Origin of the sequence: Halomonas sp. BL6 (assembly GCF_006228115.1) — a bacterium.
In the GTDB taxonomy this organism is placed as follows: Bacteria; Pseudomonadota; Gammaproteobacteria; order Pseudomonadales; family Halomonadaceae; genus Vreelandella; species Vreelandella piezotolerans.
This window is the reverse complement of sequence record NZ_VDGL01000008.1, coordinates 1-57,228: the sequence shown is the minus strand read 5'-3', so window position 1 is coordinate 57,228 and position 57,228 is coordinate 1. Positions and strand designations below refer to the sequence as shown.

Genomic DNA, 57,228 nt, shown 5'->3' with positions numbered 1-57,228 from the left:
AACTTTGCCGGGTGCGCGGTAGCCAGGGTGATCATCGGTGTGGTGGTATCCACACGCGCCCGCTCGGCCGCGCGGTAGCCAGTGGCCGTGTGCGGGTCGAGAATTTCCCCGGTGCGATGATGCGCTTCTCGAATCACTTCCAGGATCGTCTCGTCATCGACGCTGTAGCTCGCGAACTTCTCGCGCAGCTTGGCCAGCGGCGCATCGGCAAGCGCGGTGGGCGCTTGCTGGAAGCGCTCCAGCAGCGCGGCCACGGCGGCCCCGTCGCGGTCGTAGGCATCGAACAGTAGGCGCTCGAAATTGGACGACACGACGATATCCATGGAAGGCGCCAGCGTGGCTGCCAGCTCTTTCTTGGAGAAGTCGTTGGCCGCGAGCGTGCGGTGCAGAATGTCGTTGGCGTTGGTGGCGATGATGAACTGCTTCACCGGCAGGCCCATCTTGTAAGCCATATAGCCTGCAAAGACGTTGCCGAAGTTGGCCGAGGGCACGCAGAAGCTCACTTCCCGCTGGGGCGCACCCAACGCCACGCCAGCGGCCACGTAGTAGACGATCTGGGCCATGATGCGCGCCCAGTTGATCGAGTTCACCGCCACGAGCCGCGTGCCGTTCAAGAAGTCTTGGTTGGCAAAGCTGGCCTTGACCATCGCCTGGGCGTCGTCGAAGTTGCCCTCAATGGCGATGTTGAAGACGTTGTCGGCAAGCACCGAGGTCATCTGGCGACGCTGCACTTCGGAGACGCGGTTGTGGGGGTGCAGAATGAAAATATCGAGGTTGTCGCAGTGGCGGCAGCCTTCGATGGCCGCCGAGCCGGTATCCCCGGACGTGGCCCCCATGATCACCGCGCGCTCACCGCGCTTTTTCAGAAAGTGGTCCAGCAGTCGTCCCAGCAGTTGCAGCGCCACGTCCTTGAAGGCTAGTGTCGGGCCGTGAAACTGCTCCAGCAGGAAGTGGCTGGCATCCAGCTGCTTCAACGGCACCACCGCGTCGTGGTTGAACGTGGCATACGCCTCGGTCACCAGACGGCGGAAGGTCTCGTCATCGATCTCACCGTTGACGAACGGCTTCATCACCCGAAAGGCGATCTCGGCGTAGGAGAGCCCGGCCATGCTGGCCAGCTCCTCTTTGGAGAATTCGGGCAGCGTTTCCGGAACGTAAAGACCGCCGTCGCTAGCCATGCCGGTGAGCACTACCTCTTCGAAAGAGAGCGCGGGCGCTTGCCCACGCGTGCTGATATAGCGCATCGGTTACTCTCCCTCGTCCAGGCTTTCCACGCGAATTCGCGTGACGGGGCCTGCAATATCCGCCATGGCTTCGATCTCACGGATCGCTTCGTTCATCTGCTTCTCTTTGGTGCGATGCGTCAGCAGGATGATCGGCACCAGTTCGCCTTCGGTGGCCTCTTTTTGAATCAGTGCCTCGATGGAGATGCCCTGCTCGGCCAAAATCGTGGCCACGCGGGCCAGCACGCCAGGACGGTCCACCGCTAGCAGGCGCAGATAGTACGCCGTGGTGATCTCTTCCATCGGCATGATCGGCAGCTGACTAACGTCTTCGTCGATGCCGCTAAACGCCAGATAAGGCACGCGGTAGTGGTGGTCGGTGGCAATGTCCCGGGCCACGTCCAGCAGATCGGCGACCACGGCTGACGCCGTAGGCTCGGCACCGGCACCCGCGCCGTAATAGAGCGTGGGACCAACCGCATCGCCCATCACCGCAATGGCGTTTTTCACGCCGTGTACATTGGCGAGCAGACGCTCTTTGGGAATCAGCGTGGGGTGAACACGCAGCTCTAACCCTTGATCGGTGCGCTTGGAGATCCCCAGATGCTTGATGACGTAGCCGAGGTTGTCGGCCTGCTCCACGTCCTCGGCGGTGATGCGGGAGATCCCTTCGGTGAAGGCTTTTTCGAACTGCAGCGGCACGCCGTAGGCAATGGAGGCCAGGATGGTCAGCTTGTGCGCCGCATCGATGCCTTCCACATCGAACGTCGGGTCGGCTTCGGCATAGCCCAGCGCCTGGGCTTCGGCCAACACGTCTTCGAAGGCACGGCCTTCGTCGCGCATGTGGGTCAAAATGAAGTTGCCGGTGCCGTTGATGATACCGGCCACCCACTCGATACGGTTGGCCCCCAGACCTTCACGCAGCGACTTGATGACCGGAATGCCGCCCGCCACGGCGGCTTCGAAGGCGACGATCACGCCCTTTTCATGGGCGGCACGGAAAATTTCGTTACCGTGGACGGCGATCAGCGCCTTATTGGCGGTGACCACGTGTTTGCCGTTGGCAATCGCGGTGAGCACCAGTTCACGGGCGATATCGTAGCCGCCAATCAGCTCGACCAGTACGTCCACATCGGGGTTGTTAGCGACTTCGAACACGTCGGTCGTCGCTTTGATGCCGGTAATGTCGCAGTCGGGATGAATACTGCGGTGGGCTACCTGCTCGATCACAATCGGGCGGCCTGCACGGCGGCTGATATCGTCCGCGTTGCGCGTCAATACGTTGAAGGTGCCACCACCGACAGTACCTAACCCACAAATGCCTACTCTTACCGGTTTCAAAATACGTCCCCTTTCATGTTGGGCACCCGCAGGTGCCGCTTCTTGAATCAGTGTCTCAGCGTGTGCGTTCGTCACTCATGTGACGTTATTCGTCTTCCAAGCCTAACATGGCCACGAGCCGCTCGGGGGGCACGAAGCCAGGCACCATTTGCCCATCGGGCAGGATGATCGCGGGCGTGCCTTGCACCCCTAGCGCTTGCCCCAGCGCGTATTGATCGGCCACCGGATTGTCGCAGCTGGCCGAAGCGGCGATCGTCTGGCCCTCTTTGGCCCGATTCATCGCTTCGCTACGGTTGTCGGAGCACCATACCTGCTGCAAGGTCTCGGCGGCACCGCTGCCCATCCCGGCCCGCGGGAAGGCGAGATAGTGTACCGCAATTCCCCGCTCGTTGAGCTCGGGAATGGTCTCATGAAGGCGCTCGCAGTAGGGGCAGGTAGGGTCGGTAAATACCACCACCGTGGCCTTGGGCTCATCGATGGCTCTAAACACGACGCGCTCGCTCTCGGGAATCGCCGCTAGCGCCGCTGCGCGCTCTTGGTTGCGAGCCTGCTCGGTCAGATTCACCAGCCCATTATCCCCGTTTTGATAAAGGTCCCCTACCAAAAAATGACTACCGTCTGCATTGGCGTAAAACGACTCACCACTCTCCAGGCGTACATGGTAGATCCCTTCCATCGGCGTGGCGCTCACCTGCTCTACCGGCATTGGCTGGCCGTTCACCTGCAAGCTGTCAGCCAAGCGTTCGGCCACGTCATCGGCGAAGGCAGCCGCAGGGATTAAACTACTCGCCAGCACCAGCCAGGGAACACAGGATTTCGCAACGGTCGGCATACGTAGGTGCATTCTTTGATTAACCTCGCGGATGGTGTTCAGCATGCAGTTGCTCCAGGCGCGCCTGGGCAACATGGGTATAAATTTGCGTGGTGGACAGGTCGCTATGACCCAACAGCAACTGTACGACCCGCAAATTCGCCCCATGATTCAATAAATGGGTCGCAAAGGCGTGGCGCAGCGTGTGAGGAGAAAGCGGCCGAGCAATGCCCGCCGTGATGGCATGGGCTTTGATACGATGCCAAAACGTTTGCCGCGTCATGGCCTTATCGCCTCGACCAGGGAACAGCGCCGGGCGTGTGGGGTCTTGCATCAGCGTTGGCCGCGCCGTTTCGATATAGTGCGCCAGCCAAGCAGCGGCCTCGTCCCCCATGGGCACCAGGCGATCTTTATCGCCTTTACCGCGTACCCGCACCACGCCTTGGCGCAGGTTGATCGCGTCGCCGGTCAGCCCGACCAGCTCCGACACTCGTAGCCCGCAGGCGTAAAGCAGCTCCAGCATGGTGCGATCACGCACACCCAGCGGCGTGCCCACATCCGGGGCCAGCAACAAACGCTCGACCTCGTCTTCTTCCAACGTATCGGGCAGGCTGGGGCGCACTTTGGGGAGCGACACGTTGGCCAGCGGGTCGCTGTCGATATGTCCATACAGTCGTGCCCAGCGATAAAAACTGCGTAGCGACGACAACATCCGTGCATTGCTGCGCAGCTGGTATCCCTGCTCGCGGCGCTGCTCCATCCAAGCGCCAAACCGCGCGGGGGACGCCGTGAGCAACGTTTCATCATCGCGCTCGAGCTGCTCTTGCCAAGCGGTCAAATCACGACGGTAGGCCGCTAGCGTATGGTCGCTGGCGCCCTGCTCTAACCACAGAGCATCCAGATACGCATCGATCACGCTCATCGGCTAACGGTCTCATTGCAAAGCCATAAACAAAAACCCCGCCCCGCAAAGCGGTGACGGGGTTTTCCGTATCCGAGCGCCAAGCGCTCGAGAAAAAGTGGCGATTAAGCCAGCTTTTCCTTGATACGCGCCGACTTACCGCTACGCTCACGCAGGTAGTACAGCTTGGCTTGACGAACGTCACCGCGACGCTTGACTTCGATGGAGTCTACCAGCGGGCTGTAGGTCTGGAAGGTACGCTCGACGCCAACACCGTGGGAGATTTTACGCACGGTGAAAGCGGAGTTCAGGCCACGGTTACGCTTACCGATGACCACACCTTCAAACGCCTGCAGACGCTCACGAGTGCCTTCTTTTACTTTAACTTGAACGACGATGGTGTCGCCCGGTGCAAAAGCAGGAATCTCTTTGCTCATTTGCTCGGCTTCGATCGCCTGGATCACCTTGTTCTTGCTGCTCATCTTCATACTCCTAAATAACGTAATGGCTTGCCACGCAGTCGTGGAAGGGGCAAACCGTGATCCCGGCGCTCGAAGCGAGCTACGCGGGAGTCGTTATGGGTGACGCAGGTACGCACGGCTGTCGTCGTCCTGCACCGCCGCTTTGTGCTACGGGCGGACAACCGCCGTAGAGGACAAAGCGTATTCCTCGATAAACTCGTCTAGCAGCGTTTGCTGCTCGGCGTTAAGAGTACGTCCTGCCAACAGATCAGGACGACGCTGCCAGGTACGCCCCAGCGACTGCTTCAACCGCCAGCGCTTGATGGCTGCATGATTTCCGCTAAGCAGCACGTCAGGCACTCGGCGCCCGTCAATCACTTCAGGACGGGTATAGTGCGGGCAGTCTAACAAACCGTCGTTAAACGAGTCTTCGATAGCGGAATCCTGGTGGCCCAGCACGCCGGGTACCAGCCTTGCCGCTGCGTCGATCAGCACCATCGCGGGCAGCTCGCCGCCGCTCAGCACATAGTCGCCAATCGACCACTCTTCATCGATGTCACTCTCCACCACACGCTCGTCGATACCTTCGTAGCGCCCGGCGACCACGACCAGCGGGCCTGCCGACGCGAGCGTTTGAACGCCCTGCTGATCCAACCGACGCCCTTGGGGCGACAGGTAGATCACCGTTGGCGTCAGGCCGGTGGCCTGCTCGGCACGTTGGCGCGCATCAAAGATAGCCGCTCGGAGCGTATCTACCTTCATCAGCATGCCTGGGCCGCCGCCATAGGGGCGATCGTCCACGCTGCGGTGGCGGTCGGTGGCGTAATCACGCGGATTCCAAAACTCAAGGGCAATGCGCTGCTTCTCTACCGCTCGACCGATCACACCTTGCTGGGTTATCGCATCGAACATGTCGGGAAACAGCGATACCACGCCAATCCACATCGCCGGTACGTCTGTCGCGTCCTCTTCGAGCACCGCTGGATCGTCCGCTGGCCGTTCGTTCAAAGCGTCTTGGCTCATCAGAACTCAGGATCCCAGTCGACCACCATACGGCCATCTTCCAGGTCGATCTCAACGATCACATCATCGGGCAAAAAGGGTAACAGCCGCTCGCGCTTGTCGATTGCGTCGTTATCACCGCGTACCACCATGACATCGTTCGCGCCGGTCTCGAACAGGTAGCTGACCTGCCCTAACCGTTCGCCTGACCGAGTGAAGACGGTAAGGCCTTCGAGCTCATGCCAGTAATACTCGTCGTCGGTAAGCTCGGGCAGCGCCTCTTTGGGCATCAGGATGTCCGCTTGGGCCAACCCTTCGGCGGCCGTTCGGTCATCCACGCCTTTCAGCTGCACGACAAGCCCTTTGCCTTGCCGACTCCCCTGCAAGACGGTCATGCGCGTGAGGGTTTCCCCTTGGCGCACCCACCATTCGGGGTACTCTAGAATGCTGTCCATGGGATTGGTATAGGAGTACACCTTCAGCCACCCTTTGATCCCGTGAGGGCTGGTGAGCTTACCAAGCACCACATGCGTGTCGTCAGTATGGCCAGTATTGAAACGCGTCATCGACGACCACTCCCGCTACAACAGCATCGATTGCTACAGCGTGCGACAGGCTTACGCCTGTTTGCGCGCTTCCTTGACCAGCTCGGCAACACGACCAGACAGCTGGGCGCCTTGGCTCTGCCAGTGAGTGACGCGATCCAGATCGACGCGCAGACGTTCTTCTTGACCACGGGCGACCGGGTTGAAGAAGCCGATACGCTCGATGAAACGGCCGTCACGGGCGTTACGAGAGTCGGTCACGGTCAGGTGATAAAAGGGACGCTTTTTGGCGCCACCACGTGCCAAACGAATGGTAACCATACGATAACTATCCTTCGGTTGAGGTTACGCGAGTGGGACATAGCGCAAGCCGCTATCAGAACACTCGTCATACTGTTTTCTTGGCGCACCGCCTGCTTATCAAAGCGTTGGCGAGACTCCATCAGGACCTTCACTGGGCAGTGTCGGAGACCACGCTAACGCGCATTTTCCCAACACCCACGCATGAAGAGGCCGCATTCTACGCAAATGCGCCCGGCTTGGAAAGCCTGATAGCCAGAAAACTCACAGGCCGTCAACCATGCCGAACGCGCTCAAGCGCACTCTCCAGGCGGTACTAGCGCCAGGGCAAGCCGCCAGGGCCACCCATCCCCCCCATGCCGCCGGGGCCACCCGGACCACCACCGCCGCCCATCATGCCCGACATACCGCGCATCATTTTCTGCATGCCGCCTTTCTTGCCCGCTTTCTTCATCATCTTCTGCATCTGCTTATGCTGCTTGAGCAGGCGATTTAGATCGGGGACCTGAAGGCCTGCGCCAGCAGCAATACGCCGTTTGCGAGAGCCGTTGATGATATCGGGCTTGCGGCGTTCGTGGGGCGTCATGGAGTTGATCAGCGCCTCCAGCTTGCCCAGCTCTTTTTCAGGACCAGGGCCTTGCGCCAGCTCGGCCATTTGTCCCATGCCGGGCAACTTGCCTAGCAAACCGCCCATGCCGCCCATTTTCTTGAGCTGCTGGAGCTGGTCGCGAAAGTCTTCCAGGTCAAAGCCATCGCCTTTCTTGACCTTGCTGGCGAGCTTCGCGGCCTTGTCTTTATCGACGGTGCGTTCGGCCTCTTCGATCAGCGACAGCATGTCGCCCATACCCAGAATGCGCGACGCGACCCGGTCAGGATGGAAAGGCTCGAGGGCATCGACTTTCTCGCCCACACCCATGAATTTGATGGGCTTGCCGGTGATATGGCGCACCGAGAGCGCGGCACCGCCGCGCGCATCGCCATCCGCCTTGGTCAGTATGACACCGGTCAGCGGCAGCGCATCGTGGAAGGCTTTTGCGGTATTGACCGCATCCTGGCCGGTCATGGCGTCGACGACGAAGAGCGTTTCCTGGGGGGAGATCGCCTTATGCAGCGCCTGGATTTCCGCCATCATCGCTTCATCGATGGCCAGACGACCGGCGGTATCCACCAGCACCACGTCGTGGAACTGAATCTTGGCGTGTTTGATGGCCGCATTGGCGATATCGACCGGTTTTTGATCAGAGCGCGAGGGGAAGAAATCGACCTGCACCTCTTTCGCCAGCGTTTCGAGCTGGTCGATGGCCGCCGGGCGGTAGACGTCTGCCGATACCACCAATACCTTTTTCTTCTCGCGCTCACGCAGGTAGCGGGCCAGCTTGGCGACGGAGGTGGTTTTACCGGCCCCCTGCAAACCCGCCATCAGCACCACGGCAGGCGAGCCCTTCAGGCTCAAGCCTTCGTTGGCCTCGCCCATGATCGCTTCCAGCTCTTGCTGGACGATTTTGACGAACTGCTGGCCCGGCGAGAGGCTTTTCGACACCTCTTGGCCGACGGCGCGCTCGCGCACGCGCTCGATGAAGGCTTTGACGACCGGAAGCGCCACGTCGGCTTCCAGCAGCGCTTTGCGCACCTCGCGCAGAGTATCTTTAATATTGTCGTCGGTTAGCCGTGCTTGGCCTTTGATCGACTTCAGCGTCTGGGAAAGACGCTCACTCAGATTCTGAAACATGGGGCCTCTGCCTCCGTCGCTGTCGCCGGGCGTATTCACCGGACGAATGTGGCGGCAATTATACGCGCTCGCGGCTTGAGTCTCCATGGCCGTCAGCGTTGGCGCTCGACGGCTGTGCGACGCCGCTTTGATTGGTTATAGTAGGGTAGCCGTTCTAGAGGGAACGGAGAAAGCCTGAGGCGCGCTGGCAAGTTGCCCCTCAGCAAACGTTGTCGCCGATTTGGCCCTATTGTTCAACAACGCGCTGCAAGGCGCATGGATAGCATCATGCAGGCGCTCCCGTTCGCCACGATCGCTTTTGTACTCTATGTCGCCGCTGCCATCTGGCAGGGCATGACGCTGTTTCGCCGGGTGCCACCTCGCCAGGGGATGGTGCGCCTGCTGGGTGCACTCGGCCTACTGCTCCACATCCCCGTCGTCGTCAAACTAGTGGGTGCATCTCCGGGACTACTCCCCGGATTTACCACCAGCGCCACGCTACTGATGGCGGTGGCCGTCAACGTGGTGCTCGTCGCCAGCCTCTTCAAACCGGTACTGAATGCCGGTATTGCTCTCTTTCCGCTGGCCGGTATTGCGCTGATCGCGGCGACATGGCTACCCAGCCAGGGTAGCCATAGCGGCCTGACGCCGGGCATCTTGCTCCACGCGGTAAGCTCTGCACTGGCCTTTGCCGTGCTGGCCATTGCGGCAGTTCAGGCGGTGCTGGTGGGCTTGCAGAATCAGGCGCTGCGTCATCACCATATTCGCGGCATCGTTCAGTCGCTACCACCGCTGACCACCATGGAGCGCGTACTGTTCGAGCTGGTGTGGGCAGGCATCGTGCTGCTCACCCTATCGATCATCAGCGGGCTTATCTTCCTCGATAATCTTTTTGCCCAGCACTTGGTGCATAAAACGGTGCTATCGCTGGGCGCTTGGGTCATCTTTACTACGCTCTTAGTAGGGCGTTACCGGTTTGGCTGGCGTGGCATGCGCGCCGTACGCTGGACACTCGGCGGTTGTGCTCTACTGCTGCTGGCCTACTTTGGTAGTAAATTCGTGCTGGAAATTCTGCTTAACCGCTAAGCCTGCGGGCATTGCGGTCAAGCAGCCCTGGCGGCATGCTTGACACGCTACTGGCATCCTTCTACAAATCGAGCTTCATACGCCATAAAGGAACTTTCGACTTGAGCGACGACTTCCCCCTGGGGTTACTGTTCGGCCTGCTAGCCTTACTCATTTTGCTGTCTGCCTTCTTCTCAAGTTCTGAAACAGGCATGATGTCGATCAACCGCTACCGGCTTAGCCACCAGGCCAACAGCGGCGACCGCAGAGCCAAGCGTGTCATGCGCCTGCTCACCCGGCCCGATCGTCTCATTGGCGTCATCCTGATTGGCAACAATTTCGTCAATAACCTGGCAGCCTCGATTGCCACCATCATCGCCATTCACTTTTTTGGCGATGTATCGGGCCCCGCCATCTCCACCGCGCTGTTGACCATCACTATTCTGATCTTTGCGGAAGTGACGCCCAAGACGTACGCAGCCATCAAGCCAGAGCGCATCGCCTACCCCACGTCCTTTGCGCTGGAACCGTTGCTCAAACTGCTCTACCCCTTGGTATGGCTGGTCAACGTAATGTCTAACGGCCTGCTACGCCTGGTGGGCGTCAAAAGCGTCGATAACGGCGGCGACAATCTTACCCGTGACGAGCTGCGCACCGTGGTGCACGAAGCGGGCACGCTAATCCCCTACCGCCACCGCGCCATGCTGCTATCGATTCTGGACCTCGAAAATGTGACGGTGAACGACATCATGGTGCCCCGCCACGAAGTGCTGGGTATCGATTTGGACGATTCGCTGGAAGACATTCTGACCCAGATCCGGACCAGCCAGCACACACGCCTACCGGTCTATAAGGGCGATATCAACAACATCATTGGCATGCTGCACCTGCGTAACGCTGCGCGCTTTTTATCCCGCAGCGAGGTGACTAAAGCCGCCATCGTTCAAGAAGCGCGGGAGCCCTACTTCATTCCCGAGTCCACGCCACTGCATACCCAGCTGCTGAATTTTCAGAAGCAGAAGCGACGGATCGGTATCGTAGTGGATGAGTACGGCGATGTAGAGGGCCTGGTGACGCTGGAGGATATTCTCGAAGAGATCGTCGGCGAGTTCACCACCGACGTTTCCGAAGATGACGAAATTCATCAGCAGGACGACGGCAGCCATGTCATCGAAGGCACGGCGAATATCCGCGAGATCAATAAGATGCTTGGCTGGCAGCTACCCACCGACGGCCCCAAGACGCTGAACGGGCTGATTCTCGAACACTTGGAGGCGTTCCCAGAAGGCCCTGCCTGCCTGCAAATCGGCAATACACGGATGGAAATTCTGGAGATTCGCGACAACTTGATCACATCGGCACGTTGCTGGCAAAAACTACGCCTGCCCCGCCGTTAATCCGCCTGCTTCGACGGGCGCCGAGCGATGTCGCTGTCGCCCGCGGCTTTCAATGCTCTAACGCGCTGCTCTAAAAAACGCCTTAGCGCGACGCCTTCGACCTCATGGACGGCGATGGGTGGGCCAAAATGCAGGCTCACTGGCGCCCTAAAACGGGAGGGCCACTTTTTCAACGCCTTGCCGCCGTAGTGGGACGTCCACGACCCCCATAGTCCCGCCAGCCCGGCAGGAATCACCGGTACATTGTCACGCGCGAGGATGGTTTCGAGACCACGACGGAAGGTGTGAATCTCCCCATCGGGGGTCAAGCGCCCCTCTGGAAATACCATGACGATATCTCCCTGGCGCAGCGCCCTGCTCACCTCATCCAGGGTGCGCCGCAGCGCGCCGGGGCTGTGGCGCTCCGACTCAATCGGAATCGCCCCCACCAGTTGGAACCACCACTTCAGCCAGCGGGATTCAAAAATAGGCTGGTCCATCACGAAGCGCAGCGGGCGGGGGCTTCCACCGCCCAGCACCAGTGCATCCATGAAGCTCACATGGTTGCACACGACCAGCGCCGCCCCCTGCTTGGGAACATTGAATTGACCGTGTACAGATAGCCGATAACAGCCGCGCATGGCCAGGTAAATGACACGGCGTAATAAGCAACGGGTGGTCTTGATCCCCCATGTCACGTCGTGGCACCCCGGTGACGCAACCCAGCCAGCACCGTGCTCATGAGCTGCTCCAAGAGTTCATCGACCTTGAGTTGCTGACCCTGCCAATAGCCAAGCCGCTCATTCAAGCCAAGCTGCACCAAGCCATGTACACTGCCCCAGAGCGTGCGGCCTAGACGACGCGCTTCCAAGTCGTCTAGAACGGGTTGATACTGCTTTAACGAGGTTTCTACCTGCGTAAACAGCGCCTCGATGAGATCGCTCTGACGCTGGTCCAGCTCACCCTCCTGAGCCAGCGGATAGTCGAACAACAGCTGCCAGCGATAACAGTCCTGCTCGGCGAACCGCCAGTAAGCATGCGCCAGAGAACGCAGCCAGGGCTCGGGATCGTCTTCAGCCAAACTCGTGATGGTGTGCTGCAAACGTGCGAGGGTTTCTACGTTGACGTGCTGCAATAAATTGTTAAAGCTGCCGTAGAGTTTTAGCAGCGTACTGGGCGCGCAGCCCACCTCTCTGGCCAGAGCACGTAGTGATAAACCATGGACTGGCTGCTTAGCCAACCACTCATCACAAGCGTGCATGACCTGCGCGTGGAGGGCATCGGGCGCATGCTGTCTAGGACGGGCCATGGCGATCTCTTCAGGTCAGCGGCAAACAGGGAAGAATGCCTCCTCGCGCTTTAGCGTGAGCAAGGTATACGATAGGATACCTTACATCGAACACTGTTTTCGACACTAAAACGCGACATTTAACGTATTACGACTTCCCTTTGCCATTTTGCATCAGCGCCGCAGGCATCGCGCCCTAAGGAGACCGGCATGACGGGACGCCTACACGTACAGCGCCTATCCCTTGCCCGCCTTGCGCCAGACCTCAAAAGCACCGCTTTGCTCATCGAGTCTCCCAACTTAGCACCGCGCCAGCCCGTGTCCGCCCTTCGTTTAGAGCAGGGGCAGTTAACGCACACGCCGCTCTTTTGGGGGCTGACGCCGCCCTGGCTCAAGGTCCTCGACCACGCCCCGCACTGCGCCCGAGCGGAAACGCTGAGTGAGCGCCCCATGTTTCACGAAGCGTTCAACGCTCGGCGCTGCGTGATTCCGGTGAGTGGCTTTTACGTGTGGAAGCCCCAGACACGCAGCAAGCAACCGTTTCTGGTGACCCACGTGAACCGCTCCCCGCTGCTACTCGGTGCGCTCTGGTGCCGTTACCACACCACGCTGACCACCTTTACCGACTCGACGGCGCTGATTAGCGTGCCAGCCAACGCCTGCCTATCGTCGCTCACCGACCGCTTGCCGGTGATCATTCCCCCTCAGGCGCTACACCGCTGGCTAGACCCTGGCACCGACGTCGAGGCACTAACGCCCATGTTGATGCCCGCCCCACTGGAACTGTTGGGCGCTTTTCCGGTATCAAAGCATGTGAATAACCCTGCCTATCAGTCACCCTCTTGCGCACACCCTACGGGGCCCATGTTGCGCTGGTCCGTGTCACAGGAGCCGTAATGTTGCCCACTATGTCTGTTATTCCGCCTCGCCTGCTGGCAAGGCGCGCGCTTGTTGGCCTGACCATCGGCCTGCTCTTGGCGCCCGCCACTCCCCTCTGGGCAGAAGAGAGCCCGGTCGCCGAGGCCATTACCCCGACCATCAGCCCTTTCGATGACCGCGACTACCGGGTCATCACCCTCGACAATGGCTTACAGGCGCTGCTGGTCAGCGACCCCGATGCCGACAAGGCCGCCGCGTCCATGAACGTGCGGGTCGGCAGTGCTCAAGACCCGGACGACCTCCAGGGTCTGGCCCACTTCCTTGAGCATATGTTGTTTTTAGGTACCGACCCCTACCCGCAGTCGGATGCCTATCAGCGCTACATCTCGGATAACGCAGGGTCGCACAACGCCTTCACGGCTCAGCAGGACACCAACTACTTTTTCGATATCGAGCCCTCCGCGCTGCCCGGCGCGCTGGATCGCTTTAGCGAATTCTTTCTCTCGCCGCTGTTCAATGCCGACCACCTGGAGAGCGAGCGCAACATCGTCCACTCCGAGTACATGGCGCGCATCCGCGATGAGTCCCGTCGTGAAAACGATGTGCTGAATCAACTGCTCAACCCAGACAATCCCACCACCGGTTTCGCGGTGGGCAGCAGAGACACCCTGGCCAACCCGCCAGAGGGCGAAGCAACGCTGCGCGAGCGGGTGATCGATTTTTACCACCGCTACTACGACGCCAACGTCATGAACTTGGCCGTGGTGGCCCCCCAGCCGCTCGACGAATTGGAAGCCCTCGTGGTGGAGCGCTTTGCCGACATTCCTGACCATGGTTTAAGCGCACCCACCGTCGACGAGCCGCTGATCGACCCCGACACCTTGCCGCGCTATATCGAACGAGAGTCGCTGCAGGATCGCCGTCAACTGCGTTTCTACTTCCCCGTTCCCGACCCCACGGACGAGTACCGCACCAAGCCGACTCAGCTCATCGCCCACTTACTAGGCGATGAGGGCGACGGTAGCCTGCTGGCCGTGCTGCGTGAGGCGGGCCTGGCCGATGGGCTCTCAGCGGGTGTGGGCCGCGGTGATGGCAATGAAGCACTATTTACCGTCTCCATTAGCCTGACGCCCACGGGTGCCGAACGCCTTGACGACATCGAAGCCACGCTGTTTGCCGCGATCGAGCAGATTCGCGCCGACGGGCTGGCCGAGTGGCGCTACGACGAGCAAAAAAGTCTCAGCGAGCAGGCGTTTCGCTTTCAACAGCACGGCGCCCCCCAGCAAGAGGCCACCCGCCTAGCCATGAGCCTTTCGCGCTACCCGGTGGAAGACGTGCAGTACGCCGCCTATCGCATGGACGGCATGGACAGCGAGCGCCAGCAGCTCTACTTGGACGCCCTAACGCCTGACAACCTGCTGCGCGTCTACTCTGCGCCGGATGTGGAGAGCGATACCGTCTCACCGTGGTTCAATACCCAGTGGAAAGAGCTGCCACCCACGACGGCCGGTCAGATCTTGAGCGGTCTCGCGCTCCCTGCCCCCAACCCTTTCATTGCCAGCGACCTAACCCTTCAAGCGGGCCAGGACGAGCAGCCGTCGACACTCATCGATACGCCGACGTTTACCGCTTGGCACATGCAGGACAGCCGCTTCAATACGCCCAGCGTCGAATGGCGGGTGAGCCTACAGCACCCCAGCGCCAGCTACTCGGCGGAAGAGGCCGTGCTGACGCGGTTACTCGCAGGCTGGCTCAACGACAGCCTCAACGAGTCGCTTTACCCCGCGTGGCTTGCCGGTCAGTCGTTTAGCGCCTACGCCCACGCGCGCGGTATGACGCTGTCGTTTTCCGGTTGGCGGGATGGCCAAACGCCGCTCATCGAGCAAGCCATCGAGCAGCTTCAGCAGGCGGATATCTCTGCTGGCGCCTTCGAGCGGGTGCGCTACCAGCTACAGCGGGAGTGGCGCAACGCGCCACGCGCGTCGTTGACCGGCCAAGCCAGCCGAGCCCTGGGTGAGGCGCTGCTCTCCCCCCAGTGGTCGACCGACGAACTGCTGGCCGCCAGCAAACGACTCGATAAGCACCACCTGGAGGATTTTCGCGAACGCTTCCTCGATGGTCTATACATCGACGCCATGGCCGTGGGGAACCTGACCGCCGACCAGGCACGAGAACAGGCCAGTCTCATTCGCGGCGCGCTGACCCCGCGCTTGACGCGGGATGACATTCCCACGCTGGCGCCACTGGAGGCGAGCGAGGAATCGACGGTGCTTCATCCACACAGCACCCGTGAAGAGTCACTGGTACTGCGCTACCTGCAGGGGCGCGATACCAGCATCGACGAGCAGGCGCGCCTCAGCGTTCTGGCCCAGTGGCTGGACACGCCCTTCTACCAGCAGTTACGCACCGAGGAGCAGCTTGGCTATATCGTCAATGCGGGCTATTCGCCGCTGCTGGAAGCACCGGGCATTGGTCTGATCGTGCAGTCGCCGGACGTGGATAGTGGCACCATTGCCGAACGGATGGACGCCTTCATGGCAGCCGCCGGGGAGCGCCTCGAGACGCTCAGCGATGAGGAGCTGGCGGCCCACCGGCAAGCGGTGCATGACCGACTGCGCCAACGGGATACCAGCCTGCAGGGCATGGCCAATCGCTATTGGCAAGCCACGGCACTCGACGAGGTACGCTTCGACCGCCGTGAGCAGATCGCAGAACGCGCCCTCGAGGTTAGTGTCGAGGAGCTGCAGGCGCTCTGGCCTGCGCTGCTCGCACACCCGCTAGACATTCGCTTCAATCCTGGGGATGCGCCCAGCGATATCGCCGCTTACCGTGAGACGCTCGCCCCCTTCGACGCTCGCTAGCCGTCACCATTGCCAGCTTAGGCATCGAATGCCTGGGCTGGCATCATGGCCTCGACGAACATCACCAGCTCTTCGAGAATCTGCCGCTCATGATCGGTGAGCGGCTGCTGATTGTAACGCTCGATGTCACGCGCAAACGCTTTGAGCGTCAATCCCGATAGCGCAGGATCGTTCATACGCATCCAGCGAAACGCCTCCCACTGCTCGCGCTCTTCACCCTCCAGGGTGTCGGGGTAGCTGCGGGCACGCAAGCGAAACAGCATCTCCTCCAGGCGCGGGTCTTGAAAAGCAAAGCGTTGGCCCACCAAGTCCCAGGGGTCCATCGCCAGCACCCGCTCCATCTGCTGACGATCCGCCGCAGAGAAAAAGCTGCCGGAGTAGAGCATCAAATCAGGGTCTTGGGGCGACTCTTCGTAGCCGCCGCTGAATACCTCGGTCACCTTCTGCGCCACGCCGCTGGCCTCGCGCAGAGTTTTCCAGTGCCCTCGACAGGCGGCGATGTCGATGCCCAAGCGCGCCACGATCGCACCGTACTCGCCCTTCTGCTCACCTTCCACGTCTTTGAGCACCGTGGCGGGAAAGACCACCGGACAGCGATTGATATGAATCACCTTGAGCGGAATGCGCGCCTCACCTTCAGAAAGGTCCTGCTGACTGACGAACACGCGTTCACGAATCTGCTCGGCACTGAGCGACAGCAAATCGCCGGGGTCGACGCTCAAATCGTACACGATCACCCCGTTGGGGTTGGTGGGATGCTCTGCCAACGGCATGACCAGGGCGCTACAGCCTCGGCTGGCCGGATAACGGCGGGAAATGTGCAATAGCGGTTTGGCGCTGGGAAGGTCGAGCTGTTTGGCCACCGCGCGCTTGCCGCGCAAACCGAGCAAATAATCGAACAGCTTGGGGTTACGCGCTTTCAGAAGTCGTGCCAAGGCGATGGTGGCGCGCACGTCGGCCACCGCGTCATGAGCCCCCTCATGGGCAATGCCGTTCGCCGCCGTCAGATGCTCTAGTTTGAAACTGGGGGCGCCATCCTCTCGCAATGGCCATTCGATACCCTCTGGGCGCAGCGCATAAAACGCCCGCACCACATCGATCAAGTCCCAGCGGGAGTTGCCGTTTTGCCACTCGCGGGCATAGGGGTCGAGCAAGTTGCGATAAAACAGATGGCGCGAGACTTCATCATCGAAACGCAGGCTATTATAGCCTGCCACGCAGGTGCCGGGCTCACTCATGGCGCTCTGCACTTGCCGCGCGAATTCCGCTTCTGGCAGCCCACGGCGCTGCGCTTTTTGAGGGGTGATACCGGTAATCAAACAAGCCGCGGGGTGAGGTAGGTAATCATCAGCGGGCTTACAATACAGTTCGATGGGCTCGCCGATTTCATTGAGGTCCGCATCGGTACGTAATGCAGCAAACTGAGCGGGCCGATCGCGGCGAGGATCGGCACCAAACGTTTCATAATCGTGCCAGAGGAAACTGGCAGGGGCGGCATTCGGTGTCGCCATGGATGCAAACTCCCTTGAGCGTGACCGCCCATCCATGCGCCGACAACCTTCGCTGGATGGGAACAAAAGCCCAAGACTAGCACACCCGCGACGCCACCCGCCGCCCCGAACGCACATTGACGCTTAGCTTTTGGGCAGCGTTACGTTCAGTTCCAGTACCGAGCAGTTATCTTCACTATCCAGTGAAATTTGAATGGCATCGTCGTCCACATGCACGTAACGACGAATCACTTCGAGCAGTTCGCGCTCAAGCAGCGGCATGTAATCAGGCTGACCACGCTGGCTACGCTGATGCGCCACGATGATTTGTAATCGTTCTTTGGCCACCGAGGCGGATTTCTTGCGCTCACGCTTCAAGAACTCCAACAGTTTCATCGACGACTACCCCCAAACATCCTGCTCAACAAGCCTTTACGCTGCATCTCATGAAAGCGCAGCGGCATCTCCTCCCCTAGTAGGCGTGACACAGTATCGGCGTACGCCTGGCCCGCATCGCTCCCGCCATCATGGGTGACGGGCACCCCTTGGTTAGAGGCTCGTAACACGGCTTCGGATTCTGGAATGAGACCCAATAGATCGATCGCCAGAATCTCGCGAATATCGTCCAGGGTCAGCATATCGCCTGAGGTGACACGGGCAGGGTTATAGCGGGTAATCAGCAAATGCTCTTTGACCGGATCGAGGCCCTGCTCGGCACGCTGAGTTTTCGAACCTAGCAACCCAAGAATGCGATCAGAGTCACGTACCGAAGAGACTTCGGGGTTAGTCACGACGATGGCTTCGTCGGCGTAGTACATTGCCAGTTGCGCGCCGCGCTCGATCCCAGCGGGGGAATCGCACAAGATGTAGTCGAAATCATCTTTCAACTGCTCCAGGACTTTCTCAACGCCTTCTTGGGTCAGCGCATCCTTATCCCGGGTCTGCGAGGCCGGTAAAATGAACAAATTCTCGACGCGCTTATCACGGATCAGCGCCTGATTCAGCCCCGCCTCGCCTTGGATCACGTTGACCAAGTCATACACCACTCGGCGCTCGCAGCCCATGATCAAATCCAGGTTGCGCAGCCCCACGTCGAAATCGATCACGACCGTCTTTTTGCCACGCAGCGCGAGCCCTGTCGAAATCGCCGCAGCGCTGGTGGTTTTACCGACCCCCCCTTTACCTGAGGTCACAACTATAATTTTGGCCAAGAGTCACTTCCTTCTTGAAGTCGTTCATTGCGAGCGCGTGGCGCTACCCGCATAACGGGAACATCACTGTCAACAAAACACACACTGTAACGGATCGCAGCCGTGGCGTCGCTAAGCACGATGCACTATCCGACACTCAGTCGTGTGGCTTATCCCAGCGGCTTAATCTCTAACTGCTCTTTGACAAAATGGACTTCGGCAGCACGTCCCAACAGTTGAGAGTCGATATCTTCCAGCCGTTTGTAATTACCCGCCACGGAGAGCAGTTCGGCTTCCAACTCGCGACAAAAAATACCCGCTTGAGTATTGCCATGAATGCCTGCCAATGCGCGGCCACGTAACGCGCCGTAAACGTGAATACTGCCTGCCGCCAACACTTCAGCGCCTGCATTGACGGCACCGATGACGATCAAGTCGCCCTCTGCAGCGCTCACCTGCTGGCCTGAGCGCACCGTGCCACGATAAAGCCGGGATGCTCCCAAACCGCTCGTTTCAGGCTCGCTGTCGGTTTCCTCGGGTTCGGCAATCGGTTCAACGCTTTCCAAGGCGCGTACGCGACCCTCTTCAACGGGTGCGAACCACCCCAGCCCTAGCGCCCACGCCGACTGTCGAATCGGCTCGGCTCCACCGCGCACCGCTACGGGCAATAGTTTGTGATCACGGCATACTGCGCAGATGCGCTCCAGGGCCAGGTGGGGCTCATCGAGTTTTTCCACGCTCAGCACAACGGGTGTATGCTGAAAGAACGCAGGAGATTGCGACAGTTTGCCAGCCAGCTGACGCCGGATACGCTCCGGGTCAGCGCTCGTCAACTCCATGACGGTCATCGGCAGCATGCCGCCCTTGAAGGTGAAGGCTACGTCGGCACTGTTGGCGTTGAGGCTCATGGCCGAACTCCATGTCATGTTCAGGTAAGATAAGGGTAGCGCAATCTCGCGCCTTGCGTGGTGACTGGCTGGAGAACTCACCGCGCTAAGGCAAAGCTAAGCGACAGCGACGAGGACTGCAACCGCCTGCTCATCGATGTCTGATTTTTTTCACGTTCCGCACCTCACAGCAGGATGATCCATGCACGGACTGTTACGACGCCTGTTCGCTCCTCGGTGGCAACACCCCGATCCCGAGGTGCGCCGCAAGGCACTTCAATCCCTCGACCCGCAGCACTCAGAGCAGCGGGAGGCCCTACTCTCTCTGGCCAGCGATAGCGACAGCGACATCCAGCTCGCGGCCCTGCTTGCGCTCGACGATATCGAAAAACTGCTGGCTGCCTATCCGCCGCATCAGGAGAACGAGTCATGGTTCAACGCGGTGTGTCAGCGGCTCACGGGTGCCGAGGGGCATAGCGACCTACAGCAGCGCCAAGCCCAGGTGGCGTTGCTGAGCGACCAACGACTGCTCAACGCGATTGCGCTGCAGGGCGACAATCTAGGCCTGCGACTCATCGCCGTTGAACAGTTGAGCAATGAAGCCGATCTAGTCCACCAAGCGTGCCACAATAGCGTAGCAGCGGTACGCCATCAGGCAGCGCAGCGTATCGATAGCGAGGAGTCGCTCAAGCGGCTATTGAAAGAGGCGCGTCGCGACCGCCAAATCATACGTTTTGCGAAGGAGCAGCTCACCCAGCGGCGTAACGACGAACAGTGGTTAGAAGAGCAACAGGAACAGCGCGAGCACCTATTGAGGCAGTTGGAGCAGCACGCCCGTGCCCCGTGGGAGCCACTTTACGGCGGCCGTTTGCGCCACTTGGAGCGCGAGTGGCAGCAGCTCAATCATCCGCCCAGCATCAGCCAAGAGCAGCGTTTCCAGCAAGCCATGCTGGGATGCCGTAAAACGCTGCACGATCACGAAACCCAGGAACAGGCGCATCAACAGCGCCTAGCCCGCCGCGCTGAAGCGGATAGTACGCGTGACCATCTGCTGGAGGGGTTAGAAGAAACCTTAGAAGGCCTCACCCAGGCCGAGGAACTGACCGCCCAGGATATCGACAGCCTGCGCGCCCAGCGTCAGCTTTTGGGTCAGCGCTGGCAGGCGCTGTCTGACCTTCATCCTCCTAACGAAGTCACGCAGCAACGTTACAGCCAAGCGCTGGCGCAGTACGAGCAGAGTATGGAAGCGTGGCAGCGCTGGCAAGCACAATGCCCTGCGGTGGAGCGCGCCCTGGCCAATAGCGATGATCAAGCGTTGTCAAAGCATGTCAACGCATGCCGCTGGCCCGAGGCCCTGACCCCACCTGCGCTTCTGGCTCAGGCGCAAAAACAGCTAGCGTCTCGGCAAGCGGCCCCCGCAAGCCCAGAGGTGTCGCACGATGCGCTTGAGGGTGAGCTCGATAACTTCGAGCACCTGCTAGAGCGCGGCGCGTTCAAGAGCGCCAGCCGCCTCCACCAACGTTTGAAGCCCACCTTCGATGCCCTCACGGACGAAGAGGCCAAGCCGCTCAAGCGTCGCTTGAAACATCTTGGCGCGCGGCTTGCCGAGCTGCGCGACTGGCGCGGTTTTGTGGCAGGTCCCAAGCGTGAGCAGCTCTGCGCCAGTATCGAAGCCTTGGCCGACGATCCTCATATGGCCGAATCGGCGCTGGACCGTCATCACCGCCAGCTCGTAAAGGAGTGGAAAGCACTGGGCGATGCGGCAGCCAATAGAGAGCAATCCGCGCGCTTTCGGGCAGCGTCTGATCGTATTCATGAGCGCTTAGCGCCCTGGCGTGACCAGCTCGACCAAGAGCGCGAGGCCAACTTGCGTGGCCGCGAGGCACTCTGTGAGCAGCTTGAAACGCTGCTGGCTCAGCCCGCCGAGGATGCAGACCCCGACGTGCTGCGGGAGATCCGTGACAAAGCACGTCACCAATGGCGCCACTACTCTCCCATCCCCCGAGAGCACTCCGAAGCCATTGGCCGCCGATTTGGTGCGATTCGTCACCGCCTTCAAGCACTGATCGACCAGCGCGCCGAGCAAATCGCAGCGCAAAAACGTTCAATGATCGAGCAGGTACAGGCGTTGCAGAACGATTCCGAGCAGCCGCTGGCAACGCGTATTGCTCACACCAAGCGGCTACAGCAGCAGTGGCGGTCACTCGGGCGGGCGCCAAAGGGTGACGAACAAGCGCTCTGGAAGACCTTTCGTAGCGCCTGTGACCAGCTTTTTGCGCAGCGCGACGCTCAAAAACAGGAGCAAGCCGCTCGGCAACAGCAAACGCTCGACCAGCTTCAGCATCTCATTGATGACATGGATAGCTGGCAACCCGCCCACGCCAATGAGGCCGAGCGGCTAGAGGCTTACCTTGCCCGTCTTCAGCAGCTAGAGCCGCTGCCCCGCAACCGCCGAAGCGACGGCATGCAGAAACGGCTTGGCGGCATCTTGCGTGCAAAACGGGAACGCTTGAGCCGCCTTGAAGTCGTCGACAAGGTGCAGCAGTGGCATGCGCTACTGCCCCTGATCAATGCACATCTGGCAGCGGACCATCGGGCACTCAGTGGTGAAGATGCTCAGACGGTGGACGCCGCTGGCGTGCTGACCGCGCCTCTGCCCACTACGTATCGCGATGCGCACCAGCGCCGTAACGAGGTCCGTTCGTCTACCACGCAGCCTCTCTCCAGCGCACAGCAGGACGACGTTGAGGAGCAGTTGGCACGCCTGCGTGTCCATCTCTCACTGCTTGCTCTCGGCAGCGTCAAGCAGCGGGACGAACCGCTAAGGCTTGCCATTCAAGTAGAGCGTTTGAATAATGGCCTGAACGCTGAACGCAGCAAAGCAGACGAACTAGAGGAGGTGCTGGTCGACCTCTTGGCCCTCGGCCCTATGCCAAAACGTCTTTGGCAGCAGGAAGTCAACGAGTTGGACAACCTACTGGGCCGTTTAGCGCGCCCACCGCAACCCTAACCGGAGCGTACCTAGTCGCTAAATAGCAAACGGGAGGCAGATCGCCTCCCGTTTTGCGTTCTCTTTCTTGTGGAAAGAGAACGTGGGGGATGTCGGGGGCTTAGCCCATGAATTGGCCACCGTTGATATCGATGTTGGCGCCTGTAATGAAGCCGGACTCTTTATCGGCCAGGAAGGTCACCAAGCGGCCAATCTCTTCGGGAGTGCCGTAGCGCTTGACCGGAATCGTTTCACGAATCGCTTCGCGCACCTGCTCCGGAATTTTCATGATCATATCGGTGGCGATATAGCCAGGCGAGACGGTGTTTACGGTAATGCCCTTGGTCGCCGTTTCTTGCGCCAACGACATGGTCAACCCGTGCATCCCCGCTTTGGCTGCGGCGTAGTTCACCTGCCCGAACTGTCCTTTGCGACCGTTGATGGAAGAGATGTTGATGATGCGACCGTAGCCGTTCTCCAACATCATCTCGATAACGCTGCGGCAGGTATTGAACACACTGTTCAAGTTGGTATCGATGACCTGATACCACTGCTCGTAGGACATTTTCTTCATGGTGCCATCGCGAGTGATACCGGCACAGTTGACCAGCACGCTGATCGGACCATGCGTTTCATGGATCTCACGGGCACCTTCGACGCAGGCATTGTGGTCGGATAAATCAACACCCGATAGCGCGATGTTGTTATAGCCGTCGGCTTTTTGCGCTTCTAACCAGGTCTTGGCCTTGTCGGGATTGTGATACCCCGCCACTACCAAATAACCCGCATCCGCCAACGAACGGCAAATTGCCGTTCCGATTCCACCAGTTCCACCAGTTACCCAGGCGACGGGGGCTTGATTGGCCATTGACTACCTCCCTGATATGACAAATGGCTTGGACTTTAAGCACTGTTATGGCGTCGCAAGCCACTTTGAATGAGCGCTTTCACGCTTCTTTCACTCACGGCATGCCGCGTGTTCTCTTGGGCGACACACCGACAGTAAGCTTTTTGTTATGCCTATTGAAAGCATAGCTTTACTCTTTCAATGTTGCAGCACGATGAAGCTGACCACCAGCAAGGAAACGTTTTATCGAAGGGGTTGACTTATTGCCATAAATACGTAGAATACGCCCCACGTTGATGCGGGGTGGAGCAGTCTGGTAGCTCGTCGGGCTCATAACCCGAAGGTCATCGGTTCAAATCCGGTCCCCGCTACCAAACATAGAAAAAGCCGATTCTTTCGAGAATCGGCTTTTTTGTGTGCGTCTCATCTGGCAGTAGTATGCCCCGCGATTTTCGATGCCGCACAGTGTTGCCTCCAAAGGCTGACAACCTTGCTGGGTGGGTTGCGAACGACAACGGTACTAACCCCACCAGACGTTAAGCCATCGTATTCTTACTGAGTTACGGACCGTCACCTCGACATCCACATCTTAAAGGCGCTGAAGCAGCTTACGGATCAACTCATAATGCTCGCCGTGTTGTCGGTAGGCTGCGTAGGCTTTAAGCTCGATACACGGTGCATCTTCAACAATAAACAAGCGTTGCTGACGACACCAAGTCTCCACGATATTTCGAGGCAGATAAGCAGCGCCGCCACACTCCAAAAGTAGATTGAGCGCAATCTGACCACTGTTGACACGGGCACGGGCTAGTAAGCGCTGCGGAAAATAGTTCTCGTGAATGCTCGCAAAATTGGCCCCCCACTCCACCCTGACATAACCTTCGCCAATCGCTTGCTCTGCCGCGATAGCAGCGCGACTTGACACCATGACTAAAGAAATAGTGGCGACCTCCTCTACGTACACTTCTCGGATACGGGGAGTATCGTAGAGAAATCCCACATCGATCATGTTTTGCTCAAGCTTTTCGACGACCCTTAGTGGAGTACTCTCCTCTGCACGCACTCCAAGCGTTGGATAAGCACCATAAATCTCGTTCAGCCAGTCCTGTAAGAAAGTATCCCAGAGGCTCGCAACTCCCGCCACGACTAAGCGCCGCTGATGTCGCTCACTGAGCGCGGTATCTTCATAGGCTCGCTCCCAGGCACCTAGAATGAAGCGCGCATGGCGCTCCATCCTCTCTCCGGCAGGTGTAAGGCCAATCTGATGGTGGCCGCGGGTGAAAAGCGCCAGGCCAAGATGCGTCTCAAGCTGTCGGATTCGGGCACTGACAGTCGATGGCGAGACGCACAAACTATCTGCCGCCTTGCCAAAGTTACGTAGCCTACCCACTTCAAGAAACGTTTCGAGTAATTGCGTATCCACTGCCGCCACCTTCGGTTTTTCTGTTCATGAAGGCCAAAAAAAATTGTTTTACAGCATGTCAGCTTTTCTTCAAGTTTGCAGAGTTTGCTTACTTAGAGGCTTTCACCCCATGGCACTTAGACACTCGCGCTTGCTTCCCTTCCTTCAGTGGGGTCAACATCTCAATCGTCGCGTGGTCACTGCCGACCTGATGGCAGGTCTTACTGGTGCCATTCTGGTGCTGCCCCAGGGGGTTGCTTATGCGTTCATTGCAGGCTTTCCCCCAGAAATTGGCCTTTATACCGCCATCGTAGCCGCAGCGGTCGCCGCGCTGTTTGGTAGCTCTTGGCATTTGGTCTCCGGCCCAACGGCCGCGCTTTCCATTGTATTGGCCAGCGTGGTTGGCGGCCTTGGCACTCTTGATTCTTCACAATACCTAGCCGCGGCTCTGACCGTCACCTTTCTAGTCGGTGTAATACAACTGGCGATGGGGCTGCTACGTTTAGGCAGTTTGGTCAGTTTCATCTCCCATACCGTCGTCATCGGTTTTACCGCAGGCGCGGCCATTCTGATCGCGACTAGCCAATTAGAGCACCTACTAGGGGTTAACGTTGCTGGCGGCCAAGGCTTCATGCTCGATCTAGCAGCACTGGTAGAAAAATTACCAGAGACCAATCCTTATACGCTTGCGATTGGCCTCATTTCACTGGTCACTTCTCTCTGTGTACGGAGAATCAACCGCCGCTGGCCCCACTTATTATTAGGGATGGCCGCCGGAAGCTTGACTTGTTTTCTCTTGGACGGAGAGACTCACGGAGTGGCACTCGTTGGAACCTTACCTGGTTCACTACCGCCCCTGACGTTACCTGAGCTATCGCCAGACAACCTGCGGGTGCTGACCTCGGGCGCCTTTGCCATTGCCTTGCTTGGCTTGATCGAAGCCCTCTCTATCGCCCGCGCCATCGCTCTTCGCTCACACCAAGCCATTGACAGCAATCAGGAATTCATTGGCCAAGGCCTATCGAATATCGTCGGCAGTTTCTTTTCCTGCTATGCCAGTTCAGGCTCATTTACGCGCTCTGGTGCCAACTACGACGCGGGGGCGCGCACCCCCTTGGCTGCCATCTTCGCAGCAGCGTTCCTCGTGCTTATTTTGGTGCTGATGCCAGGTATCACGGCATACCTGCCGCTACCTGCCATGGCCGGCGGTATTCTGCTAATCGCTTGGAACCTCATTGATTTTCACCACATAAGGCAATTAATTCGGACCAGCCGCCAAGAAGCACTCATTCTGGCGACGACCATCATAGCTACACTGCTCGTCGCACTAGAGTTTGCCATCTACATCGGTTTGCTCCTCTCATTGGCGCTCTATCTCAAGCGCACCTCGCGCCCAACCGTCGTCGAAGTCGCTCCTCGGCCAGACCATCCCCGTCGCCATATTCGTAATGCCCAGCGCTATGCGCTCAACCAGTGCCCCCAGTTGAAAATTCTACGCATAGATGGCTCGTTGTTTTTCGGTGCTAGCGATTATGTACAGCGTCGCTTGCGGTCACTCAGTGCAAAACCGGGTACTCGCGTCCTGATCATCGGCAAGGGCATCAACTTCATTGATGCCGCTGGCACCGAAATGCTGCTACAGGAAATCAGCCGCCTGCGCCAGCAGGGCGGGGATCTCATCATCAGCTCGCTCAAAGGAAATGTGTTGGATGAGCTGCGTAAGCGCGGCGATCTGCAACGGCTCGGGCAAGAGCGCTTTTTCGAGACGCCCCAAACGGCCATAAGTGCCACGGCACCGAGACTCGATGCAGCCACGTGTGAAACCTGTCATCAGCGGATTTTCAGCGAATGCGGCAAAGAAAATAATGCGCTCATTCCAATCGCCACAATCAATTCTTAAAAGGCAATAGCACTACTTGTGCCTCTTTTCATCCTCATACATCCAGGACCCAAGGCGCCTGCAGTGATAGCCATAAAAATAGAGCGGCCCGCTCTGTTGATTATCACGCAGGCGCATCTTATCGTCTGACAATATGAAAACCATACCCAGCTTGCGCTGCCTGCGCGCCTTGGTCGCCGTTGCCGAACACGGCAGTGTGCTTGCGGCTGCCGAGGCTCTCCACCTCTCGCAACCAGCGGTTTCTAGAGCGATACGTGATCTGGAAAAGCTCTTGGATCTGGTGTTGTTCGAGCGACACCATAGCGGCATGCACTGCACCGAAGCGGGTCAATTGGTCGCTCACCGCTGCCGCCGTGTTCTCCATCAATTCACCCGTACCGAGCGCCAACTGGCCCAGCTCAAACATAAAGGCAACTTCCAACACTTGGCTCAGCGCCTCTCGTTGCGCCACCTCAGGGTGCTTGTGACTTTGACAGAGACGCGTAACGAGCGCCAGGCCGCCCGCCGCCTAGCCCTCACCCAGCCCACCATCAGCGCTAGCCTGCGCCACTTGGAAGGGCAAATGAGCACACAATTGTTCATGCGTACGCAGCGCGGGTTAATCACCACCCCTGCTGGCAGTATCCTGACCCGTCATACCAAGTTAGCTCTGCGCGAAATAGCGCTACTCTGGGACGATATCACCACGTGGCGAGGCAGGATCCAAGGAAGGGTCATCATTGGCGCCTTGCCGCTAACCAGCTCATTGCTCGTTCCACGTGCCGTAGATGCCCTCCTGCGTGAGCATCCAGGTTTGGACATTACCGTTCACGAAGCCACCTATGATGTTCTTTTCGAGGCGCTGCGCAATGGCGAAATCGATGTCCTGGTGGGAGTGTTGCATTGCATTGATCCTGAAGAAGAGATGACCCAGGAAATATTGTTCCAAGACCGTTTGGCCGCCGTAGCAGGGCCTCGCCATCCCTTAGTCGATAGCACTGACCTAGCTTTGGAGAATCTTCTCGACTGGCCCTGGATAGCTCCGCCTCGTGGCACGCCGGCTCGCCACAGCTTCGATCAGCAGTTCAATACTTTGGGCATCACGCCTCCGGTCCCAGTGGTCGAAGCAGGCAATTTGGGCGTCATCCGTGAACTACTTCGTGACAATCATCGACTCGCCCTGATTTCTCCGTATCAGGCTCACTATGAAGTTCACGATGGTTATCTCGCCTATCTCCCCCTACAGCTGCAGGGCCCTCCTCGGGTTATCGGCCTCACGAGGCACGAGGATAGCGCCCCCAGTCTGGCACTGCGTACTCTTTATGACACCATCATGACCATTAGCAGCTCCCTATTGGATCCACCTAAATAGAAAAAACGCATACCCACACCGCAAAATGTCATTGGCCCCGCGCTGCGATGTACACCCAAACTGGGAGTACTTGAGGTAATCACCATATTTCCTCATATACTCGAAAACAATATTATAAGACCGGAGCCCTCATGACTTTCAAAACGCTCATTGCGACTACCACGCTCGCCAGCACCCTGGCCTTCTCGATGTCCCAGGTACAGGCCCAGACACTGCGTGCCGAAAGCGGTAACCCTGCCACTTTCAACTCTCAACTGGCCACTTTAATGAGCACTTTGGTCGGCCGATATCACAACCTGGACATCCAGCTCAGTACTGGCCAAAACCTGGCCATGACAGGTGTCAAGCTTGGCACCGGTCGTATCGACATGACCATGATCCCCTCCGAGCTCTATAGCTATATGTCACAGGGCGAGCGCATGTATAGCAAGATGGGCGATCAGGCTGTCAATGCCGCAGAGAATCTCCGCTCTCTATTCGGCTTCGTACATGGTGCGTATCACGTGTTCACTTGGGCCGATAGCAACATCGAAAGCTGGGATGATCTGGCAGGCAAGAATGTCTATATCGGCCCGTCGGCCAGTGCTGCCAGCTCTGTTATTGAGCAGGTCATCCTTGCCAATACCGGCATGCAACCCGATGAGGGCTACAACGCCGTCACCATGGGCTGGGGTGCCTCAGGTCAAGCATTCACGGATGGCCAAGTAGACGTCATGGTCAGCGCACCGCGGATTGGATCATCGGCGATCGAGCAGTTCTCTCTGGTCGAACCCATTCGCTTTCTCGGTATGACACAGGAAGGCATGCAAAGCGATACTTGGCAGGAATTGATGGCCACACCTGGGATGCTCACGGCAGAGATATCTTCGGACACCTATTCCAATACCGTCAACGAGGAGGAACACATCACACTGTTAGCCTTCACCATGATGGCATTGGTTCACAAGAACCTGGATGAAGAAACCGCCTACCAGATAACCAGTACCTTATGGGACAACATCGACGAGATCCGAGACTCTCGCCCGACCTTTGACGATTTGGTGATCGAGGATGCCTTCATTGGTGTCAACGCGCCATTACACCCTGGCGCTTATCGTTACTACCAGGAACAGGGAATCGACGTCCCCGCCCAGCTAATTCCCTCCGACGACTAAGACTACGTCTAATTGAATCATCCTCAGGAGGGGGGACTTCCCCCCTCCTGCACGACTTCGATAGGTCTTCACCATGACTCGTCTTTTCCCACTCTCCGAAGCCCAGGTACGTCATCGTACGGCGCTCGTGATTGGATTGGTTATTGCTCTCATCGGCATCGTCAACAGTATGCCGAGCATCGCTTGGGTTCCACGTTTTGGCCCCTTCGGCTATGAGGTCATGCATCCCTTGATGCTAGGCTTGGCGGCAATGGGACTCATTATCCGGCGCTCTCTGCTCAAGATCTCCTCCGACGCCAGCAGAGCAACCAAACTGGCAGGCCTAGCGCTGGATGTGCTGGCTATGGGTGCCTTCCTTTATACACTGCATGATTTTTATCGCACCATGCTGCTCCTCAAGGAGGGGCTATTCTTCTTCGACACCATTCATGCCTGGATCGCGCTTGCCGGTGTGGCGCTCGTACTACTGATCTGTCTTCGCATCTGGGGGCTAGCGTTAACGGCTGTAGGGGGAGTGGCACTCCTCTACCTTTATACAGGCCAGCACTGGCCAGGCCTCTTCAATATGGCGCCGGTCAACTTCGTCGACGCCACCGCTGAGACCCTTTGGTATAACAGTGATAATGGCGTGCTGGGCTCCATACTAGGTGTCGTCATCAATACTATTCTGCCTTTCATTCTGCTGGGCGCTTTGCTCGAAGGTAGTGGGGCTGGCGGCTCATTGATCAAAGTCTCTTTGCATGCTTTCCGCAATGCCCGTGGCGGTCCGGCCCATGCCGCTATCTTGTCGTCAGGCTTATTCGGTTCGGTTTCAGGCAGTGCCGTAGCCAACGTGGTGGGTACCGGTGTCATCACTATTCCCATGATTCAGCGACGCGGCTTCTCTCCGACGTTCGCCGGAGGCGTGGAAGCAACTGCCTCCAGCGGCGGCCAAATCATGCCCCCTATCATGGGTGCCGCCGCGCTGGTGATGGCCGATTTCACAGGCATCTCCTACCTGACTATTATCGTCGCCGCGCTCATCCCCGCCCTTTTCTACTACGGTTCTCTGTTCGCCGCTGTCGTCTATGAGGCGAGACGCCTGGGAATAGAGAGCCAAACTCAAGCAGATACGGCTCAACAGCACCCAGAACGACAAGACTATATCAATCTCATCATGGTCTTTGTGCCCTTGGCCATTGTAGTTCTCGGTCTGCTCTCGGGGTTCTCTCCGGCTGGGGCCGGCGTTTTGGCCCTGTTTTCGGTGGTCCCCCTGAGTTTTGCACTCAATCCAGCCATTCGTCGGCAGCCGCTCGCTCTGATGAACGCTCTAGCCAATGGCGGTAACAGCTTTGCCATGCTGCTGATCGCGGTAGGCGTGGTAGGTATCATCGTCGGCGTCCTTGCGGCTACCGGCCTACCGATCAAGTTTGCCCAAGTCATCGCAGCCTCGACAGGTGACAACCTGCTGATATCCCTACTCATTGCCATGGCCGCCGCCTTGGTGCTGGGCATGGGCATGCCCACTTTACCCGCCTACTTGACCATTATTCTGATCATGGGGCCAGCCATGCTGCGCCTGGGCCTGGAGCCCTTAGTGGCCCATATGTTTGTCTTCTACTTTGGTGTCGCTTCGGCGATCACCCCGCCAGTCGCAGTGGCAGCCTTCGCGGCAGCCTCCATTAGCGGCGCATCACCGTTGCGCACCGCAATGGTAGCGACCCGCATTGGCCTCATCCTCTTCTTGCTACCTTTCGCCTTTGCCTTCTACCCAGAGCTGCTACTGGTGCCAGAGGCTGGCGGCTCGGGGGCTTGGTTCGATCTGGCCTCAATTCTAGTGCGCCTTACCCTGGCAGTACTGCTGATTGCTTCGGGGCTGGCGTGTCATGATCGTTTTCGGTTGACGTTCTCCGAAGCTGCCCTTCGAGTGGGTGTGGCAATCGCCATGCTAGTGATCTTTCCACTGCTGCACTGGCCGGCGTTCTTCCTCGGCCTTGCCCTGTTGATACTGCATCGCCTCAACGGCCTCAAGAAAGGAGTCCTAGCATGATACGTCGCCCTAACTTCCTGTTCATCATCACTGACCAGCAGCGTGCCGACTACTTGGGCTGCATGGGTCATCCGCTGCTCAAGACACCCCACATCGATAGCCTCGCGGCGCGGGGTACCCGCTTCGAGGAGTTCCACACGGCAAGTCCAGTGTGCATGCCCAATCGGGCCTCTCTGGTCACCGGCCGCTACCCCAGCGTACATGGCCTGCGCAAGAACGGCCTACACCTCCCCCACCATAACAGTACTTTCGTTGAAGCGCTGCGCTTATCGGGCTACCACACGGCGCTGATCGGCAAATCTCATCTCCAGCCATTCAGTGGCCGTAATATTCCACAACAGAATCCGGCAGACGGGGCTCATGTTCCTGACGCTCATCGAGAGAGCGATGTGGACTGGCGTAACGAGGAACCAGAACGCTGGAGCGGAAAGGGGGAGTACTACGTTGAACTGCCATATTACGGCTTCGAGCATGCCGACATCGTCACCAAGCACGGAGACCAGTGCGGCGGGCACTATGCCCGATGGCTACATCGCCAGGTCGAGGCTCCGGAGCGCCTTCAGGGGCCAGCCCACCAGTTGCCCCATGACTATATATGCCCCCAAGCCTACCGCACCGCTCTGCCCGAGGAGCTGCATCCCACTCGCTATGTGGAGCGCCAAGCCTGCGATTACTTGGCCTCGCGCCGAGAAGAGGATGCCCCCTTCTTTGCTTTCGTCTCTTTTCCCGACCCCCACCACCCTTTCTGTCCGCCAGGCAAGTACTGGAACCTTTACGACCCTGAAGACTTTGACGTCAACCTGCCCTATCGGGCACACCGCAACCCGCCTCCCCACCTCCGCTTCGTTGCCGAGCAGTATGAGCACGACACTCGCAATGCGCGTACCGAGAAAGCGTTCATGGCAAACGACAATGAGATCCGCGAAGCCATGGCACTCACCTGTGGCATGATCAGCATGATCGATGATGCTGTCGGTAGCCTGCTCAAGAGTCTGAAAGAGAATGGGCTAGCCGAGGACACAGTCGTGGTCTTTACCAGCGATCACGGTGATTACATGGGGGATTTCAATCTGTTGCTCAAAGGGCCCGCACCGCTGCGCAGTATCACCCGCGTCCCGTTGATATGGTTCGAACCTGGACATCAGGAACGGCGGCGCACAACAGGGTTGAGCTCGGCCATCGATATCGCACCTACCATCCTCGAACGTGCCGGTATTACTCCTTATCACGGCATACAGGGCAAGAGCCTGCTGCCTCTGATCCGCGGCGATAACTGGGAGCGTCGGTCACTGCTCATCGAGCACGAGGATAACATCGCTCACTGGGGCTTCGAGCAGCCGGCTCACTCGCGCACACTCCTCCAGGACGGTTATCGCCTGACGCTCTATCAGGATCAGGCGTGGGGCGAACTCTACCATCTGACGCGCGACCCCCTAGAAACACACAATCGCTGGGAAGATCCAGAGTATCAGGAGAAGCGTCACGCCCTGACGGAGGCGCTGCTACGTCAGATGCTCGCCGCGAGTGAGACAAGCCCTTGGCCAAAGCGTATCGCCTGAGTAAACGGCATCCCGAACGCTGGGCCTCCCATCCACGCGTCGGGGTGCTACTTCAAGGCACGCGTATCTCGATCCGCCTGAGCGGCAATCGGTACGACAAACAGCCAATGCAAGAATGGCTTATATCACTGGCTCATCGATGATTGACATGCCGCTACAAAGTGACGAATAAGCCAAGATAAACCTGCATCGTTCTCTCTCGTCTTATTGATTTGCAGCACCATATTCAGGGTGGGTGAGTCGCTCGGCAAATTGAAGCAAGTCAAGCGAAATCGCTCACAGAAGCGCAGCGCTAGCCGTCTTGGGACAATCGCGATGCGGTCTGAATCTTCAAGCATGAAAGGGAGTTGCGAGTACTCTTTCGCGGTTAAAGAGGCATGGTCGATAAGGCGAGCGCCTAGTTGTGGGGAAAAACCACCCCTCATTTTACGAGGCACAGCCATCAACGCTCCTATCACGGTGAACTGGCGAAGCTCGGTTAGAGTCATGTTGTCACGGACTGCCACATTGTCGCGATCACACAAAACGACATACTTGTCCGAGTAAAGCCTAATGGTGGTTTGGTTCGGAGAACCAAACTCATAAGGCAGTATGTGCATATCTACATCGCCATTCTCCAACGCACTCCACTGATCCTCGATGAGCTGGACAGTATCAATCCGAATGTTGGGTGCTGCTTGGAAGATATCGTTGAGAGCGGGGGCAATGACGACGGCAGTAGTATGGTCTGACGCCCCGATCACATAGCGGCGGTCGGAGGTGGCTGCGTCAAACGGTCTTGCTGCGGTCAGCATGGTGCCGGTATCGGCGAGAATCCCTCTAACAGGCTCAGAGAGACGTTCGGCAAACGTCGTGGGTACCATACGGTTGCCCGTTGGGACGAAAAGATCGTCTTTGAAATAGTCTCTCAATCGTTGCAACGCGTTACTGACAGCCGGCTGGGTTAAATTCAGGCGACGAGCAGTCTCCGTCACGGAGCGATGTTCCATCAACGCCTTGAAAACAACGAGCAAATTTAAATCGAGGCCCATGAATCGCATGTGTCTATCACTCTTTAGTAGAAAAGTTGTTATAGATTTTTGTGATAACCATGGATTACGAATAAAAATTTGTCAATCACAAGTGCGCGACCTATCGTCTAGGGACGCTATAAAAACAATGCATCATTAAAGTGCGATTGGTGCTGAACGCCTGCTTTAAGAGGTAAAAAAACAATGATGAATCGCCTGGCAATGCAAAGTGCTGCCTTTGCTGCAGTGCTGCTGATTTGGGAGGCGGGGGTATATGTTGGTGATATATCCCCAGCCGTGCTCCCACCGGTGGCTGAGGTGGCCACGGCCGCAGTAGAACTATGGGGCCGCGACACATTTTGGTCTTCCATTTATTTGACCGTCAGGGATGCCGCCGTAGGGCTGGTCATCGCTTCGGCGCTTGGAATTCCTGCGGGACTGGTCATCGGTTCGACCCCCTGGTTGGAGCGTTCAACGCGACTTATGGTGGATTTTGGCCGCTCCTTTCCGCAGATCGCTCTTCTCCCGATTCTACTAATGGTCTTGGGAACATCCTCCGCAATGAAAATCGTGTTAATTGCATTTGCTTGCTTTTTTCCAATTTTATTGCAGACGATTTATGGCACTCGACAACTGGATAGCACCTTGCGTGACACCGTTCGCGCCTACCGCATTCCAGTGCATCTTAAATACCTCAAGGTTATTCTGCCTGCCGCTAGCCCAATGATTATGACGGGGCTACGCATTTCGGTTGTCGTCTCAATTCTAGTCGCTATTGCGATTGAAATTACCAGCCCCGTCAAAGGAATGGGCGATGAATTATCCAAGGCACGCGACTTTTATGAGACGAACGTTGCTATCGCCTATGCGCTGTATGCAGGCCTTCTAGGGGTGATTGTAAATGCAGTGGCTGATCGGTCGGAAAAGTATTTCCTTTCTTGGCATTTTCGGTCACAGGAGGCATGAGCCAATGAGTGCGCGTAACAACAAACATCTAAAAACGGCAGACAGGTACCTTACCCACATCCCCGCTTTTTCGATCATGATATATCTCTGGCTGCCAGCCTTGTTAATTGCCTGGTGGTGGCTCGGGTCTGAAAACAGTAGCACTTTCTTTTTGCCCTCTCTTTCAGACTCGCTGTCCAGACTCATGACCGACTTAAGTAATGGAACCCTTGTCAGTGATGCTCTGTTTAGTTTGAGCAACGTTTTCATGGGGCTCATGCTTGCCATTATTTTGGGCGTCGGCACCGGCCTGCTGATTGGTTACAACCCAACGATACGTGGCGCTGTTTGGCCTTTGGTATCCTTCTTGAGAGCCATTCCGGGCGTCGCTATCGTCCCCATTGTGATTGTCGCATTCGGTGTTGGCCATGGTCCTCAGATATTCCTTATTGCAAGTACCTGTGTTTGGCCGATTTTGCTAAACACCGTTAGTGGCGTTCGTGGCATTCGCGAGTCAATCATCGATACGGCACGCGCCTATCGGATTCCGCGCTCGGTCTATGTGCGTCACGTCCTCTTCAATGCCGCGATGCCACAGATTATGGCGGGTATCCGCATCTCTCTTTCGGTTAGCCTCACCATCATGGTAGTGAGCGAATTTTCATCGGGAAATCAGGGGCTAGGAAACTATATCTTACGAGGAGCAGAAAGCTTTGATATGCCCCAAGTTTGGGCCGGCACCATCTTCATCGGCATGATTGGATACTTGGTTAACGTAGCCTTCGTAAACATTGAGCACCATGTTCTCGCATGGTTATTTGAAATCTCCCCCCGTGCCCGCACGACCCCTGAAAAGCGGGTCTTACCATTACAAAAAAGAAAAGCGTGAGGATGAAATGATCACTGAAACTGCCTGTTCAGTTCCACCCCTCGTAGTAGACGACCTCGGAAAGTCTTACGGCGAGAACCATGTACTTTGTGGCATCTCTTTGCGAGTCAACCCTGGAGAGGTCATTGCTATCGTTGGCCCATCAGGTGTTGGAAAGACAACGCTTCTTCGAACGCTGACAGGCCTTATGCCCCCCAGTAAAGGGCAGGTCGTGGTAGGCAACAGTGTTGTCACCGAACCTATTCCAGAGATTGGGCTGGTTTTTCAGGACTATCGAGGTTCCCTGATGCCATGGATGACGACGATGGAGAATGTCGTGCTGCCATTGAAGGGGAAGAAGATAAGTAAACATGAACAACAGTCCCGTGCCAGAAGCTGTCTCGCCGATGTGGGCCTTACCGGCTGTGAAGACATGTATCCATGGGAGTTATCGGGAGGCATGCAGCAGCGTGTTGCCATCGCTCGTGCACTGGCTTACGACGCGCACATCCTATTGATGGATGAGCCTTTCGGCTCCTTGGATGCTCAGACCCGCTTCGACTTGGAAGACCTCGTTCTCGACCTGCGCAAGCGACTTAATATCAGTGTCATCGTGGTGACACATGACATCGACGAAGCGGTTTATCTAGCTGATCGCATCGTTGTCCTGCACGGTAGTCCCGCCACTGTCATTGACTCAGTGCCAGTGGAGTTAGGTGACGTGCGCGACCAAGTGACTACCAAGAACATGCCCGAGTTTGGAAAGCTTCGCGGCCATATATTGAACGAAGTTCGCCGTAAATTATAAACAACAAAACAAGAGGAAAGACGATGTATTTTCTCAAGCGACTGGATTCTAAGCGTCACGTCTTATTTGCTACTGCCTTTGCACTGACAGTTCTTATGAGTAGCGCTCAAGCCCAAGACGATCCACTGAGGGTGAGTTGGACCGATGCCGGCTCCTTTCAGCCGTATTTCATCGCTGAACGCCAGGGCTGGTTCGAGGAAGCAGGCCTTAACGTTGAGCTGGTCGAAGGAAGCAATAACCCGAGTCAGGCGATTGCACGCCTGCAGTCGGGGGAAGTGGATATCACTAGTACCGGCTCGACGCCCACCATTGCGGCGATTGCGCAAGGACTGCCGATAAAGATCGTATTCTCCAATCAGAGTTTGCCTGAACAGCCAACGGTAGGGCTCGTCGTACGAAGCGACAGCCCTTACCACTCCATCGAGGACTTGGAAGATCGGAAAATCGGCGCATTGGGTATGCAAAGTACAGGATCACTGCTGGTTTATCGTGCTTTCCGCGAGGCGGGGATGCCTTACGACTCGGCGGAGATGGTGCATATGCACACGACCAGCATGATCGATAGTCTCAAGAACGAGAATGTCGATGCAATCGTTCCCTTCGCAATCTTCTATGATCTTGCAATCAACAGCGGGGATTTCCGCCTAATCTCCGAACCATATGACAACATGGTCGGAGTTCCTGGAATCGTGAACATCTCTAGCGAACGGGTCATCGCCGAGCGTTCGGATGAGATTACCAAGTTGGTGGAAGTGATGGATCGTGCATACCAGTATGCCAACGAGCATCCCGAGGAGGTTCGGTCAGTTGATCGCGAAATGACGAGACTGCCGGACGATTATCTAGACGCCCGCCCAATCCCGCCCACCGATGTGCGGCTCGACACAAATAAGCTCAAGCAGTTGGCTGCTGACTTGCTCGAATTCGGCTTCATCAACAAAGCACCGACACTCGATGAGATGCTATGGGATGGTATGCCCCGTTGAGACAGCCTCATGAATATCTGCTGTTAATTCAATACTCTACGACATAGAGATTTCTAGAATGACTACTCACGATTCCACTCCCATCAGCGTCACGCTGCTTGGAACGGGAACCCCTCAGCCAGATATCGAGCGATTCGGACCTGCCACGCTTATTCAGGCTGCGGGACTTAACTTGCTGTTCGATGCAGGTCGCGGTGCATCACTGCGACTTACACAAGTAGGATGCCGCTTGGGAGCGATCGATGCGGTATTCCTGACTCACTTCCACTCCGACCACACAGCAGGGCTTCCCGATGTATACGCATCGGGCTACATCCCCGGCCCCTTTGGTAAACGGCAAAAAGCCCTAACGGTCTATGGGCCTGAGGGGATAGAGGAATTTACCGAGGGATTGATGCTGGCCTTCCGCGGAGACATGCGTGAACGGGCCATCAAGTCGATCTCTCCTGACGCCACCAAACTAGAGCCAAGAGAGGTAGCAGAGGGAATAGTCTATGAGCAAGCCGGTGTCACGGTCACCGCTTTTGGCACCTACCACCATGATTTTGCGCGAACTTATGGTTACCGGATCGATTACGCAGGATATTCCGTCGTGCTTTCTGGTGACACCGCTGCCGACCCGAGAGTGATCGACGCCGCGGTGGGCTGCGACTTACTCATACATGAGGTAGCGGCCATCGACGGCTCCATGAGCGACAACGTTTTTTTTCGGGATGTCGTCATGAGGGGGCATACCAGTCCCGAAGAGGCAGCCCATGTCTTCGAGGCAGTGCAACCGAAGCTTGCGGTGTTTACCCATATCGTCCAACTCCCAGGAGGCCATGTTGGCCCTTCTGTTCAATCGATCTTGGATCGCACTTCTGCCATATACGGAGGCTCCGTCATTGCAGGTCGAGACTTGATGATATTGGAAGTCGGGTCAGAGGGTGTGTTTGCCAGTGATGCCAAGCAACGACTTTCAGTGACCTCTGAAGAGGAGGAGCCGATATGACGATGCGTCAAATCGAGATCGACGCCACCGGGGATAGGCCACTGATGGCTGATCTGCATCAGCCGGAGGGGAAAGGGCCTTGGCCGCTTGTCGTGGGTGTCTCAGGCGGTGGCTGGGTCAAGGGGCATCGGAGAGTGCTTAACCCCTGGGGGGCATGGCTTGCAAAAAAAGGAATAGCCTTCGCAAGCATCGACTACCGTCGAGCCGAAACCGAAGCCGTCTTCCCCGGCAATGTGAAAGATGTGGTTCAGGCGCTCAGTTTTTTTGCGGAAAGTGGATCTGATTTCGACCTAGAGGCACGGAACATGATCGTACTTGGCGTCTCCGCAGGTGCGCATCTGTCCTCATTGGCGCTGCTATCGAATGCTTTTGAAACGCCCAATGTGGCTGGATTCATTGGCGTCTACGGCGTCTATGATTTGATGGTCCACTGGCAAGCTGATCTCTGGCGCAATGCTGCCCCTGGCGCAGACAAAACGGTGGCGATGCTAGGCGCCACGCCCTTCGATGATCCGCAGCTTTATCATTCTGCCTCTCCTTTGCGGCAAATTACCTATGACAAGGCGTTTCCCACGCTTCTGATTTGGGGGCAGCTTGATCGAGAAGTTCTGCCTGAATACCAATCAGCGGCATTTTCTCGTGCACTCCAGCAAGCTCATTTCCCCGTTCGCAACGTCGAACTTCCTGACGCTGGCCACTTATGGTTTTCCGAGGACGGGCCTGAGGTGCCCGGTAGTCACTCTTCGCGAGTCGCCCCGGATATCTTTCGTTTCATCAAGAGACAAATCGGACAATAGCCTATGAAACCTGACTACGACATTGCCGTCGTCGGTTGTGGGCCCGTCGGTGCCTACGCCGCCAACCTGCTAGGGCGGACAGGGTTGAAAACGGTGGTTCTGGAACGAGACCTCTCACCCTACCCCTTGCCTCGCGCCGTGCACATCGACCACGAGATCGTGAGGCTTTTGGCAGATATTAGCCTATGGGAACCGCTGCGTCACAAAACGATGGCCGCTGATGGCCATATCCATATTGGTGCCGATGGAGGTGTGATTAGGTATCTCTCTGCCGTCAACCGTCCTATGCCTTTTGGTTATGCCAATGACTACTTTTTCTATCAGCCGGAACTGGAGGAAGTATTACGTGAAGGGTTAGAGCGGTTCGACAATGTCGAGACACGATTTGGCACCCATGTTTCCACTCTGACGCACGAAGCAGATGGCGTCACGATCACGTTTGCCGACGATACCCACCTTAAAGCTTCTTGGGTAGTTGGATGCGATGGAGCGCGCAGTACCGTCCGTAACGCATCGGGAATTATTCTCGACGACCTCAAGTTCGATGAACCCTGGCTAGTCGTGGATGCTGAGGTGGATGGCCCTATTACCTTTCCGAACTTCACCGGTGTGCCTGAGGAGGCCAATCTTCAGCGCCTGTCAGTGATGCTCTGCGACCCTCGCCGCCCAGCAACCATCGTGCCGGGCCGCGGCAACCATCGTCGTTGGGAGTTCATGCTGTTGCCGGGGGAGGATCGCCCATCGATGGAAGATCCGAAACGCGTCAGAGACCTAGTGGCTCCTTGGGTACAGGATACACCGCATAAGATCATGCGCGCTGCCACCTATCGCTTCCATGGCCTCGTGGCCGAGCAGTGGCGTCAGGGGCGCATCTTTCTGGCCGGCGACGCAGCCCACCAAACGCCCCCCTTCTTCGGTCAAGGCATGTGCCACGGGATGCGAGACGTAGCCAACCTTGTGTGGAAGCTGGCAATGGTGGCGTCAGGAGGTGCTGGCGCTGGATTACTTGACACGTATCAAACCGAGCGTGATGCGCAGGTTCGCCACGTCATAGGTAAGGCGGTCGACGTCGGCCGCACTATTTGCGTGCTGGATCCCGAAGAGGCTGCCAAGCGTGACGTGCGTGTTCGAAGTGAAGTCAAAATGCAAGCGGCACAAGAGCTAATAGTCCCCATTGGCTCGGAAGTGATCGGTGAAAATGCCGGAGAACGCTTCATCAACCCCCCTGTTGACGATGGCTTGCTGGATGATAGAACCGGCGGCGGATGGGTGTTGTTGAGCAAGAAACCCGTATCACTTTCTGAGCCAGCCCATGCGGTGCTGGATCGCCTAGGCGCGGTGCAACTATGCACTGAAGAGGTCAACGACCGCGAGAACCACCTTGCCGTGTGGTTCGACAAAAAGGGCGTCGACGCCGTCTTAATCCGACCAGATTTCTATCTTGCCATCGCCGCCAGCTCCCAGAGCCTTTGCACTGACATCATGCGTCTCGCCGAGGCGATGCAGTTAAGCCCGAAAGACCAACCTATAACCATCAATCGAGGACATGCCACGATATGAGATACGTCAGCTTCAAGGTAGGTGACCAAAGCTCCTGGGGACGCATCGAGGGAGATACCATCATCGATTGCGGCCGCATGCAGGGAGCGCCGAGTGATCTTAAAACGGCCATTGCCTCGGGCGCGTTAGCGGAGGCTCGCGGCGAGCCTATAGCACGTGAATCTGTGTCTCTTCTGCCGGTGATTCCAAATCCAGGCAAGATTTTTTGTGTGGGCCACAACTATGAAAGCCACCGGGTAGAAACCGGCCGCGACCCCACCCAACATCCTTCTATATTCACCCGTTTTGCTGACACTTTACTTGCCGCAGGCGACCCCATACTTCGCCCTTCCGTTTCCACGAATCTCGACTACGAGGCTGAATTAGCGGTCATTATCGGCAAAGGCGGACGCAACATCTCCGAGGCCGAGGCAATGAATCACGTCGCTGGATTCTCCTGCTTCAACGACGCCTCAGTACGCGACTGGCAATGGCACTCACGCCAGTTTATTCCTGGTAAAAACTTTCCGGGAACCGCCCCCTTCGGACCAGAACTGGTCACGCCAGATGAGATTGTCGATATCGACTCCGTGTCGGTGGAGCTGTACCTGAACGGAAACGTCATGCAGCAGGCAACGCTGGATCATATGTTGTTTCCGATTCCTCTGATTATCTCCTACATCTCCACGTTTACCTCGCTATCACCTGGTGATGTCATTGCGACAGGCACACCGGGCGGTGTCGGCGCTAAACGCACACCGCCAGTTTGGTTAAAACCGGGCGACAATGTGGAAGTAAGAATCAGTGGCGTGGGCGCCATGAATAATCCTGTCGTGCAGGAGGGGTAGTTCATGGATCGCTACGTCCAACATCATTCCTTTCCCATTTCAGGCCTTCGCGCTGTAGAACTGTCTGTGCCGGATATCAACAAAGCGAAAGACTTCTACACCACTGTGTGGGGCTTGTCGCTGGCGGGTGAGGTAGACGGCAGGCTGTATCTACGGGGCCGAGGGTGTGCACCTTATCTGCTCTCTTTGAGCAAAGGGCCTGTGGCAGTAGAAAGCGTGATATGGGAGGCCGCCGACGACACCGACCTCGCCGCTCTCCGCCAACGCATGATAGACGCAGGTGGGAGCGACGCGACGCGCGTTGCCGAAGTCGATCGGCTGGGTGGCGGCACCGGCTTTACGCTGCGTGACCCGGCAGGGCGTCGCATCAGCATCGTGCAAGGCGGAGAACGGGCAGAGCCGCAGGAAGGTAAGAGCCTGCCCACCCATCTCGCCCACGTCAATATCAATACCAGCGATATGCACCGTGACATCGCTTTCTACGAGCAGGGTATGGGGTTCGAGCTCACCGACCAGTCGAAGATCATGTCGTTTCTGCGTACCAATACGGACCATCACATGATCGTACTCGCCGACGCCGAGGTCGATACGCTCAACCATATCTCCTTTATGCAGGAGACCTGGGAGGAGGTCATGACGGCCTCCGGCAAAATGTGCGATGCCGGCTTCCCCATCGGCTGGGGGCCGGGTCGACACGGCCCAGGAGACAACGTCTTCGCCTACTTCGTGGATCCGTTCGGTATCGTCATTGAGCACACCGCCGAGGTGCTGAAAGTTGACGAAAGTTACCGCATTGGCGGGCCTGAGGACTGGGTCTGGCCTAAGGGACGCACGGATCAGTGGGGCATCGCCCCCCCCAAGACAGAGACATGCAAAAAGGCTCAACTCGCCATTCCGTTTAGCTAGGAGAAGCACGATGAAAAAACAATCTCAAGCATACATCCTTCGTCAAGGCGAAAGTTTGATAACCCACCTCGCAGCCGGTCAAGTCGTGAAGACCCTGGCGGACGAGGCTGCTACCGCTGGCGGCTTTGGCGCCTTGGTGATGGATGCGACGATCGACCCCCAACCCATTCCGCTGCACTACCATGAGAAAGAGCACGATACCTGGGTTTGCACTCGCGGGCGCCTCAAGGTCTGGTGCGAAGATCAATGTCGCATTCTCACGAGTGGGGATTTCGCCTATGTGAAGCCTGGCGACGTACACGCTTACCAGTCGGTAGCCCCCCGCACCCAATTCTTCGGTTTGGTCGCCCCTGGCGGCTGGGAGGCCTTCTTTGAAGCCGCCGGTGAAAGATGGGACGAGCCTGGCCTCCCTGCGATCAACCACCCATTTGATTTTTCTCGAATGGGGCCTGCGATGGCCAAATACGATGTCCACCCAGTTCAGGGGGCGACCTATGCCGACGTAAGCAATGGAGATGAATCGGATCGCGAATTACCCGATGCATCAAGCTCGTACTTTTTACAGGAAGGCTACGGTCCGCGGGTACGAACCTACGGTCATCTTTGCACCACGCTACTCAGTCGTGACGTCAGCCAAAGCTCTCTAGAAATGAGAATCGTCGAGGGCCCTAAAGGCGCTCGAATGCCAACGGTGATCCATGACCAGACCCACATTTTTCTCTACATGCTGGAAGGAGAGATTGCTTTCACGCTTGGAGAGGAGAAAACCGTACTTCATGCCGGTGATTCTGCGAACATCCCTGCTAACACCGCTTACACGACCATGGTGACGTCAGGCCAGGCACGTTGGTGTTTAGGCGCGGCGCATGCTAACGGGCTGGATGTTTGGGATCGCTTAGGCAAGCCAACCCAATATTTCACACCAGCGGCGGCTTCCGAAGATGACAGCATCGATAAGGTAACGCTAGAGGGAGTAGACGCTCGAGTTTTATAACGACACTCACCCATATGGCCACGTCACACAAATAAAATCTATAAAAGGATATGACATGCTAAACCCTTCAAGCTTCACCACGCTCGGAACGGGCGGTGGCCCGATGCCAAACCCGGATAGGGCACAGCCAGCGCATTTGCTGATGGTAGGTGAAATGCCCGTACTCGTCGATTGCGGCGAAGGCGCCATGAGCGGGCTGCGTCGTGCCGGCATCGACTATCGACATGTCGAACATATTTTTCTTACGCACCACCATTTTGACCATATCGGCTCGCTCTTCGCTTGCCTTGGTTTAAATATGATGGTGCATCGGCATCGTCCACTCACGATCTATGGGCCACCCGGCACACAGCAGATCATTGAGGGACTGATGGCTGCCTGCGATGTGCCGAATAATATCGGCTTTGGCAATACCGACCGCAAACTCCCTCATCCCCGTGAGTTCGTATCAGTGCACGAAATTGAACCGGGTCACGAGGTAAAGCTCGATGGCTGTCGTGTCACGTGCTGTGAGAACACCCACTATCGAGCAGAGTCTGCGCTTGGAACGAGCGGAGACTTGTCACTCTCGCTGCGATTTGATCTTGTCGATCGTTCCATCGTCTTTACCGGTGACACCGGTGCCTGCCGTGCCGTGGAGAAACTGGCTCAGGGGGTCGATCTTCTTGTCGGTGAAATGGTGGATGCCGAACAGGTTCTGAAACGTTTTCGGCAGGTGAATCCTGATGCAAACGAAGCGCAATACAACAAAATTCGCCAACACATGCTCGAGCATCACCTGACCGCTGAACAATTGGGCGAGATGGCGATGCAGGCGGGGGCGAAAAAGTTAGTAGCCGTCCATTTCACCAACGACTCGGTCACTCCAGAAACAGCCGATAGTTTCATGGAACGCATCCGCAGTCGCTTTTCTGGTGACGTTCATCTTGGCCAGGATGGAGCGAGTTACTGACGAAAAGACCGGCGGGAGTTTAATGCCGAGACAATATGAACCTGAAATGCAAGACTCGGCATACCTCCCGCTTACTCTCTCGCATGGAATACGCGGCCCACTTTCCGTCAGCGCTAGTCTTTTCGAACTCAACAATGAAAAGGGAGCAGCATTAAATTAACCACAAGATCCTAAAGGAGATTCCACCTAACAAACGAAAGTGCAAAACCTTTAACCCAAGATAACACTTCAAACTGATCGAACATATTGGGCAGCCTCCAACGAACAACAAGTATACAAAATCGTTTGAATGGAGCCTCTAGTTCAAACTTAAACAGAAACTCATAAGCCAGGCTTTCCCTATTCATGTCCGCATGTAGAAACCGGTGCGGCATCATTCACTTTCTTTCGTCTATGGAAGAGAGGGGGACGGTTTATGCCTGTCATTTACAAAAACAAGGAAAAAAATGAAAAAACTTACAATTGTTATCGCTACGCTGGGTATGCTTGCGCCGACTGCTTACGCTGAGATTGATTTCAGCGGCGAGGCCTACCTTGGTTATGGAAATGCCGCCGGAGGAGAGGAACCCGGCACTGAAAAAGGACTGGCCGTTCTTGATTTAATGGCTTCTGAAAGAAGCCAATTGGATAACGGGCACGAATTCTACTGGCGTGCACGACTGCGCGGACGCAGTGATCGTGAGGATATCAGCGGTGTCGATAATCGCATATTTGATGGCGAAATTTCTTATGACATGGAGGAGGCCGGAACAATCACCGTGACGAGCTTCAATGAAGAAAACGACAGGCCTTGGGCCGATGGGGAAATCATGAACCGAGGATCGGTGAGTGTTCATCCCGTAATACGTAAGACTTACCGCTCCGTTGAAGACTCCATCCCCATCAGCGTTGGTAATGGCTACGAGGTTCGTCAGCCGGATATCTTGGTTCAGTATGGAAATAGCCTGAATAACTTTTTCTTCGAGGCTAATGCCGCACCGCTTGGAACTTACGGTGGCGCTGACGCCGATGAGCGAGTGTATCGCAATGACGAATACTCAGAGATCGATGCACGTATCGGTTACAAATTTGAAAACGTCACGCTTTCGTATAGACGCAATGATTTGCAGGACAACAAGATCGAAGCGCATGCCCGCTTAGCGCAATACGGCCTTTATTTTGGCGCGCGATACGAAACCCAAAACGACGACTCAAGTATTTTCCATCGTGGCGGGTCTGTGTCATGGAGACCGAAAAACATGGGATATTTAAAATCGATTAGCTACTTTTATGGCCAGAACGATATGATCCATAACAATGTTCTTAGTGTCAACGTTGGAGGCAATCGTTGGCGAGTAGGTTTGGCTACTGACCGTCATAGCGACTGGGCAATCGAAGGAGCCTATGATGTAAACGAACGGCTACAAATCTTGGCTGGTATCGACAGTGGCCACGATTTTCGAGAAGGGTTCGATCCTGCTTACAAGCCGCCGGTCTCAGCGCCTGAGCGTGGCGACAGCTTCGAGGTAGGAGTTCGAATGAAGTTTTAAAGCTTTCTAAGAAAACGAAAGGGGCCTATTAGCATGTGAGCTGGCGGGCCCCACACATATCAATCCTATGATTCATCAGTGCCACGCAGCACCTGACTTATTGACGGCCTCATGGTCGTCCTTCTCACCGTCACGCTTTATTTCTATCCCGTTCCTTGAATCCCCGGTCGGCTGCCTGCATATCATGAGGTAACATTTTCATTCGATGCAGAGTTTCCCTATGTCGATTATCGATCCCCGTACCGGCAACCCGATGACTACCGAAGCTGCGCCGAACACGTCCGCGCAGGCAAGTAGCGAGCGCGCGACCGTGACGCGCGAAGAGGTCATCATTGAACTGAGCGCGAACAATATCCAACAGGTACTGGAAGCCTCGATGCAGGTACCGGTACTGCTAGACTGCTGGGCGCCCTGGTGCGAGCCGTGCAAAAACCTCATGCCGGTACTCGAAAAGCTGGCCATTGAGTATGGCGGCGCGTTTTTGCTGGCGACGCTGGATGTCGAGGCGAATCCAGAAATCGCAGGCCAGTTGGGTGTGCGTTCGGTACCAGACGTGAAGCTAGTGAGCCAGGGCGGCCTGGTGGATAGCTTCCAGGGTGCCCTGCCAGAGAAAGAAGTTCGTGAGTGGCTCAACCGCTACTTCCCTGCCCCCGGTGACGCCCCGCCCAGTCCCGAAGAGCAAGCAGAGGAAGCCTTGAGCGCGGGCGATGCAGCAGGCGCGCGGGAAATTTATCAAACGCTGATGGGGCAATACCCAGAGCATTACGCGTACCACATTGGTTTTGCCAAAACGCTAGTGGCGGAGGGGCGCGGCGACGAAGCGCGCAGCGTGCTGGATAACCTGCCGCCAGAGGAGCGCGATGCGGCGCCGGCCCGTGGCGTGCGCGCCAGCATCGAGTTCAGCGAACAGGCGCTCTCAGCGGAGGAGATCGCCGCGCTGGGTGATCGGACCGACAGCGAAGCGCAGTACCAGCGGGCACTGCGTCACGTGGCCGATGGTCAGTACGATGTAGGCCTCGATGCTCTGCTGGCATTGATGAAGCAGGACCGCGCCTATAACGACGACGCGGCCCGCAAAACGCTGCTGCAGGTCTTCGATGCGCTAGGGGCTGACCATCCTCTCACGGTCACTTACCGCCGCAAGCTGTTCGCCCTGCTCTATTGATCGCGCCTGACGAAGGCAACGTTACGCTTTTAGCAGCGTATCCATCCGTGATAACGCCGCTTCCAGTTGGGAAGCGGTGGTGCCGAAATTGAGCCGCACGAAGCCGGGGCAGCCAAACGCCGCCCCCTCAGAGAGCGCTACCCCTGCTTGCTGCAAGAGCGTGCGCGCCGGGGAGTCACCCAAGCCTGCCTCACACATGTCTAGCCACGCCAAATAGGTCGACGACGGCGCACTCATCGATACGCCGGGCCACGTGGCCACACGCGCCTCGAGCGTGGCACGGTGGCTACGCAACACGTCCAATAGCGCCTGACGCCAGGGCTCGCCCTCGCGATAGGCCGCCTCGGCTGCAACCAGGCCCAACACGTTGCCGTCCGGCAAAAAGCCTTTGGTAGCCTCGGCAAATCGGCGGCGTAGTGCCGGATCGGGAATGATCGCGCAGGCGCTGGTGAGCCCGGCAAGATTGAAGGTTTTCGAAGGTGCCCACAGCGTGATCGTGCGTTTGGCCAGCTCCGGAAATAGCGCCGCCAGGGGGCGGTGGCGAGCGCCTTCGTCCAGCAGCAAATCACAGTGCAGCTCGTCGGAGACCACCCATAAATCGTGGCGCTCGACCAGAGCAGCGAGCTGTTCGAGTTCCTGGAGCGTCCATACGCGCCCGGTCGGGTTATGCGGATGACACCAGAGCAGCAGCCGAGTCTGCGGGGTGATGGCCGCTTCCAGCGCCTCGATATCCAGCCGCCAAGGCTCGCCAGGGGCGCCGGGCTCCGCTAACATCGCCTGCTGCGCTAGCCGCCCGGTGCGTTCGGCCACGGCCAGAAAAGGCGGGTAGATCGGCGCGATGGTGAGCACACCCTCGCCAGGCTGCGTCAAGGCCATGGCGGCAAAGTGCAGTGCAGGCACCACGCCCGGCAGCCACTGCTGCCATTCGGGTTCGATGGACCACGCATAGTGATGAGCGCTCCATTGACACAGCGCCTCACTCAGCGTGGTGGGCACTTCGCCGTATCCGTAAACGCCGTGGGCGACCCGTCGCTGGAGCGCGTCGATCACCGCGGGCGGCGAGTGAAAGTCCATATCGGCGACCCACAGCGGCAGCACGTCCGCCGCGTAGCGGTGCCACTTCTGCGAGGCATACTGTCCTTCGGGAGCGCGCCTTTCCACGGGCGTGGCAAAATCGAACGCCATAACACATCTCACTTATTTCTACGGGAGTAGACACTGAGCATGCCGCAAGATGACTTTTATACCAAGATGCGCGCAGGCCTCTCGGCGCTGTTGCGGCAGTGGCGCTCGCTGGGTCAGGCAGACGCCGACCAGCTCGCGCTGATTCTGGCGGAGACCGCCCGGGTCGCCAAACTGGGCACTCCCGATGCCACGCCAAACGGGGCCACGCTGGAGCAGTGGAGCCAAGACACGCAGGGCGAGATGCCTCTCTGGGCACCGCGGACGGCCGTCTTTCTGCTCAATCAAATGCCTGCTAGGCCTACCCCGCAAAGCGACGAGGAAGCCTGCGCCTGGGCCTACTGTTGGCTGCGCAACCGCTCGTTCGAGTCACTCGACGCCGCCCGCAGTGCGCTGCCTAGCCACCTCGTCGAACCGCTTGCGGAGGCACTAGAAGCCGCTTGGCGCGACCAGCAGGGGCTTAGACTGGTCTAGCCTAGCGCCGCTTGCGCACGGGCGATTTGGGCTTGAAGCCAGCAGGCTTGGTGGCCAGCCACTCCACGAAAGCACGAATATCGGCATCGCCCTTCAGCGCCTCCAGGTTGGCAAAACGATCGGCTAGCTCACGCTCGCTATACAGTCGGTGGATATGCTTATGGCAAGGGTGGCAAAGCCACACGATGGCCGTGAGTCGCTCTTCGCGTGTATGACGCTTTTGATAACGCGGCTTGTTGTGCAGCGTGCGCGGAATGAGATGATGTTTGGTCAAGGCCGATGCACGCTGGCACAGTTCACAGCCATCGGGTTTGGGCGGCGGGGAGAGCGCATGGGCGCCTGAATCTGATGAATGGGTCACGGCAACGAGCCTCCCAGACAAATAATGTCACGGTGGTACATACCCACTGCGCCGATCACGCTAGCGCTATGTTCACATCGATATAATAACGAAAGGAAAACGCCGCATGGTAGACGTTCCACTCACTTGGCAACTGGCCAAGTTTGGCCTCTCCGTCAGCATGGTGCTGGGGTTGGGCACCATCGCCGTACGGGCTAGCCCTCGTATTGCTGGGCTACTATCGGGCTATCCGCTCGGTACGGCCCTGGCGCTGTTTTTTATCGGCTTGGAGATATCGCCCACCTTTGCCACTCAAAGCGCCGTGCATACCTTAGCAGGGTTTACCGCCACCATGGCGCTGGGCGCGGGTTATCTCGTCGCAGGCCGCCAGCCCGGCCTCAAAGGGGTGATGGGCGGTCTGCTAGGAGGCTTTGCGGCTTGGCTTGCGGTGAGTACGCTGCTCGCCCAATTCAGCTTCACACGCCTTACCGGCACGCTGGTCACACTGTGCGCCATTGGCGTCTTCAGCTGGCTGTTTCGCGCCATACCGGATGTGAAGAGTAGCGCTAGACGCGCCTTTTCGTGGCCCGCCTTGGCGGCACGGGCTGGGCTAGCGACGCTCATCGTGTTTGCCATTACGCGCACTGCCCACTGGCTGCCGCCCGAATGGGCCGGCACGCTGGCGGCGTTTCCGGTAACGATGCTGCCGTTTTTACTGATCCTTCACGTGGGGCACGGCCACGCGCCCGTGGCGACGGTCATCAAGCACTATCCCGCCGGCCTTGGCTCGCTGCTGAGCTACGCCCTATGCGTTTCGTATACTTACAGCTCGCTAGGGCTTTTTTGGGGAACGCTGGCGGGGTTTCTCGCCGCCACGCTATGGCTGCTTGGCTGGATGCAGTTGACGGCTTGGTATCAGCGCCGCAACACTTGACCAAGCGCTCGCTTGGGTTAATGCTGGGTCGGGCTCACTTTACACACTAATAACAAGGATCGCGTCATGTTTACTCGCACCATAGAACCCGCCTTTTACGATACCGATGCGTTGGGCCATATCAACAACACACGCCTCCCCGCATGGTTCGAGCTGGCGCGTAACGATCTCTTCAAGTTGTTCACGCCCGACCTGAATCCTAAACAGTGGCGACTGATCATGGCACGTATGGAAGTGGACTATCGCGCTGAACTGTTTTACGGCCACGACATCGAAATTCGTACCTACTTGACCCGGCTGGGCAATAGCTCGTTTACCGTCACCCAGGAAGCCCGGCAGCATGGTACGCTAACCAATCTGGGCCATACGGTGATGGTGCAGTACGATCATCAAGAGAAGCGAGCCGTTCCCATCGAGGGTGCTCTTCGCGAGGCTTTATCGGCGCATTTAGAAACGGCGCCCGCTTCCGCTTAATTTTGCCCGCCTAACATGGCGGGGCCTTCTAGGAGTCACCATGGCCATCCGCTACAATCTCTGGATAGATCCTGATAACACGGCGCAGCATCGCGCCGTGGAAGCCGACCTAGAACGCTACTTCATGGAGCGCTTCGCCGATTACCCGCATATCCGCTTGTTCGGCGCGGACCCCTACGATTATGATGCCCCGTTCAATCGACTCTACGACGTGCTGATGGCGCGCGCCGCCGAGTATTGCGAAGAGAAGTGGCGCTACGTCGCCTCTCCTGAACAGCTCAACCGCTGCTTTTTCCGCGCCGTTGGCCGCTCGACTAAATTTGTTCAAGACGACCGAAAGTGAGACTGCTACACAATGGTAATTCGTACCGACCAAGCCCCCGACGAGCGCCAGCTGGCGATCATTACTCAACAGCTCGGGCGCGCGCCTCGCGGTATCGAAGCCGTTGCAGCCACTGACGCCCAAGGCACGCCACTCGTACTGCGTATGGCGCCGATCGTGGATGGCAAACCTTTCCCCACGCTTTACTGGCTCTGCTCGGACCTGCTGAAAATCGAGATCTCGCGCATCGAAGCCGTGGGCGTGATCAAGTCTCTAGAGCAGCGCTTGCAGGAAGAGCCGGCATTTCTCGCCGCTTATCAGCAAAGCCACCGCGACTACGTCGACGCCCGCTGGCGCTCGATGAGCGAGGCTCAGCGCGAAGAGGTGGGTCGCTTGGGCTACACCGATGTACTCACCGAGCGCGGCGTGGGCGGTATCAGTAATTGGCAGCAGGTGCGCTGCCTACACACCCAGTACGCTCACCACCTATGCGGCCACAATGTCATCGGCCAGTGGATGGACGAGCACTACGACGTTCAGCGCTGCTTGGCCTAGCGCCGCGTGCGAATTGAACCGCTGTCATCAGATCTCTCTGCGATAAGGACGCCCTGACGATGTCACGTATTTGTGTTTACCTTGGTTCTCGGGAAGGTAACAGCCCGGCCTTTCGCCAAGCCGCGCACACCCTCGGCACGAGCCTTGGGCAGCGCGGGCATACATTGGTATATGGCGGCGCACGCGTTGGGCTCATGGGCGAGTTGGCCAATGCGGCGCTCGAAGCAGGAGGTCACGTGATCGGCGTGATGCCGGATCACTTGGTCGAGCGTGAACAGGCGCACTTTGGCTTAACGGAACTGATTCGCGTGCCCAATATGCACGAGCGTAAAGCCACTATGGCAGCGAATGCCGATGCCTTCATTGCTCTACCGGGCGGTATTGGTACGTTCGAGGAGCTATTCGAAATCTGGACCTGGGGCTATTTGGGGCTCCATGACAAACCAATGGGGCTGCTAGATACCGAAGGCTTTTACGCGCCCCTGCTAGCCTTTTTGGATAGCACGGTTAGCCACGGCTTTCTGGCCCAAACGACCCGTGACATGCTGCTTGATGCTTCGACGCCCGATCTTCTATTGGATGCCCTTGAAGCCCAGTTGGATTAACGTTGAGACGCGGTTAGGCTTTGAGGGTCAGCGTGCGAGTGCGCTGATAGGTAAGCTGGAGCAAACGGGCATCTTCTCCGGCACGATGGCGGTGGATGCCTCGCTCTGCCACGACGGCCTCTTTGGTATCACTCCACAACGCCTGCTGCTCTTCACTGAGCAGAATGCGTAGCGCTTCCAGGCGAAAACGGGGCAACATACCAGCATGGTGGAACAGCAATGATAGCCACGTATTATCGTAGCCCCAGCTATCGCTGTACGCCTTACCTAGCTCCCGCAGCTCGTCGTTGAGCCACTGGGCCACTTGGCGCACTGGGTAGCCCTCTTTCATCAGCCGCTCGCGAGAGATGCCATGCAGAAGCTCTGCTTTGGGGTCCCAATGCACCCACTCATCCAACGGCTGAATAAGAAACGCGCAGCAGCTACCGTCGGCGCGGGCGATGCCCACCTCGATCGGATAGCTGCCGCGCCCGAATCCGGACGCTTCAATATCTAGCACTGTAGGTAGCGTCTCGGACACTGATTTCCTCTTTTCTATATCGCCACCGGGTACGGGGCTCAGGCGGCGGCCATTTCCGCCGCAGGCTGCCGCTCGGCCATACGCTGCCAGTAGTCGGCTTGTTCATGATCCACGGCTAAGCCTAGCTCGCCCAAGCGGTAGGCACGCGCCAGGCGATCCGCTGCCAGATAGTGGCCTGCCTGCGCTGCACGGGCGTACCACGTCACCGCATAATCCTCACGGCGAGGATACTGCACACAGCCGTGCTCATGAATTTGTGCCACCTGATACTGTGACTTTACATCGCCTGCCTGGGCCGCTTCCAGTACGTAGCGCGCGCCACGCGCTTTATCCTGTGGCGACAAGCTGCGGTGGAACAACATGTGCCCATAGATCGACTGTGCATCCGGGTGCCCCGCTTCGGCACACCGCTTGAACAGTCGCATGGTGAGACGCTGCGTGCGCGGTGAACGCGGAAGTAACCAACGGGTGTGAAACAGCTGCTCGGCGAGACGAAACTCCAACCGGGTAAACAACGATGATGCCTGCGGCATGGCAAACCACCCTGCCTATCTGTTGAGACCTTCGGCTAACCATCTCACCTTCCACGATGGCTAACCATACGATAAACCGGCGCTTGGCCGGTCAATGGGCTGGCAAGCATACGCCTGCCGTCGTCCTGACTCAACCCTCTTGATTTGCTGCTTTTGTAGAGCCTCGCTAACATGCCTCCCACAGGCTGGTAACGTCGATAGGCATCGCTCATTTTCCAGCCACGTTTTTGCCTAAGCGAGGAGACAAGCATGCAAACGCGCCCACTGGGTAGAACCGGGATGGAGGTCAGCCGACTCTGTCTAGGCACGATGACCTTTGGTGAACAGAACAGCGAAGCCGAGGCTCATGAGCAGCTCGACCGCGCGGTCGCGTTCGGTATCAACTTTATCGACACGGCAGAAATGTACCCGGTTCCGCCAAAGGCAGAGACGCAAGGCCGGACGGAAGCCTATATCGGCAGTTGGCTAAACGCTCGCGGTGCTCGCGACGATGTGATCATTGCCACCAAAGCGGCAGGCCCAGGTTTAGAACACATTCGCGGCGGCCCTAAGATGAGCCGCAACCATCTCCACCAAGCTATCGACACCAGCCTTGAGCGCCTGCAAACGGACTATGTCGATCTGTACCAATTGCACTGGCCTGATCGTCACACCAACTTTTTTGGCAAACTCGGCTACACCCACGCGGAGCAGGAAGACGCCACCCCGCTGGAAGAGACGCTTTCCGCTCTGAAAGAGCTGGTCGATGCTGGGAAGATTCGCGCCATCGGTCTCTCCAATGAAACGCCCTGGGGCGTCATGCGGATGCTTCAGCTCTCTGATCAACTGGGCCTGCCCCGCGTTGCCTCCATACAAAACCCTTACAATCTGTTGAACCGCTCGTTCGAAGTAGGCTTGGCAGAAATTGCCCATCGCGAAGACGTCGGGTTACTGGCCTACTCGCCGCTGGGGTTTGGCGTGCTGTCCGGTAAGTATCTCAACGGCGCCCAGCCGCCAAAAGGCCGCTTGACGCTCTATGAGCGCTTCAAACGCTATACGTCGCCCGAAGCCGACGCCGCGACACAAGCCTACGTCGATCTGGCCAACGCGCATGGGCTCGACCCCGCGCAAATGGCGCTGGCATTCGTCAATTCGCGCAGCTTCCTGACCAGCAACATCATTGGTGCCACGACCATGGAGCAGTTGGAGAGCAACCTCGCCAGCGAGGGCCTGAAGCTCGACGACGATGTGTTGACTGCCATCGACGATATCCACCGCCGCATGCCGAACCCCTGCCCCTAACGGCTCCTATCGTGTCGATAGCCTCGGCTGCCGCCAAGGCTTGATATAATCTCACTATCCATATTGTGGCCGCGTTGTGCGGCCCCCCCTTTTGTCACGGCACAAGGAGCACGCCATGCTGAGCGTCATTTCCCCCGCCAAAACGCTGGATTTTGAAACACCTCCGACGACCCAAAACGTCACACAACCGGATTTCCTCGAACACAGCCAGCCGCTGATCGATATTCTACGCGGCTACTCCCCTCAGCAAATCAGCGACCTAATGGGCATCAGTGACAAGCTAGCAGGCCTGAACGCGGCTCGCTTTGCCGAGTGGCAGCCCCCTTTCTCGCTGGACAACGCCAAACCTGCCGTGCAGGCGTTTCAGGGAGACGTCTACGCGGGTCTGGAAGCCGAGACCTTCAGCGATGCGGACAATCAGTTTGCCCAGCAGCATTTGCGTATTTTATCGGGTCTCTATGGTTTGCTGCGTCCGCTGGACTTGATCCAGGCCTACCGCTTGGAAATGGGTACCAAACTGCCCAACGATGCGGGCAAGGATCTTTACGCTTATTGGAAGCCCCTCCTGACACCTGCGCTGAACAGTGCGATTGCCGAGAGTGGGTCGAAAGTGCTTGTGAACCTAGCCTCCAACGAATACTTCAAAGCCATCGAAGCTAAGAAGCTGGATGCCCGAGTGATCACTCCCGTCTTCAAGGATGAGAAAAACGGCACGTTCAAAATCATCAGTTTCTATGCGAAAAAAGCGCGCGGGTTGATGAGCGCTTGGATCATTCGACAGCAGATCAATGACCCCGAAGCGCTCAAAGACTTCGATGTGGCAGGCTACCGTTTCGATTCCGCCGCCTCCGAAGGCGATACGCTCGTGTTCACCCGTCGCGAAACGGATCGTTAAGATCAATAAAAGGTGACCGCTTGAGCCGACCTTGGCTTTAAAAACCGGCGATGAATCTCTTTAAAAGTGGCCGTATCACAGCGGTGGAGCCACTCATAGGCCACCATATCCGCGGACACCGCCACCGCCCCATTGGCACACGCACGCTGACGAGCAAGGCGCGCCTCATCCGACCGGCGACTGGCGGTGGCTTCACTCAGCCAAAATACTTGATACCCCGCCTCCAACAGCCCCAGCGCGCTCTGCAGTACGCAGATGTGCGCTTCGGTACCGCACACGATCACCTGCTTGCGTCCAAGCGCGGCCAGCGCCTGACTAAACGACGCCTCTTCTGTCGCACTAAAATGCCGCTTTTGCCACAGCTCGTGCGTTCCCAAGCCCTCCAACAGCGTCGGTGTAGTGCCACCCAGCCGCTCAGGATACTGCTCGGTTAGCCATACCGGCACCTGCAAAGCACCGGCAATACCGGCAAGCCAAGCAGCCTCTTTAATCGCCGCCTCGCCACCCTCGATGACGGGCAGCAAACCGGCTTGAAAATCGATCATCAATAGGACGCTTCGAGACTGATCTAAACGCACTTTTCGCTCCTTTTTATGTCTTTATAACAGCGCTTACCATCACCTAGGCGAGGTATTACACGGTAAACTGACAGCCCAACCTTTTCTATCTGCTTCGCACCGAAGCATTTGGCATTCCCTGCATCCTTATTGGAGAATCAACATGTTAAGGCAATTCTTTGTGATGCTATTGGTGAGCGTTATGGGCGTTAGCGCCGCCATCGAACACGCAGAGGCACGCCGCCTAGGCGGTGGCAGCAGTATGGGTAGCGTGTCACGCTCCGCTGATCGTCCAGCCAGCACGCCCGCACAACAACAGGCTCAAGGCACCCAGCAACAGGCAGGCGCCGCGAGTGCTGCCCGCCGCGGCGGCATGGGGGGCATGATGGGTGGTTTGCTGGCGGGCGGCTTGCTGGCGGCGCTGTTTTTCGGCGGGGCGTTCGACGAGCTACGCTTAATGGACCTGCTTGTCATGGCGGGCGTTGCCGTGCTGGCTATTGTCGCCTTCCGAGCCTTCATGCGGCAGCGTCGACCCGCATCCGTGACGCATGGCTATCAGCGTGAGCGTCAAGAGATGCCGCATGCATCGACCAGCCACTTCAAAGCAACCCCTGGGAGCTTAGCAAGCGGTTTGCAGAGTACCCCCGCCTGGTTTGATAAAGAGCGCTTCCTAGGAGGTGCGAAAGAGCACTTTATGACACTCCAACGCGCTTGGGATAATAACGATTTCAGTAAAATACAGGAGTATGTGACCCCTGAACTTTATAACCTGCTGCGTCAAGAGCGTGCCGAACAGCCTGCTAACAATCAGACCGAGGTGGTGAAACTATTTGCCGAACTTGGTGATGTTAACGAGTATGAGGGGTATGCTGAAGCGACCGTGATTTTCCACGGTATCTTGGACGAAAACGGTGAACAAACCGAGTTCAACGAAACCTGGCACCTGACTCGCAGCATGCGCGACCAAGCGCCTTGGTACTTACAGGGTATCGAGCAAAACCCAGGTGCATAATGACAACTCGCCTGACCACTTCCCAAGCCTAAAATTTTAAGCCCCAAAACCTAAAACAGCCGCTTATCAGCGGCTGTTTTTGTATCGGTGGTGTATCGCTATACTGCAAAGAGCCTTTTACTTACTCCTCTGCCGACTCTTCGATATTTTCGCCCATCTCCTCCAGGCTTTCACCCGCATCTTCCATGCTTTCATCGATGCTCTCACCTGCTTCTTCTGCAGGGCCCTGGTTATCACAGGCTGCTAAGCCGCCCACCATCATGGCCATCAGTAGGGCAACCGCTAGCTTCTTCATCAACGGGGTACTCATATCGCGTCTCCTCCTGAGATGCTGCTTGAATGATAGGTACCACACCATACTAGTTGTCGTGCGGTACACTCGCCACTACAAAGCAGTAACTCCCTGTTATTTAATTTATTAAAACAGCCGTTTCAAGGAAGCTTTGTGCATGGGCTATCGTTGATCGAGTCGTTTGCAGTGTTTCAAACGCATAGCAAAAAACCCCGAGCACAGCGTACTCAGGGCCTGAATAATGGCGCGCTTATCGAGCGCGCAACAAAAAACCCAGCCGGTTGGCTGGGTTCTTTGCGGTATAAGTGCCTGACGATGACCTACTCTCGCATGGGGAGACCCCACACTACCATCG

The 57,228-nt window shown here is 57.5% G+C and carries 56 protein-coding genes and 1 tRNA gene (1 of these 57 only partly in view); 33 read left to right on the top strand and 24 right to left on the bottom strand.

Translation table 11 applies throughout. The features are described 5' to 3' along the window. The 9 genes from thrC to ffh all read right to left on the bottom strand — a co-directional run. Positions 1-1,244, bottom strand: partial view of a threonine synthase gene (gene thrC / locus FHJ80_RS15735; protein ID WP_139528279.1) — the 5' portion only. It extends 145 nt beyond the left edge of the window; 1,244 of the gene's 1,389 nt are visible here — the first part of the coding sequence; it begins with the start codon at positions 1,242-1,244; its stop codon lies beyond the left edge, outside the window. A gap of 3 nt (positions 1,245-1,247) precedes the next feature. After that, the gene (locus FHJ80_RS15730) at positions 1,248-2,564 is read right to left on the bottom strand and encodes a homoserine dehydrogenase (protein ID WP_139528408.1); all 1,317 of its coding nucleotides are present in this window, start codon (positions 2,562-2,564) and stop codon (positions 1,248-1,250) included. 85 nt (positions 2,565-2,649) lie between these two features. Further along, complete coding sequence (locus FHJ80_RS15725) at positions 2,650-3,396, bottom strand: DsbC family protein (protein WP_244992981.1); 747 nt, start codon at positions 3,394-3,396, stop codon at positions 2,650-2,652. A gap of 19 nt (positions 3,397-3,415) precedes the next feature. After that, positions 3,416-4,297, bottom strand: coding sequence for a site-specific tyrosine recombinase XerD (gene xerD / locus FHJ80_RS15720; RefSeq protein WP_139528277.1), 882 nt, complete (start codon positions 4,295-4,297; stop codon positions 3,416-3,418). Positions 4,298-4,401: 104 nt separating this feature from the next. Next, positions 4,402-4,758, bottom strand: a complete 357-nt coding sequence (rplS, locus tag FHJ80_RS15715) for a 50S ribosomal protein L19 (RefSeq protein WP_054640811.1) — start codon at positions 4,756-4,758, stop codon at positions 4,402-4,404. Positions 4,759-4,905: 147 nt separating this feature from the next. Then, positions 4,906-5,682 carry a tRNA (guanosine(37)-N1)-methyltransferase TrmD gene (trmD, locus tag FHJ80_RS15710; protein WP_139528407.1) on the bottom strand — a complete coding sequence of 259 codons (777 nt, stop codon included), beginning with the start codon at positions 5,680-5,682 and terminating at the stop codon, positions 4,906-4,908. Between the two features lie 77 nt (positions 5,683-5,759). Then, entirely contained in the window at positions 5,760-6,305 is a 546-nt protein-coding gene (rimM, locus tag FHJ80_RS15705; protein WP_139528276.1) for a ribosome maturation factor RimM, read from the bottom strand. 51 nt (positions 6,306-6,356) lie between these two features. Beyond that, positions 6,357-6,605, bottom strand: coding sequence for a 30S ribosomal protein S16 (gene rpsP / locus FHJ80_RS15700; protein WP_009098555.1), 249 nt, complete (start codon positions 6,603-6,605; stop codon positions 6,357-6,359). Positions 6,606-6,900: 295 nt separating this feature from the next. After that, positions 6,901-8,313, bottom strand: coding sequence for a signal recognition particle protein (ffh, locus tag FHJ80_RS15695; protein ID WP_139528275.1), 1,413 nt, complete (start codon positions 8,311-8,313; stop codon positions 6,901-6,903). Between the two features lie 267 nt (positions 8,314-8,580). Between ffh and FHJ80_RS15690 the strand changes: the two genes are divergently transcribed. After that, positions 8,581-9,378: an inner membrane protein YpjD gene (locus FHJ80_RS15690; protein WP_139528274.1), complete on the top strand. Its 798-nt coding sequence runs from the start codon at positions 8,581-8,583 to the stop codon at positions 9,376-9,378. Positions 9,379-9,479: 101 nt separating this feature from the next. Then, positions 9,480-10,754, top strand: coding sequence for an HlyC/CorC family transporter (locus tag FHJ80_RS15685; RefSeq protein WP_139528273.1), 1,275 nt, complete (start codon positions 9,480-9,482; stop codon positions 10,752-10,754). Here the strand turns inward: FHJ80_RS15685 and FHJ80_RS15680 are convergent. Beyond that, positions 10,751-11,431 (bottom strand): 1-acyl-sn-glycerol-3-phosphate acyltransferase, encoded by a 681-nt coding sequence (locus FHJ80_RS15680; protein ID WP_139528272.1) that lies wholly within the window; start codon positions 11,429-11,431, stop codon positions 10,751-10,753. The genes FHJ80_RS15685 and FHJ80_RS15680 overlap by 4 nt on opposite strands. Next, a complete protein-coding gene (locus FHJ80_RS15675; RefSeq protein WP_139528271.1) occupies positions 11,428-12,042 on the bottom strand; it encodes a TetR/AcrR family transcriptional regulator in 615 nt (204 codons plus the stop codon). The genes FHJ80_RS15680 and FHJ80_RS15675 overlap by 4 nt, the downstream gene beginning before the upstream one ends. A gap of 189 nt (positions 12,043-12,231) precedes the next feature. On the opposite strand from FHJ80_RS15675, the gene FHJ80_RS15670 reads away from it, so the two are divergent. Both FHJ80_RS15670 and FHJ80_RS15665 read left to right on the top strand, forming a co-directional pair. Then, on the top strand, positions 12,232-12,918 hold the full coding sequence (locus FHJ80_RS15670; RefSeq protein ID WP_139528270.1) for an SOS response-associated peptidase: 687 nt from the start codon (positions 12,232-12,234) through the stop codon (positions 12,916-12,918). After that, complete coding sequence (locus tag FHJ80_RS15665) at positions 12,918-15,761, top strand: insulinase family protein (protein WP_139528269.1); 2,844 nt, start codon at positions 12,918-12,920, stop codon at positions 15,759-15,761. Before FHJ80_RS15670 ends, FHJ80_RS15665 begins: the two co-directional genes overlap by 1 nt. A gap of 17 nt (positions 15,762-15,778) precedes the next feature. Here FHJ80_RS15665 and sbcB read toward each other — a convergent pair whose 3' ends face one another. The 4 genes from sbcB to minC all read right to left on the bottom strand — a co-directional run bounded on the left by sbcB (position 15,779) and on the right by minC (position 19,349). Then, on the bottom strand, positions 15,779-17,272 hold the full coding sequence (sbcB, locus tag FHJ80_RS15660; RefSeq protein WP_139528268.1) for an exodeoxyribonuclease I: 1,494 nt from the start codon (positions 17,270-17,272) through the stop codon (positions 15,779-15,781). Between the two features lie 123 nt (positions 17,273-17,395). Beyond that, positions 17,396-17,647, bottom strand: coding sequence for a cell division topological specificity factor MinE (gene minE, locus FHJ80_RS15655; RefSeq protein WP_016915987.1), 252 nt, complete (start codon positions 17,645-17,647; stop codon positions 17,396-17,398). After that, positions 17,644-18,462, bottom strand: coding sequence for a septum site-determining protein MinD (gene minD / locus FHJ80_RS15650; protein ID WP_139528267.1), 819 nt, complete (start codon positions 18,460-18,462; stop codon positions 17,644-17,646). Before minD ends, minE begins: the two co-directional genes overlap by 4 nt. Positions 18,463-18,611: 149 nt before the next feature. Then, positions 18,612-19,349, bottom strand: coding sequence for a septum site-determining protein MinC (gene minC / locus FHJ80_RS15645; RefSeq protein WP_139528266.1), 738 nt, complete (start codon positions 19,347-19,349; stop codon positions 18,612-18,614). Positions 19,350-19,530: 181 nt separating this feature from the next. Between minC and FHJ80_RS15640 the strand changes: the two genes are divergently transcribed. Next, positions 19,531-22,338: a DUF349 domain-containing protein gene (locus FHJ80_RS15640; RefSeq protein WP_139528265.1), complete on the top strand. Its 2,808-nt coding sequence runs from the start codon at positions 19,531-19,533 to the stop codon at positions 22,336-22,338. Positions 22,339-22,438: 100 nt separating this feature from the next. On the opposite strand, the gene phbB is transcribed toward FHJ80_RS15640, so the two are convergent. Beyond that, a complete protein-coding gene (gene phbB, locus FHJ80_RS15635) occupies positions 22,439-23,185 on the bottom strand; it encodes an acetoacetyl-CoA reductase (protein WP_139528264.1) in 747 nt (248 codons plus the stop codon). A gap of 276 nt (positions 23,186-23,461) precedes the next feature. Between phbB and FHJ80_RS15630 the strand changes: the two genes are divergently transcribed. Continuing rightward, a tRNA-Met gene (locus tag FHJ80_RS15630) sits at positions 23,462-23,538 on the top strand. Between the two features lie 215 nt (positions 23,539-23,753). Here FHJ80_RS15630 and FHJ80_RS15625 read toward each other — a convergent pair. Further along, positions 23,754-24,587, bottom strand: coding sequence for a LysR family transcriptional regulator (locus tag FHJ80_RS15625; protein ID WP_176558258.1), 834 nt, complete (start codon positions 24,585-24,587; stop codon positions 23,754-23,756). Between the two features lie 109 nt (positions 24,588-24,696). Between FHJ80_RS15625 and FHJ80_RS15620 the strand changes: the two genes are divergently transcribed. From FHJ80_RS15620 to FHJ80_RS15600, 5 genes are all read left to right on the top strand, one after another. After that, positions 24,697-26,466: a SulP family inorganic anion transporter gene (locus FHJ80_RS15620; RefSeq protein ID WP_139528262.1), complete on the top strand. Its 1,770-nt coding sequence runs from the start codon at positions 24,697-24,699 to the stop codon at positions 26,464-26,466. 133 nt (positions 26,467-26,599) lie between these two features. Next, complete coding sequence (locus FHJ80_RS15615) at positions 26,600-27,817, top strand: LysR family transcriptional regulator (RefSeq protein ID WP_139528261.1); 1,218 nt, start codon at positions 26,600-26,602, stop codon at positions 27,815-27,817. A gap of 131 nt (positions 27,818-27,948) precedes the next feature. Beyond that, the gene (locus FHJ80_RS15610) at positions 27,949-28,971 is read left to right on the top strand and encodes a TAXI family TRAP transporter solute-binding subunit (protein ID WP_139528260.1); all 1,023 of its coding nucleotides are present in this window, start codon (positions 27,949-27,951) and stop codon (positions 28,969-28,971) included. 73 nt (positions 28,972-29,044) lie between these two features. Continuing rightward, positions 29,045-31,000 (top strand): TRAP transporter fused permease subunit, encoded by a 1,956-nt coding sequence (locus tag FHJ80_RS15605; protein WP_139528259.1) that lies wholly within the window; start codon positions 29,045-29,047, stop codon positions 30,998-31,000. Next, the gene (locus tag FHJ80_RS15600; RefSeq protein ID WP_139528258.1) at positions 30,997-32,559 is read left to right on the top strand and encodes a sulfatase; all 1,563 of its coding nucleotides are present in this window, start codon (positions 30,997-30,999) and stop codon (positions 32,557-32,559) included. The genes FHJ80_RS15605 and FHJ80_RS15600 overlap by 4 nt, the downstream gene beginning before the upstream one ends. Before the next feature lie 125 nt (positions 32,560-32,684). Here FHJ80_RS15600 and FHJ80_RS15595 read toward each other — a convergent pair whose 3' ends face one another. Next, the gene (locus tag FHJ80_RS15595; protein ID WP_139528257.1) at positions 32,685-33,599 is read right to left on the bottom strand and encodes a LysR family transcriptional regulator; all 915 of its coding nucleotides are present in this window, start codon (positions 33,597-33,599) and stop codon (positions 32,685-32,687) included. A 174-nt stretch (positions 33,600-33,773) separates the two neighbouring features. On the opposite strand from FHJ80_RS15595, the gene FHJ80_RS15590 reads away from it, so the two are divergent. From FHJ80_RS15590 to FHJ80_RS15530, 13 genes are all read left to right on the top strand, one after another. Then, on the top strand, positions 33,774-34,535 hold the full coding sequence (locus FHJ80_RS15590) for an ABC transporter permease (RefSeq protein WP_139528256.1): 762 nt from the start codon (positions 33,774-33,776) through the stop codon (positions 34,533-34,535). Further along, positions 34,471-35,403 (top strand): ABC transporter permease, encoded by a 933-nt coding sequence (locus tag FHJ80_RS15585; protein ID WP_218013989.1) that lies wholly within the window; start codon positions 34,471-34,473, stop codon positions 35,401-35,403. Before FHJ80_RS15590 ends, FHJ80_RS15585 begins: the two co-directional genes overlap by 65 nt. A 7-nt stretch (positions 35,404-35,410) precedes the next feature. Next, entirely contained in the window at positions 35,411-36,190 is a 780-nt protein-coding gene (locus tag FHJ80_RS15580; protein WP_139528254.1) for an ABC transporter ATP-binding protein, read from the top strand. A gap of 23 nt (positions 36,191-36,213) precedes the next feature. Beyond that, positions 36,214-37,176: an ABC transporter substrate-binding protein gene (locus tag FHJ80_RS15575; protein WP_139528253.1), complete on the top strand. Its 963-nt coding sequence runs from the start codon at positions 36,214-36,216 to the stop codon at positions 37,174-37,176. 58 nt (positions 37,177-37,234) lie between these two features. Then, the gene (locus tag FHJ80_RS15570; RefSeq protein ID WP_139528252.1) at positions 37,235-38,167 is read left to right on the top strand and encodes an MBL fold metallo-hydrolase; all 933 of its coding nucleotides are present in this window, start codon (positions 37,235-37,237) and stop codon (positions 38,165-38,167) included. After that, on the top strand, positions 38,164-38,964 hold the full coding sequence (locus FHJ80_RS15565) for an alpha/beta hydrolase (RefSeq protein ID WP_139528251.1): 801 nt from the start codon (positions 38,164-38,166) through the stop codon (positions 38,962-38,964). Before FHJ80_RS15570 ends, FHJ80_RS15565 begins: the two co-directional genes overlap by 4 nt. Before the next feature lie 3 nt (positions 38,965-38,967). Further along, positions 38,968-40,524: a bifunctional 3-(3-hydroxy-phenyl)propionate/3-hydroxycinnamic acid hydroxylase gene (locus FHJ80_RS15560; protein WP_139528250.1), complete on the top strand. Its 1,557-nt coding sequence runs from the start codon at positions 38,968-38,970 to the stop codon at positions 40,522-40,524. Beyond that, positions 40,521-41,351, top strand: a complete 831-nt coding sequence (locus FHJ80_RS15555; protein ID WP_139528249.1) for a fumarylacetoacetate hydrolase family protein — start codon at positions 40,521-40,523, stop codon at positions 41,349-41,351. Before FHJ80_RS15560 ends, FHJ80_RS15555 begins: the two co-directional genes overlap by 4 nt. A gap of 3 nt (positions 41,352-41,354) precedes the next feature. Beyond that, the gene (locus FHJ80_RS15550; RefSeq protein WP_139528248.1) at positions 41,355-42,257 is read left to right on the top strand and encodes a VOC family protein; all 903 of its coding nucleotides are present in this window, start codon (positions 41,355-41,357) and stop codon (positions 42,255-42,257) included. 10 nt (positions 42,258-42,267) lie between these two features. Next, the gene (locus FHJ80_RS15545) at positions 42,268-43,251 is read left to right on the top strand and encodes a quercetin 2,3-dioxygenase family protein (protein WP_139528247.1); all 984 of its coding nucleotides are present in this window, start codon (positions 42,268-42,270) and stop codon (positions 43,249-43,251) included. 55 nt (positions 43,252-43,306) lie between these two features. Continuing rightward, positions 43,307-44,203 carry an MBL fold metallo-hydrolase gene (locus FHJ80_RS15540; RefSeq protein WP_139528246.1) on the top strand — a complete coding sequence of 299 codons (897 nt, stop codon included), beginning with the start codon at positions 43,307-43,309 and terminating at the stop codon, positions 44,201-44,203. A gap of 446 nt (positions 44,204-44,649) precedes the next feature. After that, complete coding sequence (locus FHJ80_RS15535; RefSeq protein WP_139528245.1) at positions 44,650-45,732, top strand: hypothetical protein; 1,083 nt, start codon at positions 44,650-44,652, stop codon at positions 45,730-45,732. Between the two features lie 220 nt (positions 45,733-45,952). Beyond that, a complete protein-coding gene (locus tag FHJ80_RS15530) occupies positions 45,953-46,897 on the top strand; it encodes a tetratricopeptide repeat protein (protein ID WP_139528244.1) in 945 nt (314 codons plus the stop codon). 21 nt (positions 46,898-46,918) lie between these two features. Here the strand turns inward: FHJ80_RS15530 and FHJ80_RS15525 are convergent, their stop codons facing one another. After that, positions 46,919-48,082 (bottom strand): MalY/PatB family protein, encoded by a 1,164-nt coding sequence (locus FHJ80_RS15525; RefSeq protein WP_139528243.1) that lies wholly within the window; start codon positions 48,080-48,082, stop codon positions 46,919-46,921. 39 nt (positions 48,083-48,121) lie between these two features. Here FHJ80_RS15525 and FHJ80_RS15520 point away from each other — a divergent pair, with 39 nt between their 5' ends. Further along, complete coding sequence (locus FHJ80_RS15520) at positions 48,122-48,553, top strand: hypothetical protein (protein WP_139528242.1); 432 nt, start codon at positions 48,122-48,124, stop codon at positions 48,551-48,553. A 1-nt stretch (position 48,554) separates the two neighbouring features. Here the strand turns inward: FHJ80_RS15520 and FHJ80_RS15515 are convergent, their stop codons facing one another. Then, positions 48,555-48,914: a hypothetical protein gene (locus FHJ80_RS15515; protein ID WP_139528241.1), complete on the bottom strand. Its 360-nt coding sequence runs from the start codon at positions 48,912-48,914 to the stop codon at positions 48,555-48,557. A gap of 106 nt (positions 48,915-49,020) precedes the next feature. Between FHJ80_RS15515 and FHJ80_RS15510 the strand changes: the two genes are divergently transcribed. The 5 genes from FHJ80_RS15510 to FHJ80_RS15490 all read left to right on the top strand — a co-directional run bounded on the left by FHJ80_RS15510 (position 49,021) and on the right by FHJ80_RS15490 (position 51,783). Next, positions 49,021-49,827, top strand: coding sequence for a hypothetical protein (locus FHJ80_RS15510; protein WP_139528240.1), 807 nt, complete (start codon positions 49,021-49,023; stop codon positions 49,825-49,827). 66 nt (positions 49,828-49,893) lie between these two features. Then, positions 49,894-50,301 (top strand): thioesterase family protein, encoded by a 408-nt coding sequence (locus FHJ80_RS15505; RefSeq protein WP_139528239.1) that lies wholly within the window; start codon positions 49,894-49,896, stop codon positions 50,299-50,301. Positions 50,302-50,341: 40 nt separating this feature from the next. Beyond that, a complete protein-coding gene (locus FHJ80_RS15500; protein ID WP_139528238.1) occupies positions 50,342-50,644 on the top strand; it encodes a hypothetical protein in 303 nt (100 codons plus the stop codon). A 12-nt stretch (positions 50,645-50,656) separates the two neighbouring features. Then, entirely contained in the window at positions 50,657-51,178 is a 522-nt protein-coding gene (locus tag FHJ80_RS15495; RefSeq protein WP_139528237.1) for a DUF501 domain-containing protein, read from the top strand. 59 nt (positions 51,179-51,237) lie between these two features. Next, positions 51,238-51,783, top strand: a complete 546-nt coding sequence (locus tag FHJ80_RS15490; protein WP_139528236.1) for a TIGR00730 family Rossman fold protein — start codon at positions 51,238-51,240, stop codon at positions 51,781-51,783. A 13-nt stretch (positions 51,784-51,796) separates the two neighbouring features. Here FHJ80_RS15490 and FHJ80_RS15485 read toward each other — a convergent pair whose 3' ends face one another. Both FHJ80_RS15485 and FHJ80_RS15480 read right to left on the bottom strand, forming a co-directional pair. Then, positions 51,797-52,303 (bottom strand): hypothetical protein, encoded by a 507-nt coding sequence (locus FHJ80_RS15485; RefSeq protein ID WP_139528235.1) that lies wholly within the window; start codon positions 52,301-52,303, stop codon positions 51,797-51,799. Between the two features lie 38 nt (positions 52,304-52,341). Then, on the bottom strand, positions 52,342-52,836 hold the full coding sequence (locus tag FHJ80_RS15480; RefSeq protein ID WP_139528234.1) for a tetratricopeptide repeat protein: 495 nt from the start codon (positions 52,834-52,836) through the stop codon (positions 52,342-52,344). A 249-nt stretch (positions 52,837-53,085) separates the two neighbouring features. Between FHJ80_RS15480 and FHJ80_RS15475 the strand changes: the two genes are divergently transcribed. Together FHJ80_RS15475 and yaaA are read left to right on the top strand one after the other, a co-directional pair. Then, the gene (locus FHJ80_RS15475) at positions 53,086-54,117 is read left to right on the top strand and encodes an NADP(H)-dependent aldo-keto reductase (RefSeq protein ID WP_139528233.1); all 1,032 of its coding nucleotides are present in this window, start codon (positions 53,086-53,088) and stop codon (positions 54,115-54,117) included. Positions 54,118-54,232: 115 nt separating this feature from the next. Then, a complete protein-coding gene (gene yaaA, locus FHJ80_RS15470) occupies positions 54,233-55,012 on the top strand; it encodes a peroxide stress protein YaaA (protein ID WP_139528232.1) in 780 nt (259 codons plus the stop codon). A 2-nt stretch (positions 55,013-55,014) separates the two neighbouring features. Here yaaA and FHJ80_RS15465 read toward each other — a convergent pair whose 3' ends face one another. Further along, the gene (locus FHJ80_RS15465; RefSeq protein WP_139528231.1) at positions 55,015-55,590 is read right to left on the bottom strand and encodes an isochorismatase family protein; all 576 of its coding nucleotides are present in this window, start codon (positions 55,588-55,590) and stop codon (positions 55,015-55,017) included. A 142-nt stretch (positions 55,591-55,732) separates the two neighbouring features. On the opposite strand from FHJ80_RS15465, the gene FHJ80_RS15460 reads away from it, so the two are divergent. Further along, entirely contained in the window at positions 55,733-56,581 is an 849-nt protein-coding gene (locus tag FHJ80_RS15460) for a Tim44 domain-containing protein (RefSeq protein WP_139528230.1), read from the top strand. A 121-nt stretch (positions 56,582-56,702) separates the two neighbouring features. On the opposite strand, the gene FHJ80_RS15455 is transcribed toward FHJ80_RS15460, so the two are convergent. Next, entirely contained in the window at positions 56,703-56,891 is a 189-nt protein-coding gene (locus FHJ80_RS15455; protein ID WP_139528229.1) for a hypothetical protein, read from the bottom strand. Positions 56,892-57,228: the final 337 nt, after the last annotated feature.

Bases quoted from the DNA above. Each gene is read 5' to 3' on its own strand.
- phbB (WP_139528264.1), bottom strand. From the start codon at position 23,185: ATGGCCAATCAAGCCCCCGTCGCCTGGGTAACTGGTGGAACTGGTGGA.
- FHJ80_RS15530 (WP_139528244.1), top strand. From the start codon at position 45,953: ATGTCGATTATCGATCCCCGTACCGGCAACCCGATGACTACCGAAGCT.
- minE (WP_016915987.1), bottom strand. From the start codon at position 17,647: ATGAAACTGTTGGAGTTCTTGAAGCGTGAGCGCAAGAAATCCGCCTCG.
- FHJ80_RS15550 (WP_139528248.1), top strand. From the start codon at position 41,355: ATGGATCGCTACGTCCAACATCATTCCTTTCCCATTTCAGGCCTTCGC.
- ffh (WP_139528275.1), bottom strand. From the start codon at position 8,313: ATGTTTCAGAATCTGAGTGAGCGTCTTTCCCAGACGCTGAAGTCGATC.
- FHJ80_RS15545 (WP_139528247.1), top strand. From the start codon at position 42,268: ATGAAAAAACAATCTCAAGCATACATCCTTCGTCAAGGCGAAAGTTTG.
- FHJ80_RS15615 (WP_139528261.1), top strand. From the start codon at position 26,600: ATGAAAACCATACCCAGCTTGCGCTGCCTGCGCGCCTTGGTCGCCGTT.
- FHJ80_RS15570 (WP_139528252.1), top strand. From the start codon at position 37,235: ATGACTACTCACGATTCCACTCCCATCAGCGTCACGCTGCTTGGAACG.
- FHJ80_RS15475 (WP_139528233.1), top strand. From the start codon at position 53,086: ATGCAAACGCGCCCACTGGGTAGAACCGGGATGGAGGTCAGCCGACTC.
- rimM (WP_139528276.1), bottom strand. From the start codon at position 6,305: ATGACGCGTTTCAATACTGGCCATACTGACGACACGCATGTGGTGCTT.
- FHJ80_RS15505 (WP_139528239.1), top strand. From the start codon at position 49,894: ATGTTTACTCGCACCATAGAACCCGCCTTTTACGATACCGATGCGTTG.
- FHJ80_RS15675 (WP_139528271.1), bottom strand. From the start codon at position 12,042: ATGGCCCGTCCTAGACAGCATGCGCCCGATGCCCTCCACGCGCAGGTC.
- FHJ80_RS15460 (WP_139528230.1), top strand. From the start codon at position 55,733: ATGTTAAGGCAATTCTTTGTGATGCTATTGGTGAGCGTTATGGGCGTT.
- FHJ80_RS15455 (WP_139528229.1), bottom strand. From the start codon at position 56,891: ATGAGTACCCCGTTGATGAAGAAGCTAGCGGTTGCCCTACTGATGGCC.
- FHJ80_RS15590 (WP_139528256.1), top strand. From the start codon at position 33,774: ATGATGAATCGCCTGGCAATGCAAAGTGCTGCCTTTGCTGCAGTGCTG.
- FHJ80_RS15575 (WP_139528253.1), top strand. From the start codon at position 36,214: ATGTATTTTCTCAAGCGACTGGATTCTAAGCGTCACGTCTTATTTGCT.
- FHJ80_RS15595 (WP_139528257.1), bottom strand. From the start codon at position 33,599: ATGCGATTCATGGGCCTCGATTTAAATTTGCTCGTTGTTTTCAAGGCG.
- FHJ80_RS15580 (WP_139528254.1), top strand. From the start codon at position 35,411: ATGATCACTGAAACTGCCTGTTCAGTTCCACCCCTCGTAGTAGACGAC.
- FHJ80_RS15690 (WP_139528274.1), top strand. From the start codon at position 8,581: ATGCAGGCGCTCCCGTTCGCCACGATCGCTTTTGTACTCTATGTCGCC.
- sbcB (WP_139528268.1), bottom strand. From the start codon at position 17,272: ATGGCGACACCGAATGCCGCCCCTGCCAGTTTCCTCTGGCACGATTAT.
- FHJ80_RS15540 (WP_139528246.1), top strand. From the start codon at position 43,307: ATGCTAAACCCTTCAAGCTTCACCACGCTCGGAACGGGCGGTGGCCCG.
- FHJ80_RS15610 (WP_139528260.1), top strand. From the start codon at position 27,949: ATGACTTTCAAAACGCTCATTGCGACTACCACGCTCGCCAGCACCCTG.
- rplS (WP_054640811.1), bottom strand. From the start codon at position 4,758: ATGAGCAGCAAGAACAAGGTGATCCAGGCGATCGAAGCCGAGCAAATG.
- FHJ80_RS15520 (WP_139528242.1), top strand. From the start codon at position 48,122: ATGCCGCAAGATGACTTTTATACCAAGATGCGCGCAGGCCTCTCGGCG.
- FHJ80_RS15605 (WP_139528259.1), top strand. From the start codon at position 29,045: ATGACTCGTCTTTTCCCACTCTCCGAAGCCCAGGTACGTCATCGTACG.
- FHJ80_RS15495 (WP_139528237.1), top strand. From the start codon at position 50,657: ATGGTAATTCGTACCGACCAAGCCCCCGACGAGCGCCAGCTGGCGATC.
- FHJ80_RS15640 (WP_139528265.1), top strand. From the start codon at position 19,531: ATGCACGGACTGTTACGACGCCTGTTCGCTCCTCGGTGGCAACACCCC.
- xerD (WP_139528277.1), bottom strand. From the start codon at position 4,297: ATGAGCGTGATCGATGCGTATCTGGATGCTCTGTGGTTAGAGCAGGGC.
- FHJ80_RS15500 (WP_139528238.1), top strand. From the start codon at position 50,342: ATGGCCATCCGCTACAATCTCTGGATAGATCCTGATAACACGGCGCAG.
- FHJ80_RS15585 (WP_218013989.1), top strand. From the start codon at position 34,471: ATGCAGTGGCTGATCGGTCGGAAAAGTATTTCCTTTCTTGGCATTTTC.
- FHJ80_RS15480 (WP_139528234.1), bottom strand. From the start codon at position 52,836: ATGCCGCAGGCATCATCGTTGTTTACCCGGTTGGAGTTTCGTCTCGCC.
- yaaA (WP_139528232.1), top strand. From the start codon at position 54,233: ATGCTGAGCGTCATTTCCCCCGCCAAAACGCTGGATTTTGAAACACCT.
- FHJ80_RS15555 (WP_139528249.1), top strand. From the start codon at position 40,521: ATGAGATACGTCAGCTTCAAGGTAGGTGACCAAAGCTCCTGGGGACGC.
- FHJ80_RS15600 (WP_139528258.1), top strand. From the start codon at position 30,997: ATGATACGTCGCCCTAACTTCCTGTTCATCATCACTGACCAGCAGCGT.
- FHJ80_RS15665 (WP_139528269.1), top strand. From the start codon at position 12,918: ATGTTGCCCACTATGTCTGTTATTCCGCCTCGCCTGCTGGCAAGGCGC.
- FHJ80_RS15525 (WP_139528243.1), bottom strand. From the start codon at position 48,082: ATGGCGTTCGATTTTGCCACGCCCGTGGAAAGGCGCGCTCCCGAAGGA.
- FHJ80_RS15620 (WP_139528262.1), top strand. From the start codon at position 24,697: ATGGCACTTAGACACTCGCGCTTGCTTCCCTTCCTTCAGTGGGGTCAA.
- FHJ80_RS15670 (WP_139528270.1), top strand. From the start codon at position 12,232: ATGACGGGACGCCTACACGTACAGCGCCTATCCCTTGCCCGCCTTGCG.
- FHJ80_RS15560 (WP_139528250.1), top strand. From the start codon at position 38,968: ATGAAACCTGACTACGACATTGCCGTCGTCGGTTGTGGGCCCGTCGGT.
- trmD (WP_139528407.1), bottom strand. From the start codon at position 5,682: ATGTGGATTGGCGTGGTATCGCTGTTTCCCGACATGTTCGATGCGATA.
- FHJ80_RS15510 (WP_139528240.1), top strand. From the start codon at position 49,021: ATGGTAGACGTTCCACTCACTTGGCAACTGGCCAAGTTTGGCCTCTCC.
- FHJ80_RS15725 (WP_244992981.1), bottom strand. From the start codon at position 3,396: ATGCCGACCGTTGCGAAATCCTGTGTTCCCTGGCTGGTGCTGGCGAGT.
- FHJ80_RS15535 (WP_139528245.1), top strand. From the start codon at position 44,650: ATGAAAAAACTTACAATTGTTATCGCTACGCTGGGTATGCTTGCGCCG.
- minC (WP_139528266.1), bottom strand. From the start codon at position 19,349: ATGAGCCTCAACGCCAACAGTGCCGACGTAGCCTTCACCTTCAAGGGC.
- FHJ80_RS15565 (WP_139528251.1), top strand. From the start codon at position 38,164: ATGACGATGCGTCAAATCGAGATCGACGCCACCGGGGATAGGCCACTG.
- rpsP (WP_009098555.1), bottom strand. From the start codon at position 6,605: ATGGTTACCATTCGTTTGGCACGTGGTGGCGCCAAAAAGCGTCCCTTT.
- FHJ80_RS15490 (WP_139528236.1), top strand. From the start codon at position 51,238: ATGTCACGTATTTGTGTTTACCTTGGTTCTCGGGAAGGTAACAGCCCG.